Source organism: Modestobacter sp. SSW1-42 (assembly GCF_046635825.1).
GTDB lineage: Bacteria > Actinomycetota > Actinomycetes > Mycobacteriales > Geodermatophilaceae > Modestobacter.
In genome coordinates, this window is sequence record NZ_JBISCA010000007.1 from 1 (window position 1) to 57,181 (window position 57,181).

At 70.6% G+C, this 57,181-nt stretch carries 56 protein-coding genes and 1 pseudogene (1 of these 57 cut by a window edge); 21 read left to right on the forward strand and 36 right to left on the reverse strand.

From position 1 onward, the window contains the following. Positions 1–167 precede the first annotated feature (167 nt). Positions 168–989 carry a F510_1955 family glycosylhydrolase gene (locus ACGBYP_RS20790; RefSeq protein ID WP_411587267.1) on the forward strand — a complete coding sequence of 274 codons (822 nt, stop codon included), beginning with the start codon at positions 168–170 and terminating at the stop codon, positions 987–989. Positions 990–1,045: 56 nt separating this feature from the next. Here the strand turns inward: ACGBYP_RS20790 and ACGBYP_RS20795 are convergent, their stop codons facing one another. Further along, positions 1,046–1,453: a four-helix bundle copper-binding protein gene (locus ACGBYP_RS20795; RefSeq protein WP_411587268.1), complete on the reverse strand. Its 408-nt coding sequence runs from the start codon at positions 1,451–1,453 to the stop codon at positions 1,046–1,048. A gap of 206 nt (positions 1,454–1,659) precedes the next feature. Between ACGBYP_RS20795 and ACGBYP_RS20800 the strand changes: the two genes are divergently transcribed. The 5 genes from ACGBYP_RS20800 to ACGBYP_RS20820 all read left to right on the forward strand — a co-directional run bounded on the left by ACGBYP_RS20800 (position 1,660) and on the right by ACGBYP_RS20820 (position 7,437). Beyond that, positions 1,660–1,953: a metal-sensitive transcriptional regulator gene (locus ACGBYP_RS20800; RefSeq protein WP_411587270.1), complete on the forward strand. Its 294-nt coding sequence runs from the start codon at positions 1,660–1,662 to the stop codon at positions 1,951–1,953. Positions 1,954–2,034: 81 nt separating this feature from the next. Beyond that, on the forward strand, positions 2,035–2,244 hold the full coding sequence (locus ACGBYP_RS20805) for a heavy-metal-associated domain-containing protein (RefSeq protein ID WP_411587271.1): 210 nt from the start codon (positions 2,035–2,037) through the stop codon (positions 2,242–2,244). Between the two features lie 73 nt (positions 2,245–2,317). Then, positions 2,318–2,518, forward strand: a complete 201-nt coding sequence (locus ACGBYP_RS20810) for a hypothetical protein (protein ID WP_411587272.1) — start codon at positions 2,318–2,320, stop codon at positions 2,516–2,518. Between the two features lie 74 nt (positions 2,519–2,592). Further along, entirely contained in the window at positions 2,593–4,872 is a 2,280-nt protein-coding gene (locus ACGBYP_RS20815; RefSeq protein ID WP_411587274.1) for a heavy metal translocating P-type ATPase, read from the forward strand. A gap of 75 nt (positions 4,873–4,947) precedes the next feature. Further along, on the forward strand, positions 4,948–7,437 hold the full coding sequence (locus tag ACGBYP_RS20820) for a heavy metal translocating P-type ATPase (protein ID WP_411587275.1): 2,490 nt from the start codon (positions 4,948–4,950) through the stop codon (positions 7,435–7,437). A 525-nt stretch (positions 7,438–7,962) separates the two neighbouring features. Here ACGBYP_RS20820 and ACGBYP_RS20825 read toward each other — a convergent pair. The 6 genes from ACGBYP_RS20825 to ACGBYP_RS20850 all read right to left on the reverse strand — a co-directional run bounded on the left by ACGBYP_RS20825 (position 7,963) and on the right by ACGBYP_RS20850 (position 11,182). After that, on the reverse strand, positions 7,963–8,109 hold the full coding sequence (locus ACGBYP_RS20825) for a hypothetical protein (protein WP_411587276.1): 147 nt from the start codon (positions 8,107–8,109) through the stop codon (positions 7,963–7,965). Between the two features lie 72 nt (positions 8,110–8,181). Further along, entirely contained in the window at positions 8,182–8,631 is a 450-nt protein-coding gene (locus ACGBYP_RS20830) for a signal peptidase II (protein ID WP_411587277.1), read from the reverse strand. A 70-nt stretch (positions 8,632–8,701) separates the two neighbouring features. Next, a complete protein-coding gene (locus tag ACGBYP_RS20835; protein ID WP_411587278.1) occupies positions 8,702–9,358 on the reverse strand; it encodes a cation diffusion facilitator family transporter in 657 nt (218 codons plus the stop codon). Then, positions 9,355–9,750 (reverse strand): ArsR/SmtB family transcription factor, encoded by a 396-nt coding sequence (locus tag ACGBYP_RS20840; RefSeq protein ID WP_411587280.1) that lies wholly within the window; start codon positions 9,748–9,750, stop codon positions 9,355–9,357. Before ACGBYP_RS20840 ends, ACGBYP_RS20835 begins: the two co-directional genes overlap by 4 nt. Then, positions 9,747–10,424, reverse strand: coding sequence for a DUF1775 domain-containing protein (locus ACGBYP_RS20845; RefSeq protein ID WP_411587281.1), 678 nt, complete (start codon positions 10,422–10,424; stop codon positions 9,747–9,749). The genes ACGBYP_RS20840 and ACGBYP_RS20845 overlap by 4 nt, the downstream gene beginning before the upstream one ends. Positions 10,425–10,672: 248 nt before the next feature. Then, positions 10,673–11,182, reverse strand: a complete 510-nt coding sequence (locus tag ACGBYP_RS20850) for a PH domain-containing protein (RefSeq protein WP_411587283.1) — start codon at positions 11,180–11,182, stop codon at positions 10,673–10,675. Positions 11,183–11,373: 191 nt separating this feature from the next. On the opposite strand from ACGBYP_RS20850, the gene ACGBYP_RS20855 reads away from it, so the two are divergent. The 7 genes from ACGBYP_RS20855 (at position 11,374) to ACGBYP_RS20885 (ending at position 16,452) form a co-directional block, all read left to right on the forward strand. Beyond that, entirely contained in the window at positions 11,374–12,018 is a 645-nt protein-coding gene (locus ACGBYP_RS20855; RefSeq protein ID WP_411587285.1) for a DsbA family protein, read from the forward strand. Continuing rightward, positions 11,978–12,688, forward strand: coding sequence for a vitamin K epoxide reductase family protein (locus ACGBYP_RS20860; protein ID WP_411587287.1), 711 nt, complete (start codon positions 11,978–11,980; stop codon positions 12,686–12,688). Before ACGBYP_RS20855 ends, ACGBYP_RS20860 begins: the two co-directional genes overlap by 41 nt. Before the next feature lie 48 nt (positions 12,689–12,736). Continuing rightward, a complete protein-coding gene (locus ACGBYP_RS20865; protein ID WP_411587289.1) occupies positions 12,737–13,579 on the forward strand; it encodes a cytochrome c biogenesis CcdA family protein in 843 nt (280 codons plus the stop codon). A gap of 193 nt (positions 13,580–13,772) precedes the next feature. Further along, positions 13,773–14,306 (forward strand): SCO family protein, encoded by a 534-nt coding sequence (locus ACGBYP_RS20870; protein ID WP_411587290.1) that lies wholly within the window; start codon positions 13,773–13,775, stop codon positions 14,304–14,306. 49 nt (positions 14,307–14,355) lie between these two features. After that, complete coding sequence (locus ACGBYP_RS20875) at positions 14,356–14,676, forward strand: ArsR/SmtB family transcription factor (protein ID WP_411587291.1); 321 nt, start codon at positions 14,356–14,358, stop codon at positions 14,674–14,676. Beyond that, positions 14,676–15,491, forward strand: a complete 816-nt coding sequence (locus ACGBYP_RS20880; RefSeq protein ID WP_411587293.1) for a cation diffusion facilitator family transporter — start codon at positions 14,676–14,678, stop codon at positions 15,489–15,491. Before ACGBYP_RS20875 ends, ACGBYP_RS20880 begins: the two co-directional genes overlap by 1 nt. 25 nt (positions 15,492–15,516) lie before the next feature. Next, on the forward strand, positions 15,517–16,452 hold the full coding sequence (locus tag ACGBYP_RS20885) for a cation diffusion facilitator family transporter (RefSeq protein WP_411587294.1): 936 nt from the start codon (positions 15,517–15,519) through the stop codon (positions 16,450–16,452). Positions 16,453–16,492: 40 nt separating this feature from the next. On the opposite strand, the gene ACGBYP_RS20890 is transcribed toward ACGBYP_RS20885, so the two are convergent. The 17 genes and pseudogenes from ACGBYP_RS20890 to ACGBYP_RS20970 form a co-directional block, all read right to left on the reverse strand. Beyond that, positions 16,493–16,963, reverse strand: coding sequence for a plastocyanin/azurin family copper-binding protein (locus tag ACGBYP_RS20890; RefSeq protein ID WP_411587295.1), 471 nt, complete (start codon positions 16,961–16,963; stop codon positions 16,493–16,495). A gap of 59 nt (positions 16,964–17,022) precedes the next feature. Then, complete coding sequence (locus ACGBYP_RS20895; RefSeq protein ID WP_411587297.1) at positions 17,023–17,964, reverse strand: M56 family metallopeptidase; 942 nt, start codon at positions 17,962–17,964, stop codon at positions 17,023–17,025. Further along, the gene (locus ACGBYP_RS20900) at positions 17,961–18,347 is read right to left on the reverse strand and encodes a BlaI/MecI/CopY family transcriptional regulator (RefSeq protein ID WP_411587300.1); all 387 of its coding nucleotides are present in this window, start codon (positions 18,345–18,347) and stop codon (positions 17,961–17,963) included. Before ACGBYP_RS20900 ends, ACGBYP_RS20895 begins: the two co-directional genes overlap by 4 nt. A 175-nt stretch (positions 18,348–18,522) precedes the next feature. Beyond that, positions 18,523–19,485, reverse strand: coding sequence for a c-type cytochrome biogenesis protein CcsB (gene ccsB / locus ACGBYP_RS20905; protein WP_411587301.1), 963 nt, complete (start codon positions 19,483–19,485; stop codon positions 18,523–18,525). After that, entirely contained in the window at positions 19,482–21,143 is a 1,662-nt protein-coding gene (gene lnt, locus ACGBYP_RS20910; RefSeq protein WP_411587304.1) for an apolipoprotein N-acyltransferase, read from the reverse strand. Before lnt ends, ccsB begins: the two co-directional genes overlap by 4 nt. Beyond that, positions 21,143–22,075 carry a cytochrome c oxidase assembly protein gene (locus tag ACGBYP_RS20915; protein ID WP_411587306.1) on the reverse strand — a complete coding sequence of 311 codons (933 nt, stop codon included), beginning with the start codon at positions 22,073–22,075 and terminating at the stop codon, positions 21,143–21,145. The genes lnt and ACGBYP_RS20915 overlap by 1 nt, the downstream gene beginning before the upstream one ends. Positions 22,076–22,395: 320 nt before the next feature. After that, positions 22,396–22,938 (reverse strand): M23 family metallopeptidase, encoded by a 543-nt coding sequence (locus ACGBYP_RS20920; protein ID WP_411587308.1) that lies wholly within the window; start codon positions 22,936–22,938, stop codon positions 22,396–22,398. 296 nt (positions 22,939–23,234) lie between these two features. Continuing rightward, positions 23,235–23,792, reverse strand: a complete 558-nt coding sequence (locus ACGBYP_RS20925) for an SRPBCC family protein (RefSeq protein ID WP_411587310.1) — start codon at positions 23,790–23,792, stop codon at positions 23,235–23,237. Continuing rightward, entirely contained in the window at positions 23,789–24,391 is a 603-nt protein-coding gene (locus tag ACGBYP_RS20930; RefSeq protein ID WP_411587312.1) for a TlpA family protein disulfide reductase, read from the reverse strand. Before ACGBYP_RS20930 ends, ACGBYP_RS20925 begins: the two co-directional genes overlap by 4 nt. A gap of 309 nt (positions 24,392–24,700) precedes the next feature. Next, a complete protein-coding gene (locus tag ACGBYP_RS20935; RefSeq protein ID WP_411587314.1) occupies positions 24,701–25,918 on the reverse strand; it encodes a cytochrome P450 in 1,218 nt (405 codons plus the stop codon). Between the two features lie 390 nt (positions 25,919–26,308). After that, a complete protein-coding gene (locus ACGBYP_RS20940) occupies positions 26,309–27,355 on the reverse strand; it encodes a tyrosine-type recombinase/integrase (RefSeq protein ID WP_411587315.1) in 1,047 nt (348 codons plus the stop codon). Between the two features lie 1,604 nt (positions 27,356–28,959). Further along, positions 28,960–29,412, reverse strand: a complete 453-nt coding sequence (locus ACGBYP_RS20945) for a hypothetical protein (RefSeq protein ID WP_411587317.1) — start codon at positions 29,410–29,412, stop codon at positions 28,960–28,962. Positions 29,413–29,414: 2 nt separating this feature from the next. After that, positions 29,415–30,299, reverse strand: coding sequence for a TIR domain-containing protein (locus ACGBYP_RS20950; RefSeq protein WP_411587318.1), 885 nt, complete (start codon positions 30,297–30,299; stop codon positions 29,415–29,417). A gap of 454 nt (positions 30,300–30,753) precedes the next feature. Further along, positions 30,754–31,305: pseudogene (locus ACGBYP_RS20955) on the reverse strand (recombinase family protein); the annotation flags it as partial. 273 nt (positions 31,306–31,578) lie between these two features. Then, the gene (locus tag ACGBYP_RS20960) at positions 31,579–32,097 is read right to left on the reverse strand and encodes a hypothetical protein (protein ID WP_411587319.1); all 519 of its coding nucleotides are present in this window, start codon (positions 32,095–32,097) and stop codon (positions 31,579–31,581) included. 64 nt (positions 32,098–32,161) lie between these two features. Then, positions 32,162–36,394 (reverse strand): DNRLRE domain-containing protein, encoded by a 4,233-nt coding sequence (locus ACGBYP_RS20965; protein WP_411587320.1) that lies wholly within the window; start codon positions 36,392–36,394, stop codon positions 32,162–32,164. A gap of 1,126 nt (positions 36,395–37,520) precedes the next feature. After that, positions 37,521–37,862: a hypothetical protein gene (locus ACGBYP_RS20970; protein WP_411587323.1), complete on the reverse strand. Its 342-nt coding sequence runs from the start codon at positions 37,860–37,862 to the stop codon at positions 37,521–37,523. 198 nt (positions 37,863–38,060) lie between these two features. Between ACGBYP_RS20970 and ACGBYP_RS20975 the strand changes: the two genes are divergently transcribed. From ACGBYP_RS20975 to ACGBYP_RS20985, 3 genes are read left to right on the forward strand one after another with little or no spacing between them, the layout of a single operon-like run. Then, a complete protein-coding gene (locus ACGBYP_RS20975) occupies positions 38,061–38,507 on the forward strand; it encodes a plasmid mobilization protein (protein WP_411587325.1) in 447 nt (148 codons plus the stop codon). Positions 38,508–38,545: 38 nt separating this feature from the next. Next, complete coding sequence (locus ACGBYP_RS20980) at positions 38,546–40,108, forward strand: relaxase/mobilization nuclease domain-containing protein (protein ID WP_411587326.1); 1,563 nt, start codon at positions 38,546–38,548, stop codon at positions 40,106–40,108. Positions 40,109–40,136: 28 nt separating this feature from the next. Beyond that, positions 40,137–41,111 (forward strand): hypothetical protein, encoded by a 975-nt coding sequence (locus ACGBYP_RS20985; RefSeq protein WP_411587328.1) that lies wholly within the window; start codon positions 40,137–40,139, stop codon positions 41,109–41,111. 9 nt (positions 41,112–41,120) lie between these two features. On the opposite strand, the gene ACGBYP_RS20990 is transcribed toward ACGBYP_RS20985, so the two are convergent. The 12 genes from ACGBYP_RS20990 to ACGBYP_RS21045 form a co-directional block, all read right to left on the reverse strand. Then, the gene (locus tag ACGBYP_RS20990; RefSeq protein WP_411587330.1) at positions 41,121–41,399 is read right to left on the reverse strand and encodes a hypothetical protein; all 279 of its coding nucleotides are present in this window, start codon (positions 41,397–41,399) and stop codon (positions 41,121–41,123) included. Between the two features lie 108 nt (positions 41,400–41,507). Further along, the gene (locus ACGBYP_RS20995) at positions 41,508–42,152 is read right to left on the reverse strand and encodes a hypothetical protein (RefSeq protein WP_411587331.1); all 645 of its coding nucleotides are present in this window, start codon (positions 42,150–42,152) and stop codon (positions 41,508–41,510) included. 82 nt (positions 42,153–42,234) lie between these two features. Continuing rightward, positions 42,235–42,930, reverse strand: coding sequence for a DUF4913 domain-containing protein (locus ACGBYP_RS21000; protein WP_411587333.1), 696 nt, complete (start codon positions 42,928–42,930; stop codon positions 42,235–42,237). Then, positions 42,927–44,720 (reverse strand): type IV secretory system conjugative DNA transfer family protein, encoded by a 1,794-nt coding sequence (locus ACGBYP_RS21005; RefSeq protein WP_411587335.1) that lies wholly within the window; start codon positions 44,718–44,720, stop codon positions 42,927–42,929. Before ACGBYP_RS21005 ends, ACGBYP_RS21000 begins: the two co-directional genes overlap by 4 nt. Further along, entirely contained in the window at positions 44,717–46,210 is a 1,494-nt protein-coding gene (locus ACGBYP_RS21010) for a hypothetical protein (protein ID WP_411587336.1), read from the reverse strand. Before ACGBYP_RS21010 ends, ACGBYP_RS21005 begins: the two co-directional genes overlap by 4 nt. 74 nt (positions 46,211–46,284) lie before the next feature. Continuing rightward, positions 46,285–47,796 (reverse strand): SCO6880 family protein, encoded by a 1,512-nt coding sequence (locus ACGBYP_RS21015; RefSeq protein ID WP_411587339.1) that lies wholly within the window; start codon positions 47,794–47,796, stop codon positions 46,285–46,287. Further along, positions 47,783–49,165: a hypothetical protein gene (locus ACGBYP_RS21020; RefSeq protein WP_411587341.1), complete on the reverse strand. Its 1,383-nt coding sequence runs from the start codon at positions 49,163–49,165 to the stop codon at positions 47,783–47,785. Before ACGBYP_RS21020 ends, ACGBYP_RS21015 begins: the two co-directional genes overlap by 14 nt. Then, positions 49,165–49,896, reverse strand: coding sequence for a hypothetical protein (locus ACGBYP_RS21025; protein ID WP_411587342.1), 732 nt, complete (start codon positions 49,894–49,896; stop codon positions 49,165–49,167). Before ACGBYP_RS21025 ends, ACGBYP_RS21020 begins: the two co-directional genes overlap by 1 nt. A gap of 44 nt (positions 49,897–49,940) precedes the next feature. Then, entirely contained in the window at positions 49,941–50,228 is a 288-nt protein-coding gene (locus ACGBYP_RS21030; RefSeq protein ID WP_211661834.1) for a hypothetical protein, read from the reverse strand. Beyond that, complete coding sequence (locus tag ACGBYP_RS21035) at positions 50,225–50,851, reverse strand: DUF6668 family protein (protein WP_411587344.1); 627 nt, start codon at positions 50,849–50,851, stop codon at positions 50,225–50,227. Before ACGBYP_RS21035 ends, ACGBYP_RS21030 begins: the two co-directional genes overlap by 4 nt. A gap of 26 nt (positions 50,852–50,877) precedes the next feature. Continuing rightward, on the reverse strand, positions 50,878–51,930 hold the full coding sequence (locus ACGBYP_RS21040) for a M23 family metallopeptidase (RefSeq protein ID WP_411587347.1): 1,053 nt from the start codon (positions 51,928–51,930) through the stop codon (positions 50,878–50,880). Further along, positions 51,927–52,292, reverse strand: a complete 366-nt coding sequence (locus tag ACGBYP_RS21045) for a hypothetical protein (protein ID WP_411587350.1) — start codon at positions 52,290–52,292, stop codon at positions 51,927–51,929. The genes ACGBYP_RS21040 and ACGBYP_RS21045 overlap by 4 nt, the downstream gene beginning before the upstream one ends. Positions 52,293–52,574: 282 nt before the next feature. On the opposite strand from ACGBYP_RS21045, the gene ACGBYP_RS21050 reads away from it, so the two are divergent. The 5 genes from ACGBYP_RS21050 to ACGBYP_RS21070 all read left to right on the forward strand — a co-directional run. After that, positions 52,575–53,051, forward strand: coding sequence for a helix-turn-helix domain-containing protein (locus ACGBYP_RS21050; RefSeq protein WP_411587352.1), 477 nt, complete (start codon positions 52,575–52,577; stop codon positions 53,049–53,051). 122 nt (positions 53,052–53,173) lie between these two features. Then, positions 53,174–53,683 carry an ImmA/IrrE family metallo-endopeptidase gene (locus tag ACGBYP_RS21055; protein WP_411587354.1) on the forward strand — a complete coding sequence of 170 codons (510 nt, stop codon included), beginning with the start codon at positions 53,174–53,176 and terminating at the stop codon, positions 53,681–53,683. Next, a complete protein-coding gene (locus ACGBYP_RS21060; RefSeq protein WP_411587355.1) occupies positions 53,680–54,786 on the forward strand; it encodes an MAB_1171c family putative transporter in 1,107 nt (368 codons plus the stop codon). The genes ACGBYP_RS21055 and ACGBYP_RS21060 overlap by 4 nt, the downstream gene beginning before the upstream one ends. Further along, positions 54,783–55,403: a hypothetical protein gene (locus ACGBYP_RS21065; protein ID WP_411587357.1), complete on the forward strand. Its 621-nt coding sequence runs from the start codon at positions 54,783–54,785 to the stop codon at positions 55,401–55,403. Before ACGBYP_RS21060 ends, ACGBYP_RS21065 begins: the two co-directional genes overlap by 4 nt. Positions 55,404–56,880: 1,477 nt before the next feature. Continuing rightward, a protein-coding gene (locus ACGBYP_RS21070; RefSeq protein ID WP_411587358.1) for a hypothetical protein crosses the window boundary here: on the forward strand, positions 56,881–57,181 show its 5' portion. Its footprint extends 59 nt past the window's final position; 301 of the gene's 360 nt are visible here — the first part of the coding sequence; its start codon is at positions 56,881–56,883; its stop codon lies beyond the right edge, outside the window.

Below are 57,181 nucleotides of genomic sequence, written 5' to 3' on the forward strand. Positions count from 1 at the left end.
TGGCGGCCCGGTGTTACACCGGGCCGCCACCGGATCCGCCCCGCAGGGGCAGTAGCTCGCCCGGCGGCGCAGAGCGCCGCCCTCCCAGCTTCTCGAGCCGGAGGCTCCTCATGCACGTTCCTCTGTCCTTCCGTCGGGCGGTGCGTTGCACCGCCGGCGTGGCTGTCGTGGTCGCGTTGAGCGCGTGCAGCACCGCCAGCGGGGAGACGACGACCTCGTCCCCGGCCCCACACCTGGAGACCGACCCGCCGGACTTCAACCACGTGCACGGGGTGGCCGGTGAAGCCGGCAGTGACGCCGTCCTGGTCGCGGCCCACAACGGCCTGTTCCGGCTGTCCACCGACGGTGACGTCCAGGTCGGGCCCACCATCGACCTCATGGGCTTCGCCGTCGCCGCGCCCGGGCGCTACCTGGCCTCCGGTCACCCAGGCCCCGGCGTCGACCTGCCCCAACCGGTCGGGCTGATTGAGTCGGTCGACCAGGGACAGAGCTGGCAGCCACTGTCCCGGCAGGGCCAGTCGGACTTCCACGCCCTCACCGCCAGCCCCGCCGGCGTCCTGGGCTACGACGGCACCTTGCGGCGCAGCACAGACGGCCTGTCTTGGGAGCAGCTCCAGATCCCGTCCGCGCCGGCCAGCCTGTCGGCCGGCCCGGACGGGAGCCAGGTGCTGGCGACCACCGAGGAGGGACTGCTGCACTCCACCGACGCAGGCACCACCTGGGCCCCCATTCCCGGGGCGCCGCTGCTCCAGCTCGTCGACTGGTCACCCGATGGCGGCGGAGCCGTCGGCGTCGACCCCAAGGGCCAGGTGTGGACCAGCCAGGACCGCGCCCTGACCTGGCAGCCGGCCGCTGAACTGGATGCCCCGCCGCAGGCCATGGACGTCGGCAGCACCGTCGATGGCGGCAGCCGGGTGCTGGTGGTCACCGGCAGCGCCATCGCCGAGTCCCGCGACGGGGGAGCGACCTTCACCGACCTCCGGGACTGACCCCGCGCCCGGGGTGCCGGGCGCGGGGTGTTAGGCGGTTCGATGGGCTGGGCGATTCAGTCGAGTGAGTCCAGCAGCGCGCGGCAGGCAGCCTCGCAGCGCCGGCAGGCCCCGGCGCAGATGCGGCAGTGCTCGTGCATCTCCGCGTGCTGAGAACACTCGTCCCCGCAGGCCTTGCACGCCGCGGCGCAGGCCTCTAACACCGCGCGGGTCAGGTTGGCGTCGTAGCCGGTGTGGCGGGACAGCACCCGGCCGGTGGTGTCGCAGACGTCGGCGCAGTCGGCGTTGGTCCGGATGCACTTGGTGAGCTCGGCGACCATGTCCTCGCTCAAGCAGGCATCGGCGCAGGCGGTGCACGCCTGGGCGCACTCGAAGCACGCCTCGATGCACTCCTGCAGCTTCTGGCGGTCCAATCCGCCGAGGTCCTTGGGGTAGGTCTCCAGCATCTGCCCGGCAACGGTCACGACTGCTCCTCACTCAGGTGCGGGCACGCCCCGGTGGCGGCCTCCCACGAGTCAGGGCCTACCCCGGTACCGACCTACTAAGCGGGGTAGTCATGACGGGAGTGGGCGATCTGCCGCCTCATCAGGCCCTTGCAGCAAATACCCCCCGGGGGTACCTTGTCGGTAGGCAGCGCGGAGGACCCGCCGCGACCTGGGGGAGGCGGAAGGTGAACGAGGAAGCGCACGGCTACATCAGCAGCAAGGACGACTACCTCAAGCGGCTGCGCCGCATCGAGGGCCAGGCCCGAGGTCTGCAGCGGATGGTCGAGGACGACAAGTACTGCATCGACATCCTCACCCAGGTCTCGGCCATGACGAAGGCCCTGCAGTCAGTCGCCCTGGGACTGCTCGATGACCACCTCAACCACTGCGTCGTCCGCGCCGCGGCCGCCGGTGGCCCCGAGGCAGACATCAAGATCCAGGAAGCGTCGGAGGCGATCGCCCGCCTCGTCCGCTCCTGACCCATCCAGCGCCCGCGACCCGCGCGGCGTCCCAGCGGACCGACCCCGGCCCGCCGGACAACCACTGCAAGGAGAAGTCAGATGACCACGTCCACGTACACCGTCGTCGGCATGACCTGCGGCCACTGCGTCAGCTCGGTGACCGAGGAGGTCAGCCAGGTGCCCGGCGTCACCGACGTCGCCGTCGACCTGGCCAGCGGTGGCCTCACCGTCACCAGCCAGACCCCGGTCGAGGACTCCGCCGTCCAGGCCGCCGTGGAAGAGGCCGGCTACCAGGTCGCCGGCCGCTGAGGCCCGCGCCTCGCCCGGTTCCACGCCTAAGGGCGCACAACCGGGCGAGGCCCACCGGCACGAGGAGGAGTCCATGAACGTCCCGTTGAAGATCGGCGGCTACCTGCTCGGCCTGGGCGTCGTCTTCGCCGCGGCCGCCGGGGTCGGTGCACTGACCGGCCCGGTCGGTGCGGACCCGGCCACGGTGACCGACGTGTCCCACACGACCGGGCCAGGCCACGGCGACATGCCGTCGGGCAACGACGACCGCCCGGACGACCACAGCAACGACTGAGCGCACCCCGCTCGACCCCGAGCCGCCGCCCCCGGCGGCCCCCCCCGCACGTGAGACGCACCCCAGGAGGACCGATGAGCTCGGCAACCCACCCCGCACAGGCCGTGGCCACCGGCGGTGGCCAGGTGGAACTGACCATCGGCGGCATGACCTGCGCCTCCTGCGCCATGCGGATCGAGAAGAAGCTCAACAAGCTCGACGGCGTCACCGCCACGGTCAACTATGCGACCGAGAAGGCCAAGGTCAGCTACACCGGGGTCACCCCCGAGCAGCTCGTCGTCACGGTCGAGCAGGCCGGGTACACCGCCAAGTTCCCGGCGCCGCCCCGCCCAGCCGGGACCGCCCCGGCAGAGTCGGTGGAAAGCGACCCGGTCGCCTCGCTGCGGCAGCGGCTGCTGATCTCCGCCGCCCTCACCATCCCGGTCGTGGCCATGGCCATGATCCCGGCGCTCCAGTTCACCAACTGGCAGTGGCTGTCCCTCACCCTCGCCGCACCCGTCGTGGTCTGGGGAGCCTGGCCCTTCCACAAGTCGGCCTGGACGAACCTGCGCCACGGCACCTCCACCATGGACACCCTCGTCTCCATGGGCACCTTGGCGGCGCTGGGCTGGTCGCTGTACGCCTTGTTCTGGGGCACCGCCGGCATCCCGGGGATGACCCACCCGTTCGAGTTCACGATCAGCCGCACCGACGGCAGCGGGAACATCTACCTCGAGGCCGCCGCCGGGGTCACCACCTTCATCCTCGCCGGCCGCTACTTCGAGGCCCGGTCCAAGCGCCGCGCCGGCGCCGCCCTGCGCGCGCTGCTCGAGCTGGGCGCCAAGGAGGTCTCGGTGCTGCGCGCCGGCCGCGAGGAGCGGATCAGCGCCGACCTGCTGGTTGCCGGGGACCTGTTCATCGTGCGCCCCGGGGAGAAGATCGCCACCGACGGCGTCATCACCGAAGGCTCCTCGGCAGTCGATGCCTCGATGCTCACCGGGGAGTCCGTGCCCGTCGAGGTCGGACCCGGTGACGCCGTCGTCGGGGCGACGGTCAACGCCGGCGGCCGGATCGTCGTCCGCGCCACCCGGGTCGGTACCGATACCCAGCTGGCCCAGATGGCGCGCCTGGTGGAGGACGCCCAGAACGGTAAGGCCGAGGTCCAGCGGCTGGCCGATCGGGTCTCGGGGATCTTCGTGCCCATCGTCATCGCCCTGGCCGTGGCCACCCTCGGCTTTTGGATCGGCACCGGCGCCGGGCTCGCCGTCGCCTTCACCGCCGCCGTCGCCGTGCTGATCATCGCCTGCCCGTGCGCCCTGGGACTGGCCACGCCGACCGCCCTCATGGTCGGCACCGGCCGCGGCGCCCAGCTGGGCATCCTGATCAAGGGACCCGAGGTCCTGGAGTCCACCCGCAAGGTCGACACCGTCGTGCTGGACAAGACCGGCACCGTCACCACCGGGCGGATGACCCTGGTCGACGTCATCGTCGGCACCGGTGAGGACACCGACCAGGTGCTGCGGCTGGCCGGCGCCCTGGAGGACGCCTCCGAGCACCCCATCGCCGCCGCGATCGCCGCTGCGGCCCGGGACCGCTCCGGGTCACTGCCTCCGATCGAGGGCTTCCTCAACGCCGAGGGGCTCGGCGTCCAGGGCGTCGTCGACGGCCACGCCGTCATCGTCGGCCGCACCCGGCTGCTCGCCGACTGGTCCCAGCAGCTGCCCGCCGACCTCCAGCAGGCCATGAGCGCCGCCGAGGCCACCGGCGGCACCGCTGTCGCCGTCGGCTGGGACGGGGCCGCCCGAGGCGTGCTGGTCGTCGCCGACGCCGTCAAGGACACCTCGGCCCAGGCAATCGCAGGGCTCCGGCAGCTGGGCCTGACCCCCATCCTGCTGACCGGTGACAACGAGACGGTCGCGCGGGCCGTCGCCGCTCAGGTCGGCATCGACGAGGTGATCGCCGAGGTCCTGCCCCAGGACAAGGTCGACGTCATCAAGGACTTGCAGTCCCGGGGCAAGGTCGTCGCCATGGTCGGTGACGGGGTCAACGACGCCGCGGCCCTGGCCCAGGCGGACCTGGGGCTGTCCATGGGCACCGGCACCGACGTCGCCATTGAAGCCAGCGACCTCACGCTCGTGCGAGGAGACCTCCGGGCCACCGCCGACGCCATCCGGCTGTCTCGCCGCACTCTGATGATCATCAAGGGCAACCTGTTCTGGGCCTTCGCCTACAACGTCGCGGCCCTGCCGCTGGCCGCCGCCGGTCTGCTCAACCCGATGCTGGCCGGGGCGGCCATGGCCTTCTCCTCGGTGTTCGTCGTTTCCAACAGCCTGCGGCTGCGGCGCTTCACCAGCCTGGCCGCCACCAGCCGGTGAGCGGCGTCAGTCGCACCACACCGTCGACAACCACGACAGCTCGCGCACGAACCGAACCGGCACACGGAGGGTGATGTGGCGACACCAACAACAACAACGGTCATCGAGGTCTCGGGCATGCTGCGGGCCTCATCGAAAGCCGTCGTGGAAGCCACGCTGTCCCGCCAGCGAGGCGTGCACGCGGTCGAGGTCAACCCGGTCGCCCAGACCGCGAACGTCGCCTACGACCCTGCGACGACGACGGTCGCCGAACTCACCGACTGGGTGCGGGACTGCGGCTACCACTGCGTCGGCCAGTCAGTGCCCACGCACGTCTGCCAGCCCCAGACCGAGCCCGCGCCGGCCGCCCACTCGCACTCCCACGCCCACGGGTCCAGCGGCCCGGCCACGCAGCGGAGCGACCACGCTGAGCACGCTGAGCCTGGCACGCACAGCAAGCACGGCCACGCCTCCGGTCACCAGACCGGGCACGAGCAGTCAGTCGGCCACAGCCCCCAGGACGCCATGGGTCACGGCGGTCACCACGGCTCGATGGCGATGGACGACATGGTCCGGGACATGCGTAACCGGTTCCTCATCGCCGCGGTGCTGTCGATCCCCATCCTGCTGTGGTCCCCGATCGGCCGCGACGTCCTCGGCTTCACCGTGGCGGCACCGTTCGGGCTGCGCGACGACGTTTTCTCGCTGCTGCTGTCCCTGCCGGTAGTCTTCTACGCAGCCTGGATCTTCTTCGACGGCGCCTACCGCGCCCTGCGGGCCCGCACCCTGGACATGATGGTGCTCGTCGCCGTCGCGGTGGGTGCCGGCTGGCTCTACAGCCTCGCCATCACCCTCACCGGCGGCGGCGAGGTGTTCTACGAGGCCGCCTCGGTGCTCACCGCGTTCGTGCTGCTGGGCCACTGGTTCGAGATGCGCGCCCGCGGCGGCGCCAACGACGCCATCCGCACCCTGCTGGAACTGGCACCACCACGCGCGATCGTGCTGCGCGACGGCCAGCAGGTCGAGGTGCCCACCGCAGAGGTGACCACCGGGGACCTGCTGCTCATCCGGCCAGGAGCCAAGATCCCCGTCGACGGCACCGTCGAAGACGGCGAGTCCGAGGTCGACGAGTCCATGGTCACCGGCGAGAGCCTGCCGGTGACCAAGACCCCCGGCGCCGGCGTCATCGGTGCCTCGGTCAACACGACCGGCACCCTGCGCGTGCGGGCCACCAAGGTCGGCGCCGACACCGCACTGGCCCAGATCGTGGCCCTGGTGCAGGAAGCCCAGAACTCCAAGGCACCCGGGCAGCGGCTGGCCGACCGGGCCGCCTTCTGGCTGGTGTTCGTCGCGCTGATCGGAGGAGGCGCGACCCTCGCCATCTGGCTGGCAGCGGGTGCCTCCTTCGCCACCGCCATGCTCTTCGCGATCACCGTCGTCGTGGTCACCTGCCCCGACGCCCTCGGGCTGGCCACCCCGACCGCGATCATGGTCGGCACCGGCCTGGGCGCCCAGCGCGGCGTGCTGTTCAAAAACGCCACCGCCCTCGAGGCCTCCGCCCGCATCGACACCGTTGTGATGGACAAGACCGGCACCCTCACCATGGGCAAGCCCGAGGTCACCGACGTGGTCACCGACGGCATGACCGACGACGACCTGCTGGCCCTCACCGCCGCCGTCGAGCGGGAGTCTGAGCACCCCCTGGCCGCCGCCGTCGTCCAGCACGCCGACAGCCGCGGACTGCCCGTCCTCACCGCACAGGGCTTCCGCAACGTCCCTGGTCACGGGGCCAGCGCCCAGGTGAATGGGCGACGCGTCCTGGTCGGGAACGCGCGCCTCATGGCCGATGAGGGCATCGTGCTCGGCGAGCTGGGTCGTCGGCGGGACCAGCTCGCCGACAGCGGCAGGACCGCCGTCCTCGTCGCCGTCGACGGCCACCCGGCCGGGGTCATCGCTCTCGCCGACGCCCCGCGAGAGACCTCGCCCGCCGCAGTCGCAGCACTCCGTGACCTGGGCGTCGACGTCGTAATGCTCAGCGGTGACAACGAAGCCACAGCCCGCCGCATCGCCGAGCAACTCGGCATCAACAGCGTCATCGCCGACGTCCTCCCCGGCGACAAGGCCGCGACGATCACCGAGCTGCAGCGCGCCGGAAAGCGGGTCGCCATGGTCGGCGACGGCGTCAACGACGCCCCAGCCCTCGCTCAAGCCGACCTGGGCATCGCCATCGGCGCCGGCACCGACGTCGCCATCGAGACCGCCGACGTCGTCCTCATGCGCTCCGACCCGCTGGACATCCCCACGGCACTGCAGATCGGCCGCGGCACCCGGCGCAAGATGCGCCAGAACCTCGGCTGGGCGATCGGCTACAACGCCATCGCACTCCCGATCGCCGCCGGAGTGTTCGAGCCGGCCTTCGGCCTGGTCCTGCGACCGGAGCTCGCCGCCCTGTCCATGTCCGGATCCAGCGTCATCGTCGCGGTCAACGCCCTACTGCTCAAGCGCCTCCGGCTGCCCGCCACCGCTGCGACCCCGGTTCCCAGCCCGACCGAGCAGTTAGCCGGCGACCCGGCCAGCCAGCGGTGACGGTTACCGCCGCACACGTCCGCTGTCCTGCTTGAACGAGGAGGCCATCATGATCAATCGCGCCACCGAGCGAACCGATGCCGATCGGTCCTCCCTCGACCCGGACGACAAGTGCTGCCGCTCCACACCCCGTTGCGACGGATGCCCCTACAGCGGGGGCAACCCCAACCGCCCGCAACGCTGATCAAGCTGTTGATCAGCTCGAGGTCAACTGTGGTCGTGCCGGTGGTGCAGGTCGGGTAGGTGCGGATGGCTGTGTCGAAGCGGCTCATGTGTGGGAATGACCGTGCCGCTTCGACAGGTCGTGATCGTGCTGGTGGACGTGCTCGATTCGAGGATGTTCGTGCTCGTGGTGGTGGGCTGAGCGCAGTACCAGGGCGACTCCTCCCGAGAGAGCTGCTAGCGCCACGATCTGCGGTCCAGTCACGGGTTCACCCAGCACCATGCAGGCCACAGCCAGGCCTGCGAAGGGGGCGGCGGAGAAGAGGACCTGGGCGCGGGCGGATCCGAGGTCCTGCGCTCCGGTCACCCACGGGTGATGGACAAGCCGTAGCCGACCGCCCCGATACCGAGGGCGAGGAGCGTGTCCGCGATGGAGGGTGGTGTACCGGTCACCAGGCCGAGTGTCAGGTTGTCACCTTCGGCGATCAGCCCCTTGGTCAGGGTGACCAAGCAGGGGGCGAGGTGGTCGATGGTGGCGGTCCCGGGGAGCCGCAGCCCCGGCTCCGGGTTAGGCCGCCGCCGTCACTTTATGGACGCCGGCGACGCCGCCGGCCGAGGGGCTTCCCCCCGGGAGGCCGCCACGCCCGCGGTGACCGCTCCCAGCGTGATGAGGACGTCGGCGAGGTTGAACGTCGGCCACCACCCTGTGTGCAGGTAGTCAGTCACCAGCCCGTCGCCAGCACGGTCGGCGAGGTTGCCGACGGCGCCAGCGAGAACCGCGGTCAACCCGAGGCGCAGAAGCCAGGGAGCAGCCGGGGCCGCGCGCCACGCGTAGACCGCCACCCCGGCGCTGATGAGGCCGCTCACCACCAAGACGACCCAACTGGGCAGGCCAGCTCCGAGGCTGAAGGCTGCACCGGGGTTGTAGCCGAGCCGCAGGTCGAGCAGGCCTAGGTCGATGGTGCGGCCCTCGGCGAGGCTGTGCTCGGCGACCTCCTTCACCGCCAGATCGCCTGCCGCGAGGATGAGCACCGCTGCGATGAGGCCTAGACGTACCGCCCGGGGACGGCTGGGCTGACGACGATCGCGTGCCGGCACAGGATCAGTCGTCATCGTCATCGTCGTCGTCGACGAGCTCGCCCTCCCAGGCTTCGCGGCCCTCGTTGATGGCGAAGATGGCGATGACGAAGCCGGCGACGGGGTCCAGCCAGGTCCAGCCAACGAGTGCGTAGAGGCCGAGGCTGATCAGGGTGGAAACGCTGAGCAGGACGCAGATCCTGGTCTCCGCGGCGTCGGCCAGGATCAGTGGGTCACCACCCAGGGCCAGGCCGACCCGGCGCTTGGCACGGGCGAGCAGCGGCATGATCACCACCGAGGCGGCCAGCAGCACCAGGCCGACGATGGAGGTGTCGGGCTCCTCGTTGCCGAGCAGGCTGCGGATGCCCTCGACGATCACGTAGGCGGCGAGCACGAAGAAGGTGACCGCCACGGCCTTGAGGGCGCGGCGCTCCTTGACCTCATCGGCCTCACCGTTGCGCAGTCGCGCCGCCAGGCGCAGGCCCACGAGGACTGCCGATGCCGACTCGATGCCCGAGTCCAGGCCGAAGCCGATCAGGGACACCAGGCCGGCGAGGATGCCGACGGTGATGGCGATGGCGCCCTCAGCCACGTTATAGACGACGGTGAACTGCGCCAGACGCAGACCCCGCTTGGTGAGCCGCTCAGTCTCAGCCGGCGTCAGGGTGGTGGTCTCGCTCATCGGGACGTGACCTCCTCGCGGCTGTCAGCCCCATAGGTCGGGCACAGGTCCACGGCATCGCCGGTGAGTGCCAGCAGTCGCTCGGCGGCCGCGAGCAGATCGAGGAGCTCGTCGCGGCTGGTCAGGGAGAACATCGAGGCCCGTCCCTGAGGCCGGGAGTCCACGAGGCCGCAGTCACGCAAGCAGGCCAGGTGCTTGGAGACCGTTGACTGGGCCAGCCCCAGATGCCCGGTCAGCTCGACCACGCGGTGCTCGCCCAGGCTCAGGTGCCGCAGGATTGCCAGGCGGGTCGGGTCGGACAAGCTGTGGAAGAGGGAGGCCGCCGGCGACAGGCCGGCAGTCTCGACCAAACAGGCGTCCGCCACAACACTATCCGGCGCTTTCATCGTCATAAGGCGATGATAGTCGGCTCGGATGCGTCCGTCATAGGAGGTGTCGCCCGGGGTTCCTGACCGGGACGGTACTTCTCCTGGTGATCAAGAAGCGTTGGACCGCCGACGCCCCACCACAGGGCCGCGCCGGCAAGTGCTGCCACGCCGACGACCCCGCCGAGCACCAGGCCGGTAGAGGAGGGCCCGTCACCGGTGGTGGCAGCCGCTGCGGTGTCCGTGTTCGCCGGCGACTCACTCGCCGGCGTCTGGCTCGTCGGGCTGATGCTCGAGCTCGATGCAGCGGACGCGGAGGTGGGCGCGGGAGTCGCAGCCGGAGCGGGCGCTGCGGCCACGGTGATCGAGGGAGCGGGGTTGGCCGGCTCGGGGTTGTCCGCGGTGGGCAGCTCGATCCAGGCGTCCTCGGAGTTGTCGGAGTACTGGACGAGGGTCTTGAAGGGCAGCTCCGCTGCAGCGTCCGCCGGGAGCTGGGTGATCGCGACGCTGAGGTCGGCGTCGACGCCGACCTCGAGCGGCGGGCCGGCGATCTCGTAGCCGTCCGACGTGGCGGTCAGGGACCAACCCTCGGGTCCGGTGGCCAGCGAGGCCGCCGCGGGGGCCAGGCCGGCGGGCAGCTGCGTCTTGACCCCGGTGATGCCCGCGGTGTCTGACTCGGCCTCGATGTCGAAGGCGACCATGACGGGACCAGCGCCCGCCTGAGCACCGTCTGCGCTGGCCTCGACATGAGCGCTGGCCGCGGTGGCGGTCAGGACAACGGCGCTGAGCGCGGCACCGACAGCGACCGCCACCTGGCGGACGCGGGCGGGGGAGGGGTTGATCACGACCGTTCAGTCGTCCTCGACTGCCCGCTGGTTCCCCGCCTAAGAGACTTCGTCGTAGCGCCCGAGGGCGGCCGCTGACGTGGTGACCTCTGGCTGGGACGTGGTCAGTCAGGTGGGTACAGCAGGTCCTCGCGCGGCTTCGCGTGCGCGGCCTGGTGGGCCGCCAGCAGCGAGCGGAGGCCGCGCACCGCCGTCAGGGTCCGTTCGCCGTCCCATGCCTGTAGGGCCACGACGGAGAGTTCGTCGCCGTTGCGGAGGGCCAGCGTGGCCCAGGAGGACTTCTTCTCGAAGCGCACCGCCGCCACCTGGGCCCAGGAGAGCTCCTGGCCGGTGGCGATGTTGCGCACGCGGATGCCGTGCTCATCGGCATCGACGCGCGGCCGGCCCAGCCACAGGACCGCCGCGGCTACGAGCAGCCCCAGCCCGAACATCGCGACCTGGTCCACCGTCCCGAAGGCGACGACCCCGACCGAGGAGGAGGGCAGCCGCAGCACGATCACGGTCGTCACAACCAGGATGGCCAGGGCCGCTGCCGCGACGACCATCCGCACGAGCCGTGGAACGGCGCTCACCACGGGCGGGTTCGCGGGCTGAGGTGCCTGGCGGGCCGGCATCGGGTCTCTCCTGGGATCGGCGGCTGACCGTGCTGCCGCAGCAGGCAGGCAGTGGGGGCCATCGGTGCTGTCCGGGCCGGAAGTTGACATCCGGCAACCGGTGCGCGGCCTGTAGCGTCGCTACGACGAATGATAGTAGGTGACGGGGTGGGGTCGTGCGTCCCTGACCCGTTGACTGAACAAGGAGCGCCGTGAGCTCGAACCTGAAGATCTCTGCCGCACTGGTCGCCGTCTTCGCCGTGGCGCTGGCGGTCTTCGGCGTCGTCCGCGCCCAGGGCGGAGACGAGGGGCTCCCGGCCGCGAACGCCGCCGTCGTCCGCGAGGACAGCCACCGCCTGTCCAGCGCGGCCGACGGCAGGGTCACCCTGGTGGAGTTCCTGGACTTCGAGTGCGAAGGCTGCCTGGCCGCCTACCCCTTCGTCGAAGAGCTCCGCCAGGCCTACGACGGGCGGATCACCTTCGTGGCCCGATACTTCCCGATGCCCGGCCACGCCAACGCCGAGAACGCCGCGGTCGCCGTCGAGGCCGCCGCGCAGCAGGACCGCTTCGAGGACATGTATGACCGGATGTATGAGACCCAGAGCCAGTGGGGTGAGAAGCAGGACTCCCAGGCAGCGGTCTTCCGCGGCTTCGCCGAGGAGCTGGGCCTGGACATGGCCGCCTTCGATGCCGCCGTGGCCGCACCGGAGACGCTGGAGCGGGTACTGCGGGACCGGGAGGACGGGATCGCACTCGGTGTGGAGGGCACCCCGACGTTCTTCCTCAACGGTCAGAAGCTGAGGGTCACCACGACCGATGAGTTCATCGAGGCACTCGATGCAGCCCTCGCTGGCTGACCCGGTCACCGGCCCTACGGGCGCCACCGGCCGCCAGGCCACACACAAAGCCCGCACGGCGGCCGGTGCGGCCCCCGGTGGACTCACCGAGCGGGGCCTGGCCTGGCTGCTGCTGTTCGGTGGGCTCATCGGGCTGGTCGCGGCCTTCGTGCTCGCCGTGGAGAAGTACGCGCTGCTCGCCGACCCGGACTACGTGCCCAGCTGCAGCCTGAACCCGGTCCTCAGCTGCGGGTCGATCATGGCCAGTGCGCAGGCGGAGGCCTTCGGCTTCCCCAACCCCCTGCTGGGCGTCGCCGGCTTCCCCGTCGTCGCCTGCACCGGTGCCGCGCTGCTGGCCGGCGCCCGGCCCGCGCGGTGGTTCTGGGCCGGTCTGCAGGTCGGCGTTACCGCCGGTGCGGTGTTCGTCCACTGGCTGATCTTCAGCAGCCTGTACCGCATCGGCGCCCTGTGCCCCTACTGCATGGCCGTGTGGGCGGTGACCATCCCGATCTTCTGGTACGTCACCCTGCACAACCTCGACCGGGTCCGCGCCCGGCTGCCCCGCCCGCTCGCCACCGTGGCCACGACGCTGCAGCGCTTCCACGGCGTGGTCCTCACCGCCTGGTTCCTGATCCTGACCCTGGCGATCCTGCACACCTTCTGGCTGTACTGGAGCACCTTCCTTGTCTGACCCCCGCCCCCTGCCCCTCCCTGACACGCCAGCCGGCATGAGGCTCCCGTGAGGGAGATCGGTGACGCCTTCGCCGACATCGTCGCCGACGGCTCCCTGCTGCTGGCGGCCGCCGTGGCAGCACTCGCCGGGCTGATCAGCTTCGCCTCCCCGTGCGTGCTGCCCCTCGTGCCGGGCTACCTCGCCTACGTCGCCGGGCTGACCGGCGCCCAGACCCGCGCAGCGAACACCACCCCAGCAGCCTTCCAGCCCGCCGAGGCCTCCTCGGGGACCGTGACCACCGCGGCCCCGAGCCCGGTCGCCGAACGGCGGCGCGTGGTCCTGGGCGCGCTGCTGTTCGTCCTGGGCTTCACCGCCGTCTTCGTCTCCTTCGGGGCCCTGTTCGGCGGTCTAGGCCGCCTGCTGCTGGAGTGGGCGCCGGTGCTCACCCGCGTGATGGGCGTGGTCACCATCCTCATGGGCCTGGCCTTCCTCGGCGGCCTGCCCTGGCTGCAGCGGGAACGCCGCATCACCCGCCGCCCACCGGCCGGCCTGGCCGGCGCCCCAGTCCTCGGCGTGGTGTTCGGACTGGGCTGGACCCCCTGCCTGGGGCCGACCCTCTCGGCGGTGAACACCCTGGCCTACACCGAGGCATCCGCCGGCCGCGGCGCCGCACTGGGCCTGGCCTACTGCATCGGGCTCGGGGTGCCCTTCCTGCTCGTGGCGCTGGGCGCCCGGCGCGCACTGACCCTGTCTGCCTTCGCCCGGCGGCACGCACCCGCCGTGATGCGCGTCGGCGGCGTCCTGCTGCTGGTGCTCGGAATCCTGCTGGTCACCGGACTGTGGGACGGGATCATGTCCTACCTGCGGTCCTGGCTCGCTGCGACCGGGCTCGGCTCGTCCTCGATCTGAGCGTCCCGGGCTGGTGACCGGCCGGGCGCGCGGGCCGGCCACGACGGCGGCCTAGACTACTAACGTGCTTAGGCGAACGCGTCCCGGCTGGACCACGGCAACGCTCCTGGCGCTCGGGATGACGGTGACCCTGACCGCCTGCGGCGGGGGCGACAGCTCGACCGAGCACGGTGGCGATCACGCTGCGGCCTCGGTGTCCTCCGCCGCGGACGAGGGTCCCTACGCCGGCCGCGAGCTCACCGAGCCGAAGGCGCGCCCGGCGTTCACCCTCACCGACCAGAGCGGCGCCGTCTTCGACTTCGCCGCCAAGACCGCCGGAGCGCCGACCCTGCTGTTCTTCGGCTACGCCAACTGCCCCGACGTCTGCCCCACCACCATGGCCGACGTCGCCCTGGCGCTGCGCTCAGCACCGGCCGACGTCGCCGCCCGCACCCAGGTGGTGTTCGTGACCACCGACCCCGCCCGCGACACCGCCGAGTTCCTGGGCACCTACCTGGCCCGCTTCGACGAAGGACTGCCCAACCGCTTTGTCGGCCTCACCGGCACCCAGGCCGAGGTCGAGGCAGCCCAGGAAGCGGCCGGGGTTCCCCTCGCCGAGGGCGAGGGCACCATGCACGCCACCAGCCTCTACCTGTTCGGCAACGACGACCTGGCGCGGGTGGTCTTCTCCGCCGGCGACACCGCCCAGGAGATCACCCAGGACCTCAAGGTCATCGCCACCGCCTAACAGTTCAGGCTTTCGTGAATCCAGTTTCTGCTGTACGGTCAGCGGTGTGATGCCCGTCCTGCACGCCGAGGTCCTCACCAGATTCGGCCACGCCCTGTCCGACCCGACCCGCACCCGGCTCCTGCTGGCCCTGCGCCAGGGCCCGGGCTACCCCTCGGAGTTGGCCGAGCAGCTGGAGGTGACGCGGCAGAAGCTGTCCAACCACCTGGCCTGCCTGCGCGGCTGTGGACTGGTCGTGGCCGTGCCCGAGGGGCGCCGGTCCCGGTACGAGCTGGCCGATCCGCGGCTGGCGCACGCCCTGGACGACCTGCTGGGAGTGGTGCTCGCGGTGGACCCCACCGCCTGCGCTGCGGATGAGGAGTGCTGCTGATGGCCATCGAACCCCTGCGGCTGACCACGGCCCCGGCCGCACAGACTCCCGCCGCCATGACCCCGGCCGCACCAGCTCCCGCCGCACCAGCTACCACCGCGCCAGGTCTCGCCGCTGAGCGGCGGGCCGTCCTCGCCCGCCGCATCCGGCTGTTCGTGGCCGCGACGATCACCTACAACCTTATCGAGGCCGTCGTCGCCCTCACCGCCGGTGCGAAGGCCTCTTCCTCGGCGCTGATCGGCTTCGGCCTGGACTCGGTCATCGAGGTGTCCTCGGCCGCGGCCGTGGCCTGGCAGTTCGCCGGCCGTGACCCCGAGGCGCGGGAGCGGGTGGCGCTGAAGGTCATCGGGGCGTCGTTCTTCGCCCTGGCCGCCTTCGTGTCCGTCGACGCCCTGCGGTCCCTGCTGGGGTCGGGGGAGGCTGAGCACTCCTCGGTCGGCCTGGTCCTGGCGGCGGTGAGTCTGGCGGTCATGCCCGGGCTGTCCTACGCCCAGCGCCGAGCCGGACGCGAACTCGGTTCGGCCTCGGCGGTGGCGGACTCCAAACAGACCCTGCTGTGCACCTACCTGTCCGCCGTCCTGCTTGTGGGCCTGGCCCTCAACAGCCTCTTCGGCTGGTCATGGGCAGACCCCCTCGCGGCCCTGGTCATCGCCGTCATCGCCGTGCGGGAAGGCCGCGAGGCGTGGGCGGGAGACGACTGCTGCTCACCTGCCTCCGCCCTCCGGCTGGCCTCACCCGCCGGCGCAGCCGCCGACAGCGAGGCGGGCTGCGCGTGCTCGCCGGGCTGCTCCTGCTGCACCGACCCGGCCACGTGACCTCCCAGGGAAAGGAGGCGACGCGATGAGCGGTGGACACGGCCACGACCACGGCGCGGGCGCGGCAGGAGCCACCGGCGACCACCGCCGACGGCTGGCCATCGTCTTGGGCATCACCACCACCGTCCTGGTGGTCGAGGTCATCGGCGCCCTCGTGTCCGGCAGCCTGGCGCTGCTCGCCGACGCCGGACACATGCTCACCGACGCCGCCGGCCTGACCATCGCGCTGATCGCGGCCAACCTCGCGCTGCGCCCAGCCACCCCGACCCGCACCTGGGGCTACCGCCGGGCCGAGGTGCTCGGTGCCACCCTGCAAGCGGCGGTGCTGCTCGCGGTCGGGGTCTTCGTCTTCGTCGAGGGCATCCGCCGGCTCTTCGAGCCCCCCGAGGTCGGGTCCACCGCGATGGTGGTGTTCGGGGTCATCGGCCTGGCCGGCAACCTCGCCTCCATGCTCGTGCTCACCCGCGGGCGCGGCGCCAACGTGAACATGCGGGCGGCGTTCCTCGAGGTGGTCAACGACGCCCTGGGGTCGGTCGCGGTGCTGCTGGCCGCGCTGATCATCGCCCTCACCGGCTGGCTGCAGGCCGACGCGATGGTGTCTCTGCTGATCGCGCTGCTGATCATCCCGCGCACCCTGAAGCTGCTGCGCGAGACGGTGTCAGTGCTGCTGGAGGGCACGCCACCGGGCCTGGACCTGGACGAGGTGCGGGCGCACCTGCTCGCCCAGCCGCACGTGCTCGACGTCCACGACCTGCACGCCTCCCAGATCACCAGCGAGCTGCCGGTGCTCACCGCCCACGTCGTCATCGACGAGTCCTGCTTCCAGGACGGGCACGCACCCCGGGTCCTGGACCAGCTGCAGTCCTGCCTGGTCGGGCACTTCCCGGTCAGCGTCGAGCACTCCACGATCCAGCTGGAGCCAGCCACGCACGCCGGCCACGAGCACCCCGCCCACCACTAGCCCGCGCCAGTGACCGGCAGCAGGGACTGCACAGGGCTGGTCAGCCGGCGGTGACGGTCATCGTCCCGATCTGGCCCAGCCGCACGTGGAAAGAGCACTCGTACTGGTAGTCCCCGGGCTGCTGGACGGTGAACTCGAAGGAGTCACTGACCCCCGGCGGCAGCACCTGGATCCCCTCGGTGATGTCGGCGGGGCCCCTGCCTGGGGTGAACAGCAGGTTGTGGGTCATCTGCTTGGCGCTGCTGGTGAGAGTCAACCGGACCGGCCCCGGCGCGACGGTGAACCGGTCGGGAACGAACACATAGTCATCGCTGACCGCGATCGTCAGCTCCTGAACGCCGTCGGCGCCCATGGTCACCGTGCCCGCCTCCGGTGCGGGAGCCGGCGGCGAGTCGGCCGGCGACGCCGAGCCCCCACCGTCACCACCGCCGCCGCAGGCCGAAAGCGCCACACCGGCCAGCCCGGCCAGGCCTGTCGCCAAGAGGGTCCGCCGGGTCAGTTCGCCGTCCACACCCGCAGCGTACGCAGGCTACTAGGGCGCTTCGTACCTCCTGCGGGACGCTTGCCTGCTCAGATGTTGCAGAGGTCGTTGAGCGCCGCCGACAGCGTCGGCAGCCCGGCGATCAGCACGGGGGCCAGCAGGACGACCCACAAGCCCCCCGCCAGCAGGCGGTGCCGCCACGGGGCCATCGGCGCCACCGGCTGCAGCAGCCGCGAGACCCGCAGCACGGCGCCCTCCTGCGCCATGGCCATCGCCGCCGCCGGCGCCCGCATCTCGACCAGGCTGACGATGGCCGAAGCGACGCTCACCCGGTCGACGTCCGCGGCGGCAGCATCGTCAGCGAGCAGCTCGATCAGCTGCCGGGTCTGGGCGGAGGCCACCTGGAACAGGCGCACCCGCGGGAACGCCCGCATCAACGCCTGCGACAGCGTCACCGCCAGATTGTGCCGCGCCCGCAGGTGCGCGGCCTCGTGCGCCAGCACACCGCGCAGCTCATCGCCGGACAACGCGGCCAGGGTCCCCGTCGTCACCACGATGCGCGTCTTGCGCCCGGGCACACAGAAGGCGGCCGGCGCCTGGGCGTCCATGACCAGCACGCCCAGCTCATGGTCCAGCTCGGCTACCAGGTCGATCGACCGGTGCAGCTCCCGCCGCCGGCGCCACCCCGAGCACAGCTCCCAGGCGGCGCAGGCCAGCACCCAGGCGGGCACGACACCGGCGAGCAGGGTCCCGGCCAGAGCTCCGGGAAGGAACTCAGCCGAGCCGTAGGCGCTGGCGACGCTCACCGCGCACGCGTGGAACACCGCACCGAGATCACCGGCCAGCGTGGTGACCGGGATCAGCAGGGTCACCCCCGCCAGGGCGAACGCCGTCACGGCGCTGAACGTCAACGCCTGCCAGGCCAGGATGGCCAGCCGGGGCGCCTGCGTCGTCCAGGCCGCACCCGCCAACCGGGGCCCGGCGAGCAGGATCGTCACCCCGATGACGGCCAGGGCGAGGGCTGCGGTCACGCCCGGCCGCCGGGCACCGGCCGCGGCTCGGTGCGAGCTGCCTCCACCGCGGCCCGCAGCTGCGCGACGGCGTCCGGCTGCAATTCGGCGACGAAGTGCATGAGCACCTCCTGCTGGTCCCCGGACTCGGCCAGGACGTCTTGCAGCAGCGCTGCGGCGTGCTCGGCGCGACTGCGCACCGGGCGGTACAGCCACGCCCGGCCCGACATCTCCCGGGTCAGCTGCCCCTTGGTGTGCAGGTTGTCCATCACCGTCATGACCGTCGTGTAGGCCAGGGTCCGGGACGAGGACAGCGCCCCGAGCACGTCACGCACCGTCGCGGGCTCCCCCCGCCGCCACAGCTCGGCCATGATCGCCGCTTCCAGCTCACCGAACGGGCGCACGCCCCCACCTCTCCCGGCCGCCTCATCGGCGCACCACCGCCAGACGGCGAGACTCCCCGCCGCCGGCTCCACTCGGTCTCATCCCACAGCCTAGGAGGACCGACCGGTACGCCCCTGGACAACACCGCCGACGAACCGCCGCTGATGGGGCGGGCACGTCCGGTGCCGAACTGTTCTAGGAGACGCCGCCGTAGGAGTGCAGCCCGGTCGACACGAGGTTCACGAACAGCAGGTTGAACACCAGGGTGCCCAGCGCTACCAGGTTGGTCCACGCCGAGGGCGCTCCGCGCCACCCCGCGGTGTTGCGGGCATGCAGGTAGGCGGCATACAGCGCCCAGGAGATGAACGCCCACACCTCCTTGGGATCCCACCCCCAGAAGCGACCCCAGGCGCTCTCGGCCCAGATGGCGCCGGCGATGACGGCGAAGGTCCAGATCGGAAAGCCGAAGACCGCCGTCCGGTGCGCCACCCGATCCAGTGCTTCTGCGCTGGGCAGCTTGTCGGCCCAGCCGGACGCGCCCGCCGACGCCGGTCGCTCCCGCCGGGCGGCGACCAGGTAGAGCGCGCTGGCCACACCGCTGACGATGAAGACCCCGAAGGAGATGATCGCGGCGGACACGTGGACGGCCAGCCAGTTCGACCGCAGCGCGGCCACCAGCGGCCCGGACTCGGCGTAGAGGTACATGCCGATGAGCACCAGCCCGATCACCGTCGGTCCCAGCACGAACACCCCGATCCGGCGCAGGGCCGGCACCCGGATCACCAGGAACAGGAAGGCGAGCACCCCGACCAGCACCGCGGCGGTGGCGAACTCGTACATGTTGCCCCAGGGCACCCGCCCGGCTGCCGCGCTGCGCGCGACGAGCACGCCGGTCTGCGCGACCGCGCCGATGCCGGTCAGAACGACACCCAGCTGCCCCCACCGTGCCGGCCGGGCCCTCGGCGCTTCACCCTCGTTCGCCGCAGGGGTGGCCACGGTCGACTCACCGGCAGTGACCAGGGCCAGATGGGGTCGAGCGCGCGTCGATGCCCGGCCGAAGGCCAGCTCGGCGCAGAAGCCGACCGCCGCGAGGGCGTAGATGGCGATCGCTACGCCGAAGAGCGTGTCGGAGAGGTCGGCCAGGGCGTCAGAGGTCATGGGTGACCCTCCTCGTGGATGACGTGCTCGGGGTCAGTGCGCGCCCGCCGGGATCGGCGGCCGGTGTTGAGAGCGGCCAGGACGGCGGCGCCGGCGATCGCGGAGAGTGCCAACTCCGGCGCCGCACCCATCCGGGTGGCCGGGGTGGTCTGGGTCCGCTGCGCCACCGAGCCGATGAAGGTCCAGGGCGTGAACAGCTCAGAGCGGTCGACGACCGTTCCATCGGGTGCCACGACGGCAGAGATCCCGCTGGTCGCCGCCACGATCACGGTGCGCCCGTGCTCGATGGCACGCAGGCGGCTCATGGCCAGCTGCTGCTCGCTCTCCGCGGTGTACCCGAAGGTGGCGTTGTTGGTCTGCACGACCAACAGAGAGGCGCCGCCGGTCACGACGTCGGAGACGAGCCCGTCGTAGGCGACCTCGAAGCAGATCACGTCCCCCAGACGCACCCCGCCCACATCAAGGACACCCGGCTCGGTGCCGGGCAGGAAGTCACGCCGCAGCAGATCGACCTGCGCGCTGAAGAACCGGAAGAACGACCGGGCGGGCATGTACTCCCCGAAGGGCACCGGGTGCCGCTTGGCGTAGCTGGCACCCGGGCCGGTGACGGGATCCCAGACGATGCCGGCGTTGGTCAGGTAGCGCCCCGGCCCGTCCAGGACCGCGCCGATCAGGATCGGCGCGTCGATCGCCCGGGCCGCGTCGTCGATGGCCGCCGCCGCATCCGCGTTCCCGTGGGGATCGATGTCGGAGGAGTTCTCCGGCCAGATGACGATGTCCGGTTGCGGGGCGGTGCCGCCCTCGACCCGCTCAGCCAGCAGCAGGGTCTCCCGCACGTGGTTGTCCAGGACTGCCCTGCGTTGAGCGTTGAAGTCCAGGCCGGACCGGGGCACGTTGCCCTGGATGACCGCGACGGTGGCCAGTTCCCCACCCGCCGACAACTGGCTCCCCGGCAGCGGCGGCCCCGCCAGCAGACCGACACCCGGGATCGCAAGCGCAGCAGCACACGCGAGGACCCAGCGCCGGCGGGCGGTCGGCTGTTGCCCTCCCGGGGACCTCCAGCCTGTGGCTGCGCGCGCTAACGAGACCGCCAGCGACGTCCCGGTGAGGGCGACAGCGAAGGTGACCAGCGGGACCCCGCCATAGGCGGCGAAGGCGGCGAAGGGTCCGTCGGCCTGACTGAAGCCCAGGCGCCCCCACGGGAAACCGCCGAAAGGCAGCCGTGAGCGCAGCGCCTCCTGCGCCACCCACAGGCCGGCTGCCCACACCGGTGAGGCGGGCAGCCGGCCGACCACCGCAGTCGCAGCACCCAGCGCGGCGCAGAAAGCCGCCTGGGCGAGGGACAGCGCAACCCAGGGCAGGTCACCGACGAAGACGCCGGTCCAGGTGAGGAGGGGCAGGAAGAAGGCCGCACCCATCACCATGCCGAAGGCCGCGCCGCCCAGCGCCGAGCGTCCGCGGGTGGCCAGCACCAGGAACAGCGGCCCCACGGCAGCCAGACCCCACAGACCGAACGGTGGAAAGGCCAGCCAGAGGGCGAGCCCGCCCGTGATGGCGAGCAGGAGGGCCATCGGTGTCCCGGCCAGCGGTGCCCGGGCGCGCTGCAGCTCCGGTTGATCAGCGGCAACGGTGGCGGTGGGGGAGAGGGGCATGGACATCAGCGCACGGTCCGACGCTGGCCCGCGGCCAGGCGCGCGAGCTCGGCGTTGTAGGCCGCCAACTCCACCTCGACCCGCGCGTCGCCGACCTGGGCGCGGCGTTCATCGGAGCGGACCCACTGCCAGAAGACGATCGCCACCGCGATGATCGTGGGCAGCTCGCCGAAGCCCCACACGATGTTGCCGGCGGCCAGTTGATCGGTCATGACGTCCACTCCCCAGCTGGCCGGGGCGTGCTCGAATGCCTGGACCAGCGGGGTGCTGGCCATCATCACCGCGACGGCGAAGAAGGCGTGCAGAGGCCCGGGAACGACCAGCTCGAGCAGCCGCATCGGTGCCGAGACCCGGTGCGGCCACGGATCCAAGCCGAAGGCGCCGCCGAAGGCGAGCAGCCCGGTGAAGAGGAAGAACGCGAGCATCAGCAGGCTGCCCACCCAGTGACGCATCAGGAGGTCGAAGGCGGGGGTGAAGTAGAGCGCGTAGAGGCTGCCGACGAACAGGGTCGTGGAGACGACGGGGTGGGTCATGACCTTGGCGGTGCGGCTGCGCATGACCAGTAGGAGCAGGGTCCGCCAGATGGCGGCCCGCCCTCGGCGCGGGAGCGCACGGATCGCCAGGCTCACTGGGGCGCCGAGCATGATCAGCATCGAGGACAGGACTGCGAGAACCATCTTCTGCAGCATGTGGATCGAGAAGAGCGTCATCGCATAGCTCATGACCTGCGTGGCCGTGACCAGCAGAACGGTCACGATGCCCAAGGTGAAGGTGACCGTGCGATGGCGTGGCCACCGAAGGCCACGGCGACCCAGTGCTCGGACTCCCAGCAGGTAGGTCACCAGGGCGAGCAATGCCAGCACGGGAAAGATCGAGGTGACGTCAACCTGGGGGGTGAAGAGCGTCAGCAGGCTCGGTGGGTCGACCGGCATCCGCATGCCCCCCATGCCAGATCCCACGGTCCGATTCCCCTCACCTGCTCTCGGGCGGCTGCTGTCCGTACCGCCGCCACACGTCATCTCCTAAAACGGATAGTAGGTGATGCGTGGGGGTGCGCGGGTGCCGCGGCGTCCGGCCACCGCCTACCGCATCCACTGGACAGGGCGACCCAGTGCGGACCAGGGTCGCGGGCCCCGGTGATGACCGTGGGAACGGTTGCACCCGAACTTGCGGATCATGAGCTCGCGGTTCAGGAGTTCGCTCGTCGGCTCGTTCGCGATGAAGGGCGAGCGCCGGTGTGCGCTCCGCGCGCAAGGGGTCAGATGTCGACGCCGCGTTCGGCGAGCCAGCCCTTGGGGTCCACACGACGGCCGTCGAGTCCACCCTCGAAGACCTCGAAGTGCAGGTGTGGGCCCGTGGACTGTCCCCGGTTGCCGAGCAACGCGATGGTGTCGCCGGCGTTCACCAGATCGCCGTCCTCGACCAGGATCTTCTCCATGTGCCCGTAGACGGTCACGTCCCCGTTGTCGTGGAGGATGTAGACGGCGAGCCCGAAGCCGCTGGCCGAGCCGGCCCGGATGACCACCCCGTCGGCGGCGGCGTACTCAGGGGTGAGCATGGGTGCGGCGATGTCCAGGCCGTAGTGGGTCGTTCCCCATCGGGCGCCGTAGGAGCTGGTCAGCCGGCCGTTGACCGGCATGACCGCCTTGGGGCGAGCTGCCTCGCGGGCCGCTTCCTCGCGGGCCGCCCGGGTAGCGGCCAGCTTGTCACGGCGCTCCGCCACCACGAGTTCGGCGATCTGCGGTCGGCCGTCGAGGTCGGCCAGGACCTCGACGACCGAACCCTCGTAGGGAATGTCCACGGCCGGCGCCTCGTGGGCGTGCGCAACCGGGGAACTGAGCCCGTAGCCGCCTTCCCACAATCCGGCTGCCAGACCACCCAGCGTGAGGGCAGCGAGCAGGAGCGGAGCCCTACGGTTCGCCGGTGGACCCGAGGTGCGCCGGGCGGGGGGCGCTGGATCGTGCGGCTGCTGACCCATCCATCCCCCTCGTGATCTCACCCAGAGCAGGGATGAGGTTACGAGGAGTTGAGTGATCCCCTAAGGAAGCTAGTAGTCGGCGTGTCCGGACACCCCAGCGATCACGATCCTCGCTCCGCTCAGGCGGACGGGGCCTCGGATGCCGCTTCGGCCTGTCGGACGTGGTCGGCGACCTTGCCCAGTTCGGATTCGATCGTCTCCTCGGCGATGCTCCGGACGGTCTTCCGCTGACGTCGGCGCTTCAACAGCCCTCCGGTCAGCGGCTCGTGAGTCAGGGTGATGGCCACGTCCGTGCTCTGGTCGGGGGCATCGGAGACCTCGATGGTCGTGACCCACACCTCGGGAGTCAGCTCCAGTCGGGTCCCGACGCGGTGCTGGGGTTCCCACTCGACGACCCGCCCGCGAGGTGCCCCGGCCGGGGGCGCCTGCCCATCGAGGCGTCCGGGAGCGCAGACGAACTCGGTGCCGTGCTTCGTCGAGGGACCGTCCACGACATAGGTGACGTCGCAGACAGCGCAGTAGGGCCGCAGGACCGCCAACGCCTCCCAGACGCGGGCACGCGTGAACGGCACCCGGCGCGTTCCTTGCACGACGGTGAGCCAGCCCGGCGCGGTGGTGGCCTTCGCCGGGCGCCACGCCGATCCCCTGTCAGATGCAGGAGCGTCCGGCTTGCTCATCGTGGGGCCCCTTCGGGCAGCAGCTGGTCCAATGCGGCTCGTAGCTCGTCTTCGGTCACCGCGGCGACGTACAGCGCCGCCACGCGACCGGACCGGTCGATGAGGATCGTGGTGGGTACCACGTTGGCCGGGAAACCGCGGAACGCCATGGCGACCCTGCCCTTTGGGTCGAACATCGACGGGTAGTCCACGCCGATCGAGTCCACGAAGCCCTGGGCCAACTGTCGTTGGTCCTTGACGTCGACGCCGAGGAACTGCACTCCCTCGTCCTTGACATCGCTGTAGACGGTCTGGAAGTCAGGCATCTCCAGCCGGCAGGGCGCACACCAAGAGCCCCAGAAGTTGATGACGGCGATCTGCCCCGCCAGCGACGTGGAGTCGAACGCCGACTCGTCCAGCAGCTCCCCCGAAAAGGCGGGAGCAGGCATCCGCTCCTCCGCGGGGATGACCTGCCCCAGGGGAGTGCTGGAGGTGAAGTCGAACTCCCCGGGGCCCTCGGTCGCCCCGTCGTCCGGGGAGCTCGAGCACCCCATCAGCCCGCCCAGCGCCACGAGACCGACGAGCCCGAGCGCATGCCTGCGTGTCACGTCATCGCTCACCTGGTGCACCTCCCGACAGGGTTGCCCGAGTTTCCGTCCCTGGCCTCGGTGGAACTCGAGTCGGCCCTGTTCCTGCCTCCGACGGGGAGTGCCGTTCAGAGCGTGACCTCGAGAAGCAATCCTACGAAAGAGCTTAGGAGACGAGGTCTGGACGGACTTGCCCGGGTGTCTCGTCGGAGCAAGCCCGCTGCGCCTTGGATCGGCGGTGCAGTCGTGCACCCCGGTTGTCGAGGTGTGAGGAACCGGCTGCACTCAGGTGCCGAGTGGCCCTCTTTTCCCTGGGTGTGACGCCTTCCTCCTTGCTCCCCGTCACCACCGAACCGGCAGGGACTCCAAGCCGAAGACGATGGACCGCTGCCGGAAGGGCGGCTGCCAGCCCGGCTCGGCGAGCTGAAGGTCGGGGAACCGCCGCAGAAGTGCAGGGAGCGCGATCTGCAGCTCAAGCCGGGCCAGCGGGGCACCGAGGCAATGGTGAACCCCGTGACCGAAGGCGAGGTGCTGCCGGACGGGCCGGCCCAAGTCCAGGTTGTCCAGGTCGTCGGCCCACCGAGGGTCACGGTCGGCAGCCATCAGCGAGCAGAGCACCAGCTCGCCGGCGCTGATGCGCTGCCCGCCGAGATCGAGGTCGTTGCGGGCGAACCGCGGGAAGGCCACCTGGACGACGGTGAGGTGGCGCAACAGCTCCTCCACCGCGCCCGGTACGGCGGTCGGGTCTTGCCGGAGCCGGCCCGCTGCAATCGGATCACGCATCAGCAGCAGAACGCTGAGGGCCAGCATGCTGGCGGTGGTCTCGTGTCCGCCCACCAGCAAGCCGTCCACGAGGCCGGCCAACTCCTCATCGTCGACTGTGTCCCCGTGTGTGCGCACCAGGTGGCCTAGCAGACCGCTGCCAGGGTTGGTGCGTTCACGAGCGACCAGGTCGCGCAGCAGCGCCAGAGACTGCGCCGCGGAGTCCAGCGGCGCCACGATGGACTGCAGGACGTCGAAGCGGCCAGTGGCGAGCTCAGCGAAGTCGATCTGCTCGTCGCGGGACACCCCCAGCAGCTCACCGATGACCAGTGCGGGCACCTGGTCGGCGAACTCGGTCACCAGATCGGCGCCCGGACCAGCGGTGGCCAAGGCGTCCAATCGTTCCTCAACGACCCGCTGAATCTTCGGCTCCAACGCGGCAATCGCCCGGGCGGTAAAGGCAGGGGCGAGCATGCGGCGAAGCCGGGTGTGGTCAGGCGCATCGCGGAATCCCAGCCCCCCGGGATCGGACAGCCCCAGGTCGCCATCGCCATCAGCGGCAGCCAGGTGAGCGAAGTCGTTGCTGAACGCGGCGGTGTCGGAGAGCACGGCTCGAACGTCGGCATACCGCGTGACCAGCCAGACCGGGTTGCCGAACAAGTCGAGCCGGGTGACCGGCCCGGCTTCCTGGTGTCGCGCGAGCCACGGCAACGGATCGACGTCGAGGCGGATGAGTGGACCAAAGACGTCGTCGGGGGCCAGGTCGGTGGAGGTGACAGGGCAGCCGGGCAATGTCACTTACGAGCTCCTCAACGTGGCGGGACGTCGGTGTGGGGCAGCTGGCTTGGCCCCATCGGGCCACTCATAGCGGTCACTCCTGGGCGACCAAGGTCCCGAGTCAGCCCAGCGGCAACTAGAAGTTGTACGCGAACGGAGAGTCACCGACCGAGCCGACCTCGGACTCGCGGTGCCGGTCCACTGCACCTACAGGAGGTGGCTGGCGGCGGTGATCCACCGAGTTCATCGCGACTGCCAGCGATCTACGCACCGGATAGGACGACCCGACGTCAGGCCGATCACGGCGTGTAGGAAGTCATCGCTGCTGTTTGGCCTCGTTGTTCCAGGCGACCTGTTCGGCTCCGGTCAGTCGTCGGCGAGCGCGCGAGGACGGCCCATCGCCGCATCGGCTCACTGCCGGCGCAGTGCTTGAGCGAGGGAGTAGGCGGGGGAGCGGTCGAGGTTGTGCCGGGTCCGGTCGTAGCGGCGGGTGGTGCGGGGGTCGCGATGTCCCAGGGCGTCTTGGACGTCCTGCAGGGGGATGCCGATGGCGAGTGCTTCGGTGGCGAACCCGTGGCGCAGGCTGTGGGGCTTGATGAGGTCTGCGGAGGGGATGCCGGCGGTCTTGGCCAGGCGCTTGATCAGGTCGTAGGCGGTCTTGTAGGCCAGTGGCCCGCCGGTGCGGGACAGGAAGATCGGCCCGCTGGTGCGTTCACCGATCAGGTCGTCGAGTGCTCGGACGGTGGCTGGGGGGAGGGCGACGGAGGCGCGCTTGCCGCCCTTGCGGCGGATGCGCAGCACGCGGTGGCCGCGGTCGTGCCGGTAGTCGGTGAGGTCGGCACCCAAAGCCTCGGAGATCCGGCAGCCGGTGAACACCAGCACGGAGATGAGCGCTTCAGCCCGGGGGGAGTGGGCGTCGGCGGCGTCGAGCAGGGCCACGAGCTCGGCGGCGGTGAGCCCGGCGGTGGAGGACTCATCCGACACCTGCGGGCGCTCGACCTGGTCCAGCGGTGAGCGGTCGAGCACGCCGAGGCTGAGCGCGTAGGCGTAGAACTTCGACAGCGCCGACAGCCGGCGGGCGACGCTGGCCGCCGACAGTGGCCGGCGGGTGCGCGCGCTGGGCGTGCGAGCGAGGTGGTCGACCCAGGCGTCGACGTGCGGGCGCGTGGCCAGCAGCGGATGCACCCGGTACTCGGCCGGTGAGTCGGCCAGGCACCAGGCGCGCCAGGCGGTGAGGTCGGCGGCGTAGGCGGTCTTGGTGTGGGCCTGCTTGCGGCCGGTGAGGAAGGCCACGACCAGCCGGTCGAAGGGGTCCAGCGCGGTGCCGGGAACGCGGGCGAGCGCCGTGGCGCCAGCGGGCGCGAGCTGCTCGACTACGACCAGGGCGCCGGGATCGAGCAGGACGACGTCGGTCGGCTCCGTCAGGCCACCGGCCGCATCGCTGCTCTCTGTCTCCACGTCTCCGGACGCTAGAGCAGGGGTCCGACAGGAACCCGCTAATAACGTCCTTTATCAGCGGGACCCGACAGCGGGTGCATAGGCGCACTTGAGGAGGGCAGTGGGACTGCCCGCGCACCAGCCCGCGGTGGTTGTGCCCAGCCAGCTCCCCATCCAGCTGCCGAACTGGGAGTCGAGCCCGTCGCAGCAGTCCGAGGCGGACGACCAACCTCCCTGTTGTGTGAGCGCCTCATCCCTCGCTGGCTACTCGCGCAACGAAGCGCTCAGCTGCGCGAGCCCATGCGGTCGAGCGACTTCATACGACGTGACAGAGCCAAGCCCGAAGAGCTAAGCGCAGCACGCCGCTCCGACGACTGCCCCCAGTCGCATGCAAGCACACCTTGTCACTGCAACGCCAGTACGCTGACCATTGCCGGCCGTCTGGATTGGACTCCCTATGACTCCGACTGTCCTCGTTGCAATCTGTGCGACGATTATCTCCACTCTTTCCCTTATCGTTGCAATCCGTGCTCATGTCTCTGCTCAGAAGGCGCGGCTACCTAAGCTTGTCCCGACATCGACCTTGCGGCCGAGTGACGGGACGGCTCCTGCGGAGTTTCGCATCACGGTGCGGAATGCAGGCGGAGCCGCTGGAGAGATAGTAGGCATTGAGCTCAATGTCCCTGGCCCCCACACGATAACCTTAGGAACCGCGGATCTACGGCTGCACGGCCCTGCTCTTCCAGAACAAATCCCGCCGCACTCGGTCCGCACGTGGGCCGTGTCTGCAAATGCCCTCATTGGCGTGACTAACGCGAATGGCTGGCCAGCTCAAGCGCGAGCGGTCATCACTACTGGGAGCCTTGACCGCGTGTGGGAGAACATTAATCAGTACACGCAGTTGCACTGATCCCCACAAAGGCGATCAATGACAGCGCACCGACTTCCCCACCCATTGGCTACATCATGTGGTAACGACTGGTCGTGGCCTGCTCGGTGGTGGCCTAGCAGTCGACAGAGGAGTCCCAGAAGACGCCCGCGGACGACCTGGACTTAAGCTTGCTCGTCGTGGGGCGAAACTGTCACCCGTTGGGTGCAGGCTGACGCCATGGGCGGCATCTATGGAACCGATAGTCCTCACGTGGTCTACCGGTGTTATGGCGACGGTGAGGTCTTGCTCTACGTCGGCTGCACGGCACGCTTGCCAGCTCGACTTGAGCACCATGAGACGAACGCCGACTGGTGGCCCGAGGTCGTTCGAGTGACCGCTGAGCAGCGAACGGGAAGGCGCCAGGCGATGCGCGCTGAGGCGATCGCTATCGCATCCGAACACCCCCGCTACAACCGTCGAGGTCAGTCAGCAGTTGGCCCTCTCCCTCTTCCGCCGGGACGGTCCTTATTCGAGCCAGCGAAGCGGAGACACAGGGATCGATGCGTGCTCTGCGGACGGACAGGCCCTTCTGGCGAATGGTGGGAGGGCATGGCCCTGGGTGCTGTCACTTGGAAGGACACCTGCCGCATCAGCCATGGGCATGTAGCCGACTTGTGGGTCCAGTAGATTCCCTGCTGCGACAGAGGCGTGCGGACGCGGTTGCGCTCGGCCGTGGCCATGTGATTGGCGAAAGTTAGACCGCGTAGGCGCTTCCGCAGACGAGGCAGTGCAGTGGGCCGTCGACGTCTTCGGGCACCTTCACTGGCTCATAGTCGTGGCAGGGTGACGCCACGATCCGCATGTCGTCGGGCTCGCTTAGTGTGCTTGGTGGGTCGGGGAGGTCGCTCCCGTCGCCCGGCTTATAGGTCACGTGCTTGCTGCCGCGCAGCGCATCATCAAACGCCTCGCTGACCTGTCGCATGACCATAGGAGTTGCCATCTCTTGCATGTAGTCGAGCTGCGCGGTTGTCCACCAGTGGTCAGGCGGAGCTGGCTCACCGCAAAGCGGGCAGTAGTAGGTGACCGGGACGTCAGCGGTCTCGGCCTCTTCGTTGGCCGGCCCGTCATGCCACTTAAATTCACGCTCGCAATTAGGGCACTCGCGACGAAGGAACCCGTCGTTGTCGAGGGGGAGGGATATGGACATGCTCACGTCGTGCTCACAAAGAGTTCCTCGTCGATCTGCGTTCCGTCGATCGTCTTGCACGTCACGCGGACATTGAAGTAGGAGTTGCCACCAAAACCCAAGCTCAGCGTGCGCATTACCCGAATGCTCTTGCCGGCTGGCAGCTTGGGAAGAGGGAAGTCGCCGTTGCGATCAATGCGAAGACCCTCATCCTCCTTGGTGCTGAAGTCGAGGTCGTAGACATCACCCGGTCCGTGGTTAATAATTTCCACATATCCGCTGCTCTTCGGCCCATCGTGGTAGCGGGCATCCAAACGCGGAATTCCCGACGTTTGGGTCGATGGAAGCTTGCGCCCGAGAGGAAGCCCACCGCCAGGCGGAGCTGGTGGTGTGAGGTCGCCGGCCTCGTGCCAGTCGCGGCCGCTGAGGTCGACGGCGCATCCAGCTGCTTCCAGGCGGGCAGCAAGGTCTTGACGCTTGCCTACTGAGTTGTCCAGGCGGACTACGTGGCGACCGTGAATGTCGCTGAAGACGCGCACCCGTCCCAGCTCCACGATCACCGTGCGGCGGGGGTCGCGCCCCATGGCCATGCCCGCTTCGAACAGCACGTTGGGTCGGGGCTGCGGCTGCGCGTCGCACTCGGGGTCGCCGGGGTAGGTCAGGCTGGGGTGGAGGTAGGCGATGTCGTCGGGTGTCTCCAACACGACGATGGCCTGTGCGGCGCTGAAGGCTGCGTCGAGAACCTCACCGATGTACGGCGATCCCGTGCCCGTCATGGCGATTGCTTGTGACCACTCGATGGGCTTGAGCCCGATCGAGCGGAGGAACGAGAACAGTGCAGCGCGGGCTGGCTCATTGCGGCCATGGATGACGAAGACGTCCCGCGGGTTGGGCGTGGGCGCACTCAACGGCTGTGCCGGCTACGTGAGCTACTCATAGAGAACAACCGTAGCGGGTAGATCCGACAATCAGCGAAGGCGCTTAACGTCGCCGGACGAACTGTCAGGGCAGAGGTGCATTCAATAGAAGTGCCGCGACATGCTCGTCGATGAGGCACCCGCAGGGCCGGGCGAGAGCAACGACTATCGGCTCGCGTTGCCCGCTAAGGCGGGCGTACTGCTCTTCGACACCAGTCGTCGGGAGCGTGCAGGTAGGGCAGGCGGGGGAGTAGCCGGCCGGCCACGCGAGCTCCTCCAGCTCCGCACCGCGGCGCGTCGACCTCCCCAACAACTGGACCTCCGGCAGCGGCGCCGATGTTGTCATCGGCGGCTCGACCAGCTCGACAGACGAGTCCAGTGGCCCGGGCAGTTGGATGGTGGCCAGCTCCGAGTCAGCGCCGGACGTCGCGCTAGCTGAGTCGTCGGCCGTCTGCGCCAGTGCACGCACCAGGGAGCTTCGGCCGACGCCGAGCGTGGCCGCAATCTGGATCAAGGTCATGCCTCGAGCGCGCATGGCCTGGGCGGCGGTGAGCCGCTCCGGCGTCATCACGGTGGGGCGCCCGCCGGCCCGGCCGCGGGCCCGGGCGGCGACCAGGCCGGCGCGGGTGCGTTCGCTGATGAGGCGTCGTTCCATCTGGGCGACGGCGGCGAAGATGTGGAAGACGAGCTCCCCACCGACGGTGGTGGTGTCGATGGCCTCCGTAAGTGACCGGAATTGGATGCCCCGGTCACCGAGGTCGTTGACGATGGTGGTGAGGTCGGCGACCGACCGGCCGAGCCGGTCGATCCGCCATACGGCAAGGGTGTCCCCGGGCCGGAGGAAGTCCAGGCAGGCGATGAGCTGCGGACGGGCGGCGGTGGCGCCGGAGGCGTAGTCGGTAAACACGCGCACCGCGCCGGCGGCGGTGAGCGCGTCATGCTGCAGCGCTGGGTCCTGCTCGATGGTGGACACCCGGGCGTAGCCGACCATGTTCACGCGCGCAGGCTAACGGGAGCGGCCCACAAACGTCAGCCCTCGCTAGATTCGGACCGTTGATTTCGGGCACGGCTTTTGGGCCGGTTGACCCGTCGGTCGACCTGCGAAAACGTCCGACGGGTCAAGGGGAGCTGCGAGCGGCCCAGAAACGGGGAGTTGTGGTCCGCTGTTTGGAACACCCTTCCGGTCACTCAGAGCAGCATGAAGGGTTCCCGTTAGCTCCCCGGTCGGGTGGTCAACCGTGCTGTTTGAGTAGTTGCCGTAAGCTCCGCCTCACCACGTATCGCGTTCTGGCATGACATCCTTGAACCATCGCTGCAACGGCCAGGCGCCGACATCCGGATTGTCATCGATCTCGTCGATCGACCAGGTTAAGAACATCGGCAATTCGATCAGCATCACCCGACCGAGATCGGGGATGACATGGAGTGCTCCAGCTCGAGCGTCCTCGACGTGCAGCACGCGCACCTCGACGGCGCCCTCGACTTCGGGCGACCACCTCACAACATCGTCGATACGCCAGTCCTCGCCGCGTCGGCCCCAGACATACAAGTGGCGCGGCTGGAGCAATCGATCCGTCCAACCAAGCCATGCCTTGGGTCCGTGTTTGCTCTCGACGGGTCCACGACGTGACCGAGCAACCGTTGCGATCGGTCCCGACGTGATCGATTGACCCTGCGACGACAGCCTCGCGGCTGCACTCCACTTCCAATACTCCTCGGCGTACTCGTAACCGGCCTCGTTACCGGACCCCTTGGCGTAGAGGCGCCCGTCCCCATTGCTGCTGAGCATTGGGCCCAACAATGCACCCAGCGCGGGGAGCCTTCCAGCTTGGCTACTGCCCATTTGCGGCGAGTCAACCCCTGAACTTGCAGTTAGTGGTCCTGTAACAAGTCATGCGGTCAGACTGAGCGGTACCACCGAAATTCCTATAGTGACGGCCTCCAGCATAGAAGTCCCAACCATAAGCTTCGAGGTAGTACTTCTTGCTGTCCAGAGGGAAGGCTCTCCATCCGTCGCCGTACTGGCTCTCAAGCCTACTGCAAGTCCTGAGTCCTGCACCGGCCTGGCAACTTTGCCTGTCGGGGTAATTGAACACGGTGTCGTCATGAGACCAGCTGTTGTCACGTCTGATCCGCAGATTCCAGTAGAGGTCGCTGCCTGCCTGTGTGAATTGCAGCTTCTGGTTATCGCGCGCACTGTTGTGATAGAGGGAGACCTGGTGGGTGAACTTCACATTCCCTCTGGCGACATTTCCGGTGCCGTAGAAGAAGGTTGAAGTGTAATTGGCGTGATAGTTGTCAATCCTCACCTGTGTCGTGAAGTCGCCGGAAGGCGACCCCTCCGCATCGGCGGGTTGATCCCCACTTGTTGCGCCTTGTCCAGCCTGGGCGATCAATGCATCCGCTGAGCTGGCTTCCGTGGGAGTGATGGCGTCGATGTCCTGCAAAGTAACGGCATCGCCAGTGTCAACATCTGAAAGAATTGCCCCCGAGGAAGAGGTTGACTCCGTCAGGACCTGCCCGTCACACGTCCACGAACCTTCGGTGTTACGGGCGGCGAAGGCGGTGCACGCGGCCAGCGCCTTAGCCGCTGACAGTGGAGGCGAGGCAGAATCTGCTACCTCTTGAGGAGAAGCGCTCAAATCAAATGTTGTCACGATGGGGAAGTTGAAATTGGACTGCGCGGAATCGAGCATCAGTATGAGCGCGCTTCCATCGATTTCCAGCCACGTCGGGACGGCCTGTCCGCTGGCGTCAGTAGCTGATGGACGGGTCGCCTCAGCCAAGTGAGAGCCATTCGCTGCGATGTAGTCGATGCCACCTGCAGTGTTGAGTTGGGCGTGGGACCCGTCGGGTAGATCTACCTGGTAGGTCAGCGTAGTCGGGCTTGCAGCGGCGACAGTAGACACCCTGACGGCTCCGCCTACGGACTGGATGACACTACTTGGTCCCCCCGTCGAGTCGCGGTAGACGATTGATCCGTTAGTGGTGCGGACGGCAGGCGCCGAGTGCTGATTCTGTGGTAATGCAATCTCATACTGACCCGCGGCTGTGCTTTCCGAGGGCTTGACAGTGAACGTCAGGCCGTCGCTGAGTCGACTATGAGTGACGAGGGATGACAACTCAGAGTCGATGGCGAAGTCGATTCCTTGTGACTGCAGAGGATCAGGGTTGACGCGCGTCGCTTGGGCTTCGACTGCGAAGCTGGCCAGGGTGTCTTCGGCATTGTGCAAGTGTTCGTTCTCGCAGGTGGTGAGGGTGGCAGCCGTCCCTGCCGTGCAGCTGTCGGTCCCTGGAGAGCCGGTGAGGAAGTCGTCCCCTGGCCCCCCGTCCAAGGTGTCATCGCCATCGTCGCCAGTGATGGAGTCGCGGCCCAGGCCTCCGTACAGACCGTCTGCTTCAGCCCCGCCGGACAGGATGTCGTCTCCCTGGTAGCCCAGGAGAAGGTCCTCTCCGCCCCCACCTGTCAAGGTGTCCGCCCCGCGGCCACCGTCGAGCTCGTCCTTGCCTTCGTCGCCAGCAAGAAGGTCGTCACCTTCGCCGCCTTGGAGAAGGTCGTCTCCGGACCCGCCGGCTAGGACATCGCGTTCGCCTTCGCCCTGCAAGACGTCGTTTTCGGCGCCCCCCTCAAGGTGATCCGTGCCATCGCCACCTCGAAGTTTGTCGACTCCATCTCCGCCACGGAGACCATCGGTGCCTGAGGCTCCCTCGAGGACGTCGTCGCCAGGCCCGCCAGTTAGGGAGTCGTCTCCGGTGCCGCCGTGTAGGACGTCGTTGCCGTCCAGGCCGTCGACCTGATCGTTGCCGCCCAGACTGCAGATGACGTCGTCGCCAGCTGTGCCCACCAGCTTGTCGGCACCTGAAGTTCCTGTCTGCGTGCAGTTGCGAAGTTCACCAGTCGCTGTCTCCCGGAGGATCTGACCGGCGGCGAAGTCTTGTCGGTATCCATAATCAGTGGTGTAGGCGTCGCTGGTGGGGAATCCCAGGGCGACGCCCACGGCGCCGGCGAGTCCATTCCAGTAATTGAGTGTTTCCCCGACCACGGTGTGTGCGCCCGTTGAGGCAGAGAAGTAGATCACTCCGCCGGTGAATTGGTTGTACTGGCCGTCCGCAATGGGGAGCTCATCGGTGGTGGGGTAGCCGAGGGTGGAGGCCTGCCAGCCGAGTGCTGCCCACTTGTCGCGGATGGCTCCTTGGACGTTGTGTGCGCCGGTGGTGGGGGAGTAGTAGATGGAGCCGCGCTGGAAGTGGCTGAAGTTGCCGCCGGTCGCCGCAGTGTCGTCGGTGGTGGGGTAGCCGAGGGTGGAGGCCTGCCAGCCGAGTGCTGCCCACTTGTCGCGGATGGCTCCTTGGACGTTGTGTGCGCCGGTGGTGGGGGAGTAGTAGATGGAGCCGCGCTCGAAGTGCTGGCCGCAGCCGCCGCCACTCAGCCCACAGAACTCCTCGCCGGTGGGGTAACCGAGTGAGGAGTTTTCAGCGCGGAGGTTCCAGTACTTGGCGCGGATTTCGCCGCGGATGATGTGGGTGCCGACGTTCGGATTGGTGGAGGCGTAGATGGATCCGCCGGTGAAGTTGGTGGATGAACCGCCGGTGATGGTGGTGTCGGAGCCGGTGGGCATGCCGAGGTAGCTGCTGGGGCCACCGATGGACCACCACTTGTCCCGAGTTGAGCCGCAGACTCGGTTGCCGGCGTACTGGTCACAGTTCCCATCGAAGGTGAAGGTCAGGGTGGGTACGTCGCTGGCGGCATTGCCTGAGTTAAAGGTCTTCCACGAGGTGTTGCTGGCCTCGCTGCGCGCCTGTACGGCCAGAGGCATGACGTTGGGCCGGTTGTTGCGGGAGTCGGCGTAGTTCTGGGCCCAGTTGGTGAGGGGGAAGTCAGTCCAGGCGGCACCGCAGGTGGCGTCGTACCCGTTGGCCGAGTAGGCGCTGGCAACGACGCCGTTGATCGTTGGCTGGTTGGCCCAAGTCACGGAGGTCGGGTCAAAGTCGGCGACATCGCGGATGTCGGTGTAGGTCTTGGTGCAGGACCAGGATCGGGTATTGAAGAGCGCCAGGTTGGCAGACTGCACGTACCGGTTCTTGAGCGCGCTGACATCGAACCTCAGCAGGGAGCGGGCGACGTCTACACCGCCGTTGTTCGTCCCGGCGCGCAGCTCCGTGCTTCCGCCCTGATTGGAGGCGAGGCTCTTAGCGATGAAGGTGTCGCCCAGGGCACCCAGAGTTTGGGTGGGGTCGATCGTGACCGGGTAAAGGGTGCCGGGGTCGGCGAGGAACCCGGCGTCGGGCGTCAGGACCAGCGTGGCGTCAGAGGCCGCGGCGGGATTACTGGTCTGGTCGTCGACGGTCAGGCCGACGTCGCGGATGACGATGGGCTGGTCGGTGCGTGGGTCGGTGCGTGCGTCCCACATCAGCGGGGCGGCCGCGGTGCCGACCAGGTCACCGGTGGCCGGGTCGGTGACACGAAGCTCACCGCCGGCGCCCTCGGCGAGGTCGGCGCCGGTGGTCTGTACCGGGATGTCGATCGAGGACAGCTCTTCCAGGGTCGCCGCATCCGGGCGGGAGTTGACCACTAGCAGCTGGGAGAAGCCCAGTCGGGTGGCCTTGAGCACCAGGTCGACATCTGGGAGTACGTCGGGGTAGATGGCCGTGTCCTGGGACAGGACCGGGGTGGGGAGCTCCTCTTCCCAGTTCAGCGTGATGGAGGTGCCCGCACCATCGGACAGAGAGGCCAGCAAGTCGGTACCCCCTGCGGAGAAGGATGTCTTCCCGGGCACCATTCGCGGGGCCACGACACCGTCGGCGGTGACGTGCAGGGTGGTGTCCACCTCCGCCCACGAGCCGTCGGCCTGCTCGACCCGCGCTGGTCCAGCTGTGGTCTGGACGTCGGCCGTGCCGTCCGGGAGGGCATAGGTGATTGATGTTGCCGTGGTCTCACCTCCCACCTCGACCTTCTTGCCGGTGCGGGCGGCCTCCTCTAGGGCGAGGGTCAGCGCGCTGGCCCGCGGCTGCGGATTCAGGCTGATCGAGGTGTCTACCTCCGGGATCGGCTCCGGTGTGAGGTAGTCATGGGGCCCCGGCTCCACCGTCGACGTCGACGTCGACGTCGACGTGCCTGTGCCTGTGCTGGTGGATGGCGCTGTCGAGGGTGCGGCCTGGGCGACCATCGCCGGGGCGACCCCGACGCACATCGCGAGTGCAAGGGTGACCGTGATCGGTCCTCGCTTTCGCCACCGTCGGAGCGGGCTGAAGGCATGACGAGACGACACGTGAGCTCCCCGTGAATGCGCTGGTCGGGCGGTTGTGCGCCGCAAGACCTCCCTTGTCGGGAGGTGGTTGCGGCGAACCTTGGCAGCGCCACAGCAAGTGCACAAGCACGGTTAGCGCGGCAAAATGATTCACGACTTGGCAGGGCCCGACGAGCAGCAGAGGTCCAAGTGTTACGCCTGGTTGCCTTGGCGGTTTGAGGCGTGGAGCGGCTGAACATGACGGCCCGGGGATCGGGTCGGTCTCAGGGCAGCGTCCTTGACCCTGACAGTCATGGGTCAGCGGGCAGGGCGCCGCCACCGTCGCGGTTGTCTGCGCTCGGAATTACAGCGCTGGTGTGTCCCCAATCCGTTCGATGTTCCAGGCCGGCGTCCACCGGCCTACGGCGAAGCCGAACCCGGGTGTGATCTGTCGGTGGTACTCGACGCACCCCAGCCACCCGTCACCGCGGTCCTCGGACTGCTGCCAGCCATGCAGCAGCGCCGGGGTGTGCCACTCCCCGGACCAGCGCACGCGCACCGACACGGGCGGGTCGAGCCGGCGGTCGGCATCCTCCAGCGCGAGGGCCAAGTCATCGGAGGAGGTGACGCTGAGGCCGTCGGGTACCGGTAGCCGTCGCGGTGGCCGGCCGGGCTCTCCTGGTGACACCACCCCACTATGCGACTACCACCGCCGGGCACTTACGGCACCACTGCAGCACCAGGCGGCCAACCACCCTCCCGCCCCCTCCCGGCAAGAAGAAGTCAGCGGGTGCATGAGGCCGTGGAGGTCAAGGTGGAGCGCCCGGAGCGCAGCGAGGACGAACGACCTTGACCGGAGCGGACGCGCCTGCAGGGTCGGATTGCCGGGAGGGGAGCGGAGCTCCCTCAGCGCCGGCGCAGCCGGCTCAACCGCGCGGAGCGCGCCGGTGCTGACCGAAGGTCAGCACCCCGGGCAGAGCGGAGCTCAGGCCGGGTCCTGCGGGTCACCGGTCGACCCACCAGCGTCAGCACCGTCGGTCCCGCCCTCGGGTGCGGTCTGTCCACCCGTGCGCGGCGTGGCCGGTCGTCCGGGCAGTCGCTTGGTTGGTGCGTCGAAGCCCACCGTGCGTAGTTCGGCCTCGGTCCAGCCGGCCTTGACGCAGTTGGCGTAGGCGCGTGCGTCTGCGGTCTCGGCCCTGGCGGCAGCGGCCCGGGCTTCGTTGCGGTTCGCCCGCGCGGTGGCCATCTCGCGGATCGGTTCCAGCCGCGGATCCAGCAGGCGGCGGGCGCGATCGAGGGCGTCGTCGGGGGCAACGTCAGTGGGCATAAGGGCACCCTATCGGCGGCTATTAGTGGTGCCCACCGCGGTAGCCGACGAAAACCCGGTCAGGTAACGCAGAAGAGCAAGCTAGCGGTTTGGGTAACCCAAACCGGGCCCAGGGTCGACAAGCGCCCCCGTCCCTGGGCAGACTCCGTCTGGTCCCGCGGTCGCGGGAGCGCTGCGCTGAGCCTGGAGGAGCCCCGGATGACCGACGACGAGCCCGCTACGCGAGGCACCGTCGGACGCCGTCGCCGGCCCCGGGTGCCCGGCGGTCGCACCGGCAACCACCGGGTGCGCGTGAGCGCCGAGGAGGAGGCCGTGCTCCAGCAGCTCGCGGCCGCGCAGGGCGTGGACGTCGTCGAGCTGCTGGTCGAGTCCGCGCTGGCCGGGGACCGGGAGACCGCGGCGATGCGCCGCGAGGCCATGACCGAGTTGTTCCGGGTCGCCAAGCTGCTGGGCAGCATCTCTAACAACGTCAACCAGCTCGCCCGGCACGCCAACTCGGGGCCGAACTTCCCGGCGGATGCGGCCGCCACGCTGGCCGCGGTGCGGCGCCTGCTGCCGCGCGTAGAGGAGACGCTGGACGGGCTGGGTGTCTCGGCTCAGTCCCGAGTGTTCGCCGGCCCGGTGCGCGAGGGCCTGCCCTCGTGATGCCCAACATCACCCGGGGCACGCGCCTGGGTGGGTTGATGCAGTACCTGGTCTCGACCGACCCGGACAAGACGAAGAACGCGCACACCGAGCCGCACCTGGTCGCCGGTGACCCGGCGATCATGGCGTGGCACGACACCGCCGAGCTCGACGGCGCGGCGGCCAAGGACATTGCTGCCAAGCTCGACCGGCCGCGGCAGCTGTTCGGCACCGAGATCCCCGACGGGCACGTGTGGCACTGCTCCTTGAGCCTGCGCGCCAGCGAGGGCGTGCAGAGCGATGAGAAGTGGGCCGACGTCTCCCGCGAGTTCGTCGAGGGCATGGGCTTTACCGGCGGCGGCAAGGCCGACTGCCGGTGGGTCGCGGTCCGCCACGGCTTGTCGGCGAACGGCAACGACCACGTGCACATCGTGGTCAACCTCGTGCGCCAGGACGGCACCAAGGCCAGCCCCTACCGGGACCGGGTGAGGGCACAGCGGCTGGCCGGGGAGCTGGAGCGCAAGCACGGCCTGGAGGTGCTGGAGGACCGCGGCGCCGGCCGTGGAGAGCGCCTGGCGACCCGGGCGGAGACCGAGCGCGCAGCGCGTGAAGGACGACCCGAACCGCACCGGCAGACCCTCGGCCGGATCGTGCGCGCGGCCGCGACGGCCTCGCAGAACGAAGCAGAGTTCGTGCGCCGGATGCGCCGCTCCGGCGTCCTCGTCCAGGGCCGGATCGCGGCCGGAACATCCGACGTCATCACCGGCTACTCCGTCGCCCTGCGACCGGTCGCCGGTGAGGCCCCGCTGTACCTCGGCGGGCGGATGCTGGCCAAGGACCTGTCGCTGGAGCGGCTGCGTCAGAACTGGCCCGACACCCCGCAGGACGCGAGCGCTGCGGCCGCGGAGTGGATCGCTGCCAAGCGCGGCCGGCCGCCGGTCTCCCCGGGCCGGGAGCTCGTGGAGTACAGCCCCGAGCAGTGGGCGCAGCTGATCGGTGAGCAGCACCAGCTGCGGACCCAGCTACGCGAGATTCCGGTCGATGACCGGGCCACGTGGGCCCGGGTGGCGAGTGAGACGTCGGGTGCGTTTGCGGCATGGTCCAAGCAGGTCGAGGTCACGCCCGGCCCGCTGGCCGAGGCCGCCGACGCGCTGGCCCGCTCAGCCCAGGTCCGGGGACCGGACAGCGCCCGGCCCAAGGCCGGCGCGCCGTCCATCCGCGGTGCGGCGCTGCTGCTGTCCTCGGTCGCCCACGGCGGCAAGGGGACAGTCGCCCAGGCGGCGTTGCTGCGGCAGCTGAGCAACACCGCCAGGGCCCTGCACGACATGCACCAGGCCGTCGGCGAGAGCCGCCGGGCGGCGGAGATCGCCACCGTCGTCCGCGAGCGCCTGGAGGTCGTACGGGCGGGTCTGCCGGCCGTACCGGAGCGGGCGCCGGCTCCGGTCGAGCAGGGACAGCGCAGCACCGGACGGACGGCCGTGCCGGGCATGGCACCGCTGACCGCAGACGCGGTCGCACACCGGCCAGGGTCTGTCCTTCCGCCCCGCATGGACCCGGCCAGGAACCCACAAACCACGGCGCCCGGCGCCGGCCAGGAACGCCGCCCGGAGACCGAGCGGTGAGCACACGAGCGACAGGGAAGGTCGAGGTATGAGCGAGCCGGACGGGGTCGATAAGGTCGTTGGCGGTGGCCTGCGCGTAGCGCTGACCGCCGCTGGGCTGGTCGCCGAGCACCTGGCCCGGGCACGCGCCGAGCGCATGCGCCGGGAGACCGCGGAGAGCACCGCATCAGCCCGGGAGCTGGCCGCGCGGCTGGTAGCTGAGCGCGCGGCCGCGCGGGCACAACTGGCGGTGGTCGACCGGCGCGAGTGGTGGGACAACGCCCAGGCGCGCGACGTCGCCGACGCCTGGGAGACCGCTCAGCTGTGGCGGCAGGTCGAGCCGGAGGCCGAGCGGGCGGTGGCCACCATCGTGCGAGAGGTCCGTGACCGCTACGGCGTCGACCTCGAGGACCGCAGCCCGGTCGACCGCGACGCCCTGGAGCAGGCCGTGCGGGAGCGGCAGACCGCCGCCGTGGAGCGTCGCCGTGCCCAGGGCAGCGGAGCGGTGCTAGAGGCATCCCTGGTGCGGGCCGCCGATGAGGCCAACCGTGCCGCCGGGATAGTCGATGAGAGCGCGCAGGCGGAGCTGGCCGCCGAGCTCGCCGATATCGAGCGACCCATCGACCTGGCCCACATGGTCGTCGAGGGACTGCGTCGCGGAGCCGAGACCGACGTCGCCGTGCAGCGGGCCGAGGTCGAGCGGGCCACCACCGCGGCGTCAGCGGCCGAGTCGGCCGCGGACCGTCTAGAGGCGCAGGCGACGCCGGCGAACAGCGCGCCCGCCGGCGACGGTGCCGCTGCGGGACAGGCAGCCACGACCGTGCAGACCGTCCCGGACGAGGCCGCCCGCCGGGCGGCGCTGGTGAAGTCCGGGAGCTCCTCGGCAGCCCCGGCCCGTGCGGTCGCTGACCGGCTCAACGCCAAGCCCGTCACCGCGGCGCCGGCCGCGGGCAAGGCCGCGCTGCGGGCCCCCAAGCCCCGCAAGACCGTCGACCGCACCAACGAGCGCGCTCAAGGGCGCTGACCGCTCGACTCAAGCTGTGGGCGCCAGCGTCCGGCGGCGGCGGACCAAGGCGGTCACGAGCAGAGCGAGGGAGATCAGGGAGACGGCGCCGATGCCTGCGACGGTCGGGTTGATCCACGTCGGCACCAGGTCGTAGTCGGCATTGCAGGTGTTCTTGAACGGAAAGCTGTTGGAGACCTCGGCGGTCTCTGGCTCGTACCTCTCGTCCTGCAACCAGCACGTGTCGGCCTTCACCCACTGGTAAGAGGTGAGGATGGCGCCCCAGAGGTACACGAGGCCGAAGGTCAAGAAGGACCCGACGGTCCACCAAGCCGCCAGCCGGACCACGCGATCGTTCCGTGCCCTCATCCCTGCCCCCCCGCCCGACGTTGCGTCGAGGATGGGCGACAGGCGTCGTCAGGGCGCGCAGGGCTCGCCCGAGGACTCGATGGTGTGCACCCGCCAGCCGAAGTCGTGGTGGACGACGTTCAACCGGGCAGCGGTGCGGTCCAGCCGGTCGGCCGGGACGACGGACTGGCCGTCGGTGTCCTCGACGTCGGTGGCGCTGACGTCGAGGCAGGTGTCCAGCACGACAGTCGGATACCTGCCAGGAGGTGCATGGGTCAGGTCGACGCTGATCAGGTGGACGTCCACGACGCGCGCACTGCCGGTCTGCACCAGGCCACGACCCTTGATTCGGGCGGCCGCACGCACCGATGCCAGGTAGGCGTCGCCGGTGGCGACGTCCTGCAGCGCGTCCGGGTCGCCGCTGGGGTCACCGTTGATGCGGTCGACGGCCGCGTAGTAGTCGGTGACCGCCTCGCTGGCCTCAGCGAGCGCCTGCTTCTCCGCGCTGGGCAGCTCCGCCGACGTCGGTGCGGCGACCGCGGTGCTTGAGCTGGTGCCGGTGGACGGCGTCGCTGGCGCATCGGCGCTGGCGCTGCTGCTCGGGTCCGGCGGTAGCGGACCGAGCGCGGGCCCTGGCTCGCTGCAGCCGCCCAGGACGACCGCGGCGGCAAGCGCCAGGGCGACGGAGCTGCGGCGGGGTGCTCGGGGTGTCATCGGAGGGCTCCAGCGCGGCGGGGGGCGGTTGGGCCGGCCAGGGCGTGACTGGCCGTCCCGGTGGGCGTCATGGACCGTTCCGTCACAGGCCGGAATGCTCCTCCGGCCACCAGTCCGCAGGCGGCTCAGCCAGGGGGAACGGCGCCAGCGGGCTGGTGGCGTGGCCGCGCTTGGCGTGGCAGCCGCGGAAGGGGCCGTGGGGGGCGAGCAGCTGGCTCATGTGCGGGTCGACGTGGACGAGGAGCCACACCGACATGCCCGTGCCGGGCTCGTGACGCAGCGCCTCGTAGGACCGCCAGATCGCCTCCAGCCGGGCCAGCGCCTCGGGGTGCTGCCACCACTCGGGGCACCACACCCGGTCCGGGGTGTCGAAGACGTCGCGCCGGTACAGCTCGGTGAAGAACGCGACGAACGCCGGCAGTGTCGTGAACTGCAGCGCCGGGGTCTCCGGCTCCGCGGGGGCATCGGCCCGGTGAGCCTCCTCGGCCACCCGCTGCCGCGCCCGCGCCACGGCGTCCCGGGCGGCCTGGTGGTGCCGCTCCTTGGACGCCAGCTTCTGCTCTGCGGCGACGATCTTGCTGGGAGTGGCGTCGCCGGACTCCTGCAGATCGCTGAGCTGGGCGACCGCGACTAGCACGGCGCCGGCGGCGTCCGCTTCCTTGAGCACCGCGGCCGCGATCCGCTCGTCGACCAGGGCGTCGTCGACCGGGCCCGGGTCGACCAGGGTCAGGTCGACCGGCTCGTCATCGGGCCAGTCGCCGGCCGCGGGCGCGCTCACCGGCGCCCCAGCCGGGCGCCGATCGCACCGGCGGGCGCGACGTCGTGCTCGGCGAGAGTGACCTCAGCGGCCGGGTCGTGCGCGCGAATGGAGGCGCGCACGGAGTCGGCGTAGTCGGTGGAGTACCAGGGACGGGGCTCGACCAGCACCGGTCGGACGCCGGAGGGGAAGACGATGACCCGACCACGGCGCAGCGCGCCGAGGTCGGAGACGTCGAGAACCTCCTCGCTGGTCTCCGAGTGGTTCACCGACCGTCCCGACCGGCCCGTGGTGGCCGAGGACGTCCGCGGCCGGTAGTGGCCCACCAGGGTCGACAGCTCGCGGAGGAAGTCCACTTCGGAGGCGCCGCCGCCGTAGATGCGGACGCTGGCCGCGGACCACAGCTTGGCCATGCCGCGCGGCCCCCACACCTCCACGCCCTGGGACCAGGACTGGAGGATCGCCAGCAGGTAGATCCCGCGGCCGCCGAAGTGGCTGTAGAGGTTGGGCAAGTCCGGCCAGCGGCAGACGTTGGCGACCTCGTCCAGGACGACGGTCATGGGGCTGGCGAGCCGACCGCCCGGGGACCGGCTGGCCCGGTGCTCGGCTGCCTCGCACACCGCGGCGGTGAGCGCGGTGGTCAACGCGGCCAGCGAGCCGCGGCCCTCGCGGGAGACCAGCAGCAGGGTGTCCGAGGTGTCGGCGAACGTCGCGTGATCGAACTCCTCCCGCCCGGCCCGGGAGCCGGCCGTAATCCAGTCCAGGGCGCCGACGTTGGTCAGGAAGGACACCCGGCGCTTGGCCGCGCCGTAGACGCCCTGGCTCTGCTTGGGCGGGGCGTTGACGACGCTGCGCACGGCGGCCGCCGACAGGGGGTAGCCGGCGTCCTCGAGGATGCGGGCCGGCTCGCCGTTGCTGGGCTCGGTCACCCACAGGTAGACCTGGCTGATCGGCAGCCTGGCCTCGGCGGCCGCGTGCAGCAGGTGGCCGACCAACTCAGTGCCCTCGGGGTCGAAGTAGGCGTCCTCCCGAGCCTCGGGAGGCAGCGCGGCGGCGGCGAAGATGCCGGCGAGCTGCTGGGCCTTGACCTCGGGTCCGGCCGGGCCGGAGGTGACGTAGGACAGCGGGTTCCACCACCAGGTCGCCGGCTCCCCGACGACCTGCTGCGGGTCGAAGACCCACACCCGCCCCAGCGCCTCGCGGGGGTCGCGGACGGCGTCGGCGAGGTCCCGGCGGTTGCTGGTGGCCAGGACCGCGCCGGTGGCCTCCAGGATCACCGGCACGGCGCGGGAGGTCGTCTTGCCGGTGCGGGGGCCCCAGATGTTGACCTCGGTGGACTCGTAGTCGGCCAGCAGCTCCCGGCGACCGGCGACCGAGTGCCCCAGGAACACCCCGACCGACCCGCGGACGCCCAGCCGCTTGGCCTCCCGGGTCACGTGTGCGCGGGAGAGCCGGGCGAGCTCCTTGCCCGAGGCCATGTGGTGCGCGGCCCGGTCGACGTCGCGGTTGGGCTTGCGCCGCCGCAACACCAGCACGGTGACCGTTATCGCCAGCAGAACGAGGAAGAGCACCAGCGCTCCCGTGGCCACCAGGGCGGCGGTGGAGAACACGACCTCGCCCTTGATGACGTGGATCGGCAGCACGACGGGGTTGTTGGTGGGCAGCTGCAGCTGCTCGCCGGTCAGCATCGCGCCCAGGTGCAGGCCGGCCCACATGACGCCGCCGCCCAGAGCGACAGCGGCGATGACACCCAGGACGGCGAAGCCACCCAGGTCCGCGCCAGCCCCCCGGCGCCGCTGGGTGGAGCTCACGAGACACCCTCAGCGGCCTCGACGGCGTCCAGCACCTGGTCGACCGGCGGGAGGTCGGAGACCTTGCCGGTGCGGGAGATCTGATGCCACAGCTTGTTGGTGTCGTTCATGGTGGCCTCGACGCTGGTCAGCTTGACCTGCACCGGGATGCCCGGGCGGCCGCCCACCTTGACCAGGAACTTGCCCCGCCCGGGCGGGTCGGCCTCGTGGCCACCGTCGGGGTCCCACGCCGGCGGGTCGGTCCAGGAGGTCAGCATCTCCTCCTCCGCCCGGGACACGGACACCGCAGAGCGCAGCATCTCCATCTCCGCGGCCGGGAGGCCGCCGCAGACGACCATGCCGGAGCGCTCGACCAGCCCGCGGGCCTTCATCCGGTCCTCGGAGGAGGGCAGGGCGAGCAAGTCGCTCATCGTGTGGCTGATCATCGCCTGCCCGACGCCCCACTTGCGGTTGAGCCGGGTCAGGGTGTCCACGCGGTCGACCAGGCCGCGGCCGGCGCGCAGCGCCCGCCACAGCTCGTCGAGGACGACGAAGTAGTGCCGGCGGGGTTCGAGGTCGGCGTCGGCGAGGCGGTTGCTGACGTTGATCGCGCCGAACCCGGTCGACCAGGACGCCAGCAGGGCCGCGGCCTGCAGGTCCATCTGCCCGTCGTCGATGCTGGACACGTCGAAGACGACGGGCTTGTCCCGGCGCATCGGGGCGGTGGTCTGCTTGGTGAAGATCCCTCCGAAGCGGCCGCCGTGGGTCATGCCGGCGAGCGTGGCCTCCAGGGCCTCGGTGAGCTCCCGGTAGCGGTCATCGCTGCCGTGGTCGATCGCCACCTGCCGGACGTCGGCCGGGGCGTCGCGGATGACCTGCAGCAGGTCCGCGAGCACCGGGGTGCCCATGCCGGGGGCGTCATGGCGCTCGTCGAGGACGGCCAGCGCCCGGTCCAGGATCGACTCCTCCCGGTCCGTGGGCGGGGCCTTGCGGAGGATGGTGACCAGGGAGGACACCATCGTCGCCCGCACCTCGTGCGCGTCGGCCAGCAGCGCCCCGCGGGCGCCGCCGGTGAGCCGCTTCGCGGCGGCCTTGGCCTCGGAGGAGTCCAGGACGTTGAGCGACCCACGGCCGGGGCCCAGGCGGAGCACCTGCCCGCCCAGGGCCTCGATGAGGTCGACGTAGTCCGGGCGCAGGTCGCCCAGCACCATCGGCTGCACGCCGTAGCCGGCCAGTCCCAATGCCATGCGGCGCACGATCGTGGACTTGCCCAGGCCCGGGCGGCCGAGGACGAACATGGAGGGCTGGCTGATCAGGTTGCCCCGCTGGAACCAGGACACGGGGTCGCAGCACAGCGTGGACCCGCTGACCATGTTCCGGCCGATGGGGACACCGACCATCGGGGAGCCGGTGCCGGCGGCGAAGGGCCACAGCCCGCACACCTGCACGGTCGTGCCGCGCCACTCGTCGGCGGCCTGTACGTAGCCGGCCGGTCCGCGGCCGCGGCCCACCCAGCCGCGAGGACCTGGTCGAGGGCCCGGTCGCGGAGCGGCCGGGGCGGTGCTCTTGGACTTGGGGCGGCCGATCACAGTGACTCCCGGATCTCGGCCGGCACCCGCAGGTGCCGGGGCAGCACGAGGCCGATGGGCAACGCGGCGGCGAACGCCGATCCCTGCGACCCGTAAACCGGACGCAGCAGCACGCGGGCGGCCGCGGAGAGGTTGTCGATCGCCGCACGGGCGTCGGGCAGGCGGTCGGAGCTGGTCACCGTGGCGGTGACGACCAGTCCGAAGTTGACCAGCCCTGCACCCCGGGCCTCCTCCTCGGCGGCCTGGTGGGCGGCGCGCTGGTCGATCTGCGCGCGCGCCGACGGCCGGGCACTGGCGGTGGCCCGGAAGTCAGCTGCGCGGCGGTCCTGCTCGACGATGTGCGCGGCGCGCGCCGCCGACAGGGGTCGGTAGAGCAGCGTGACCCGCTTGCGGTCGACGTCGCGGTGCGGGGCCAGCAGGTCCCGCAGTACCGAGGAGTAGACCTCCCCGCGCGGGGCCGAGGACATGGCCCAGGTGACCGACACCGCGGAGTCGTGCCGGTAGTGGTCGTAGTGCTCTTCCGCCGCGGCCGGCCCGACCTGGTCCCAGGACAGCGCCGGTGCCTCACCCGCGGCGCGGGCGGCGTCCAGCAGGCGTGCGGCGGTCGGGTCGTAGGCCACCCGCACGACCTCGCACAGCTCGGCCGCGGTCACCGGGCGGGCACCACCGGCGCCGGTGGCGTGCAGCGACTGCGACAGGGCCGGCAGCCGAGAGGCCAGGTCGCGGCCCATCTCCTCCGGGGTGCGCTTGCGCGCCCCGGCGCGGACGGCGGCGGAGAAGGTCACCGACACCCAGGCCTTCACGGTCGCGGACCCCTCGGGGTAGCTGTCGACGACCTCCCGCAGCATCGCCTGGGCCACCAAGGGCGCGTCGGGGTCGACGTGGGCCTCGACCTCCCGGCGCAGCCGGGTCCCGGTGTCCGGGGCGGTCTCCACCGTCACCGCGGCCGCGATCGCGCCAGGCTCGTTGGCCAGGTTTGCCAGCCACGCGCCCCAGTTGGCCACCCAGGAGTCCACCTGCTCGGCGTCGACCAGTGAGGCGCCGTCGGGCTCGGTGGAGAACACCACCGTGTAGTCACCGGTGCTGGGCACGTGGACGAGGGCGAACTTCCGGCCGTAGGAGTCCGTCCACTCGCTCAGCCGCGAGGGCGCGGCGAGCCCGGGCATCTGGAAGCTGCCCCACGGCAGCTGACCCAGCGGCCCGGAGCGGTAGAGGTTGTGCCCGCGCTTGCGGTGCCGGCGGAACGCCACCCGCGCGGTCACCCGCTGCGCGATGGACCGGCGGTGCCGGTCCTTGACCGTCAGCACCAGGAACGCGACCCCACCGATCAGTGCGCCGACCAGCGCGGGCACAAGCCCAGCGGTGGCCATGAGCAGGATCTCGGTGATCATGAAGAACAGCAGCAGGCCGGTGCCGAGGGCACCGAGCTGCCACAGGCCCGGCGAGGTCGGCCGACGCCAGTTGCCGTAGGTGCGGGCCGCAGGTCCGGCCTGGTTAGCGACTGCCACTGGGGCCCCCGTTGTCGTCGTTGGATGCACTGTCTGCTGCGCCTCGAGCGGCGCCTACGCCGCGCTGCGCCAGGGCGACCCCGGCGCCTGCAGCGCCACCGGCCGCCCCACCGGCTGCCGCGCCACCGGAGGTTCCGGCGCTACCGCCGGCCCCCGACGTCGCGGCGCCTCCGCTGGGACCACCCACGCCGGCCCCGCCGGGTGCCCCCGGCCCACCGCCGGGCCCGGTCGCGCCGGTGCTCCCGCCGGGACCTGATGGGCCGCTGCCGGGGCCGCCCGCGGGTCCCGGGCCGCCGGGGGGTGTTCCGCCGGACCCGGACGGGGACGGACCGCCGGTTGTCCCCGTGGGTCCGCCAGGGGGAGTCGAGCCCGGGGGGCCGGGCCTGCCCGATCCGCCACCGGCCCCGGTCGAGCTGCCGCCCTTGACCATCCGCGCGGACACCGCGCCGCTGGCCACCGACGCGGCCAGGGCAGCGCCACCGCCGCCGCCACCGCCGCTGGTGGCCGCACCGACCATCGGTGCAACGAACTTCAGCAGCGCCGGGAGAGCCACCAGGCTCATGATCATGAGCGTGACGCCGGTGAGGGCCGAGGTGACCGGGTCATCGCCGGTGGTGCCGATCAGCTGGAACGCGGTCGCGTAGATGATCGCCGCGGTGGGCTTGTAGAGGATGAACGCCACCACCCACGCGAGCGCCCGCTGGAACCAGGCCCGCCCGGTCTCGGTGTTGGTGAAGGACGCCGACAGCGGCAGGACGCCGGCCAGCACGATGAGGAAGCCGCCCCGAACAATCAGCAGGACGATCTGCACCAGGGAGGCGAACAGGCCTCCCAGCCCCAAGACGATGAGCAGGATCGCCGACACCGCGCCTGCGCCGTTGGGCCCGGCCGCGCTGCCGAGGGTGATCATGCGGTTCAGCCCGGCACCGAAGTCATCGGTCGACCGGCCGATGATCCAGGCGGCGAACCCGTCGGCCGCGGTCACCGCCAGCCCGATGCCAGTCAGCGAGGCTCCGGACACCAGGACCAGGGTCATCATCGCCCGCAGCAGGTCCCGGCCGGGCTCCGCGCGCCGCTCGTAGGCCATGCGCGCCCCGCCGATGAGCACCGCGACCACCGCGGCGGCCGCCACGTAGTAGGAGAGCGAGCCCTGCACGAAGGCCACCGGCGCGCTGGGGTTGCCGCCCCCGTCGGTCAGGCCGGGGGTGTCGACGTTGACCCAGAACGTCGCCAGAGAGGAGATCGCCTTGCCCATCGCCTCGACGATCTTCTCGGCGAGGTTGTCGATCGCGTCGTTGACGGCATCGCGCAGCGCGTTGCCGGCAACGCAGGCGGGGTCGATGAACCCGCAGTCCTCTTCGGGCTCCATTAGGCGCCCGACCAGGGGACGTAGCCGGCGAGGGTCGGCAGGGCGTCGATGCCCGCACCGAAGTTGCCGTCAGCGGGCACCTGGACGAGCCAGTCCTGCCCGGACCACTCCAGCGTCACCGGGACGCTGGCCTGGCCTCCACCGACAAGGCCAATGGCCAGGTTCATCATCGCTACGTCTCCGGTGTAGGTCAGGTAGGAGAAGCCGGTGACCTGGAAGCCGCCGGGGTCGTTGCCGAAGACCGAGGTGGGGTCGGAGGCGTAGGCGGCCTGCAGCGTGTCCCGGCCGGGACCGGAAGCGGTCAGCTCCTCCAGCGCCAGAGGCGCGAGGTCGGGGTCGGTCGTGCTGCCGAGCCAGTTGACGGCTGCGAAGAGGGCGCCGGTCGGGTCGTGCGCGAAGCAGGAGCGCAGGCCCTCGTCGGAGACGTTGCCGGGTCCTGCACTGTCGGGGTCAGTCGGCGCGACGAGCGCGCCGACGAGCTCCCAGTCGTTGGTCGGAGCTGCGGCCGGGGGCAGCTGGTCACCCTCGGGCTGGTCGCACTCCCCTGAGCTGGCCGCCGACGTGTTGGCCGGTGCGGTGGTCGGTCCCCCGGCCTGAGGGGTGGGACCGCTGTCGCCGCCGCCGGTGAGGGCGACGACGACAGCGGCGATGACGACCAGTGCCACGACGACGGCAGCCGCGATGAAGCCACGGCGGGCGAACGGGCTGGTGGTGTTGTCAGGCTCGGTCACGGTGTCCTCCAGGAGAAGCGCGGGGAAGGTGGCGCGGGGTGCGCCTAGACGACCGCGCCGACGAGCGCGGAGGCGCCGCCGATGACGATGGAGCCGGCGAGCACCCATCCGAGCTTGGATGCCTGCTCACCGCCCTCGCCGCGGCGACCCGCGAACAACATGCCGATGCCGGCGACGATCACGCCGACCACGCAGAGGGCGACGGCGACCCAGGCGACCCAGTTGACGATCGTCACCAGGCCTTCCGAGCCGGGAGGGGCGACGCCCTCACCGGGGTCGAGGACGGCGAGGACGTCCATGCCAGCGGTGTTGGCGGCTGCGAGGAGGTTCATGACTGGCCTTCCTGGTGGGGGTGGGTGGAGCGGTCGAGAGGTGAGTCGGTCGGGTGCGGGCGCGCCGGGAGGAGCCCGGCGAGATCGGTGGCCAGGCGGCGGAGGGAGCGGGGGACGTCGGCGGCGTCGATGACCGGCAGCTCGCCGGGCAGCTTGGGCTCCGCGAGGCGCAGGTCCTCCTCCCACGGAAGGGACCAGGAGCGGGGGAAGCCACCGGCCACGATGCGGGCGACGTCGCGCAGTTCCTTGGGAAGACGGCCGGGGGCATCGGGCAGCAGGGCCAGACCGACCAGCTCGACGTCCGGGGTTGCTCCAGCAGCCCACTGCTGAGCGGCGCGCTGTGCGGCCCGCAGCCCTGTCAGGTGGGTGCGCGCGACCAGGAGCACCCGTGCCGGCTGGTCGGCGCGAGGCCACCGGCGGTCGGTGCCGGTGCCCGACAGTGCGACGGCCAGCGTGGTCTCCCCGGCGCCGCCGTGGGCGCCGAGCACCCACAGCCGGTCATCGGCCGGGACGTCGACGACGTCCAGGCCGTACGCGGGAGCGGTGATGCCGGGCTGCGGAGCGGCCGGGCCGGAGGCGTGGTCGAGCTCGCCGATGCGGGGCGCGGTGGCTGAGGCGGTCATGGGGTCCTTTCCGTGGGGGAGGCCGGTCACTGGACGCTCACGCCCACCGAGGCCAGGAAGGGAAGGGGGTCGGTGAAGGCACCGCCGCGGAGGACCTCGAAGTGGAGGTGGCAGCCGGTGGAGTCGCCGTAGGAGCCGACCCGGCCGATCTGCTGGCCGGCGACGACGGTTTGACCGACCGCGGTGAGGACGTCGCCGGGGTACATGTGGGCGTAGCGGGTGACCACGTCCCCGCCGTGGTCGACGGCGATCAAGTTGCCGTAGCCGCTGGAGGGGCCGGCCCGGACGACGGTTCCGCTGGCGGCCGCGTAGATCGGGGAGCTGCACGGCGGGGCGATGTCGATGCCGTTGTGGGGTCGGCCCCACCGCATCCCGTAGACGGAGGTGAGCGGGCCGATCGCGGGCTTGGTCCATGCGCCAGGCGGGAGCGGGACGCCCGGGAGGGCGCCAGCGCCGCCGTCGGGACTGCACGCCAGGGCGCCACCGCCGGGATTCAGCGTCTCCACCGGCACGCCGGTCAGAGCCGCCACGACCTGCCCGGCGGGGTCCCAGAACCGGGTGTAGTAGTTCGGATCGGCGTTGCGCTGCACGGCATGAGCGGCCGCGGTGGGCGACAGGGTTTCCCAGCCGTTGACCCGCTGGAGGGCGCGGAAGAAGTTGGTCGCGCTGATCGTGGGGTCCATGCGGTCGGCGTAGGAGCCCCAGGCGCCGTTGTCGCGCTGCTGGAACAGCCCGCGAGAGTCCGGGCCAGCCAGGTCGCCGCGGTCCAGGACGCGCAGCGTGGACTCGCCCATCGCCGTCATCACGCCGATGGTCTGGCCGCGGACGGACAGCCCGAGGGCTGCGCCGGCGTTCATGATCAGGGCGGCGTTGACCAGCTGCTCACCGGAGTACCCGGCGACCGAGCCCGCCGGTAGTGCGCCGGGGTCGACTGTGGCTCCGCCGCCGCTGGGCCGGCACGAGGCCGAGGCGACGGCCAGCCCGCCGCCGCTAAGCATCACGGTGCCGATGAGCACGAAGAAGAGGCCGACCGGCACGAGCACGGCCAGGGCGAGGGTGACCGTGGACCGCTGGTTCACCGGACACCGTCCGGGGCTGTGATCGTTTCGACCAGCCAGCCCGCGTCGCCACTCTCGCGGGAGAGCAGGAGCCGGTAGTCGCCCACGTCGGTCGGGACCACGACGTAGGCCAGGAAGGCACTCGGGCTGTCCTCCGCCCGCCCAGGGCCGGTCACCGCGTGCGCGGGCACCTCGTCGGGATCGGTGCCGACGAAGGCCGAACGGGCGGTGGGGCTCAGCAGCGGCGACAGCTCGGTCAACCACGTGTCCGGGTCAACCGTGGGCCGGGCGAAGGCAGTCATGGCGCGTTGGGCGAGGTCGACCGCAGCGGCGCTCGAGGTGGCGTCCTGAGTCGGCAACACCGGTGCCGGGGGCGCGCTCATCGCGGCGTCGTTGGGGCCGTCCACTGTCATCGGGGTGGCGGCTGAGCGGGTGGTGGCGGTTGTGGTGGTGGCGTCCGGGACGGCACCATTCCCGCAACCACAGACCAGGCCGGCCGTCAGCCCGATAACTACAGCAATGCGTGGAGGCAGACACACACGCACCCCCGGATCACCTTGCTGTAGTTACGAAGCCTGTAGCAAAGCTATGCGGCAGTTACGGGTCGCGTCAAGGCGCGATCGGTGATCGCTGGCTGTCTAGAGTTCGCGCGCAAGAAGACGTGGGTGGAGCGAGGAGCGGCGTTGGCGGAGCAGGGCGAGGGTGGGATGCCGCGGCTGGCTGCCCAGCTCAACAAGCTCTTCGCGACCGTCCCCCGCCCCGGTGGCTCGGCGCTGTGGACCAACGAGAGCGCTGCGAGCGCGCTCACCGCGGCCGGGGTCACCACGTCGGCGGCCTACCTCAGCCAGCTGCGTAACGGTAAGCGGGACAACCCCTCCGCCCGACACCTGGCTGCGATCGCGCGGCTCTTCCAGATGCCGATGGAGTACTTCTTCGACGAGGACCTGGCCGCCCGGATCGATGCGGACATGCAGACCCTGGTCGCCCTGCGTACTGCGGGCGTGGAGAACATCGCCCTGCGCGCCCAGGGGCTGTCCCCGGCCAGCCTGTCCGGTGTCGCGGACATGATCGAGCACATCCGTCGGCTCGAGCAGGGTGGTGCGGCGACCTCGCCCCCGCCGGATCCCTCCCCGGGCAAGTAAGCGGCGACACACCCGCTCGCGCTCCGCGGCACCCGACCGGGCGTAAAGCCAGCTCAGCGGCGGCCCCGGTCAGCGCGCGCGCCTACCCTCGCAAAGCGGAACGACTCCGGGAGGTGGGATGGATGACCAGATCGACGATGCGCCGGGACGTGCGCGATGCGCTCGCTGAGGTCGAGGCCTACCTGCCCGTCCCGTGGAACATCGAGGAGCTCACCGAAGCGCTGGGCGCCCACCGGGCCCGGCCCATCCGCCTGCTCCCCTGGACCTTCCCCACCGCCCCGGAGGCCCCCAGCGGGCTGTGGGTGGCCACGGACCAGGCCGACTACGTCTTCTACGACGCCGAGGCCTCCCCCGCGCGGCGAGAGCAGATCATCGGCCACGAGCTGGGACACCTGCTGCTGGGCCACACCCCGCGGCTGAGCGAGGCCTTCGACGGGCTTATCGAGGCGCTGGCGCCCTCGGTGAGCCCCGAGCTCGCCCGGCAGGTGCTGGCCATGGCCCGCACTGGCTACGCCGAGGCCGAAGAGGCCGCAGCCGAGCTGTTCGGCACCAGCCTCCTGCGCGCTGCGCACACCAAGCGCGGCCCGGCCGAGGGCGGGGAGCTGGGGCGGCTGACCGAAGCGCTGCGGTGACCTACGCAGCCATCGTCCTGCTCTGGATCGCCACCGCCGCCCGGGCGCGCAGCTTCGCCCAGGCGCCCAACTTCATCAACGGCAGCTACGCCTTGGCCGCTGGCGCGGTCGCGGCCGGGTTCAGCATCAAGGCCGCCGAGCAGGCCATCGACGATGCCACCGGCCCGTATGTGTCCGACCTACTCGAGCACGGCGTCATCGTGCTCGCCGGCCTGGCCGCGCAGCTGTTCCTGCTGAGCCTGCGGACCAGTGCTCCTCGCCGGGAGCAGACGCGGCTCCGGTTCAGCGTGGCCGCCGGCGTGCTGCTGGCGATGGTCATCGCCTTCGCCCTGGCACCCATCCACGAGCGCCTCGCCGGGGACCTGGACGCCGTCCACGGGGCGCTGCCCGAGGTTGCGCTCTACCGGATGGTCTTCAACGGCTACTTGATCTACGTCCTGGTCGACAACGTGCGGCTGTGCCGCCGCTACGCCACCACCCCCGGCGACCGGGCGCGCACCGTGAGCCTGACCATCACCGGCTGGGCCTCGGCGGTCTGCCTGGCCTACCCCACCAGTCGTATCACCTACGTCCTGCTGGAGACCACCACCGGCCAGGGACCCGAGATGATCCAGGCAGCCGGATCGGTGGCCGCGACTACGGGACTGTGCGCGCTGGCCATCGGGGTCCTGGCCCCCCGCGCGATCACCGCGGCCCGGCGGTGGCTGACCGCCCTGGCCGGTATCCGCAGCCTCAGCCCGCTGTGGCGCGACCTGACCGCGGCCTTCCCGCTGGTCACTCTCCCCACCCCGGTCCCGATCACCCTCACCCGCGCCGAGCTCCGCCACGATCGGCACCTGCTGGAGATTGCCGAAGCGCTGGCTCGCGCCCATGTCCAGGCCAGCCCTCAGCAAGGGCCTGCGAGCATCGCGGCGACCGCTGCCGCATTGGCGGCAAGCCGCAACGGCGGCACCTGGACCGCCGTCACCGGCACGCCGGCCGCCGACATGCTGCCGGCAGCCGCCAGCCCGGCCGAGGAACGCCACCAGCTCCGGGCCCTCGCCGCCGCCTACCGGTCCGCGACTGCCCGACCCCCTGCACTGCCCGAGGAGGCCCGCACATGAGCGTGGACACCCCACCCACCACGACCTCCCGAGCGGCCCGCCGGCGCCTGGCCATCGCCCGCGTCATCACCGAGATCAGCGGACCGGCAGTCTGCGCCGTCACCGGACTGCTCGTCGTCGCCATCCGCAACGCCGGCAGCGGCGCCGGAGCAGCCTGGGGCGGCTTTGCTGCCCTCTTCGTCGCCGGCATCCCCATGGGCTACATCGCCAAGGGCGTCAAGGCCGGCAAGTGGAGTGACCACCACGTCGCCGACCGCACCAAGCGCGCCGTTCCCCTGCTCATCGCGCTGGCGTCGGTTGCCGTCTGCGCAGCCGTGCTCGCCGCCGTCGACGCTCCCCAAGAACTCACTGCGCTCGTGCTGGCCATGCTCGCCGGCCTCGCCGCCGTCCTGGCCGTCACCCACTGGTGGAAGGTCTCCATCCACGCCGCCGTCGCCGGCGGCCTGCTCGGCATCTTCGTCATCCTCTTCGGCCCCTGGGCCCTGCTCGGCCTCCCCCTGCTGGCCGCCGTCGCCTGGTCCCGGACCGTCCTCGACGCCCACACCTGGCCACAAGTCATGGTCGGAGCCCTACTCGGCGCCACTGTGGCTGCCGCCGTGTTCCCGCCCCTCCGGTAGGAACCGGTCGCTAACTGGCCGGCGGTGGTTGGCGCCCGTTATCCCTGACAGAAGTCCTCATCCTGGGCCCTAGGGCTGCGGATACAGCGACTTCTTGAGCAGAATACTCGGTTACCCGAAGTACCTGAAGAGTCTCAGGTATCTCAGTTACCCAAGGTGTCTGCATTGGTTGCCTCAGGCACCTGGCTGACGCAGTGCTGTGCGAAGCGCCCGCTCATACCTCGCCCGATTCAGAAACATGTCGACACGCCGCGTGTCGGGTTGTGTATCTGAATCACCAAGCGGTTGGGTGGCGCCATGTCTCGGAAGCCCAGCGGTGGCCGCCCCAGCAAGGGCGACCGTGACTCCATCATCACGAGGCCGGCCCGCCCCCTGGGGAACGTCGTACGCGCCCGGGCGGATGAGGCTGGCATGACCATCAGCGAGTACGTCGCGATGGTCCTGGCGAACGCGCACGGAATGCCCGAATGGGCTCCGCCTCGCTCCGCCACCCACGAGCAGGAGGTGCTGCCGCTCGGCAGGACCGCCTAGACGCGGAAAGGGCGGCCCCTGACGGGACCGCCCTTAACCGCTAGATGCCGGATCGGTGCGCCAACACCGGGCCCGGCGACACTTCCCCGCCCTGTCACCCAACAGGAGGCTTTGTGCTGCCCTCTGATAGTAGAGCGCTGCCCGGAAACGGGCCAGTGCCACGCTGGAGAACCGCGCAACAGTCCGGCATCGTTGCCGGGCTGCGGTGCTGACCCGCACCCTCTCTCCCACCCGTCACGTCACCACCCGCCGAGTCTCTGCCGGCATCCACGGCGCTCCCGGCGCCACCAGTCGCACGCCGGCCTGGTGGTCGGCTGAGGACTGGGTCGCCGACGTCCAGGCCACCGTCCGCGCTCGCCGAGACGTCTGCCGCGCTCATCACGTCGAGCCGGATACCGCGGTGGCCGTCGCCCGCGGCATGGCCGCCTACGCCGACTTCGGCACCGGCCGGGACTGCCGACCCACCAACGACCGCCTGGTCGCTGACGTCCAGGTGTCCCTGTCCACCGTCCAGCGAGCCCGCCGGGTGCTCAAGGACCTGGGCTTCGTCGTCGAGCTCGTCGCTGGGCGGTCCTTCCTGACCCGTGAGGAACGCCTGGCGGCCTGGCGCCGCGGGTCCGCGCACCGCAAGCTCGCCGCGGAATTCGCGCTATGCAGCCGCCGGGACCGTCCCCGCCGACCGCACCGCGGCCGGGCGTATCCCCAGGTCCACGGCCCTGTTGTGGAGCGTGACACCCCACCCCGCTCTCCGAAGGAGAGCATGAGACCTCACCTAGGTAGAACTCATCTTCGAGCCACTACCGAAACGAGGAAGGCCGCTCCGCGGCCTGCACCAACCGAAGACGTCACCACCCGAGGCAGGCGGCGGGGTCATCCCCTCGCCAGGAGGCTCGCCGAAGGCACCCAGCGGCGCCTCAGCTGGCTGCGAGGGGTCCCCCTGAGTCGGTTGGTCCCCCTGCTCACCCCGTTCGCTCTGGCGGGCTGGAAGGCCAGCGACGTCGAGCGGGCCGCCGACGAGGCGCGAGCGATCCGCGGCTGGAAGGTCGTGCCGGCCAAGCTCGACCACCCCGCGTCCTACCTGGCCAAGCTGCTGAGCGGGGTCGACCCCGCCGACCGCCCGGGCGCCCTCGACGAGTTCATGGCCGCCACCGAGGCCGCCGGCCGCCGCCACGAGCTCCAGCTGCGCATCGGCACTCCCTGCGCCCACGGCCAGCCCGCCGGCGACGTCCCGCACCCGCTGCACGGGC

Coding starts and splice junctions, on each gene's coding strand:
- ACGBYP_RS20805 (WP_411587271.1), top strand. CDS start 2,035: ATGACCACGTCCACGTACACCGTCGTCGGCATGACCTGCGGCCACTGC.
- ACGBYP_RS20810 (WP_411587272.1), top strand. CDS start 2,318: ATGAACGTCCCGTTGAAGATCGGCGGCTACCTGCTCGGCCTGGGCGTC.
- ACGBYP_RS20815 (WP_411587274.1), top strand. CDS start 2,593: ATGAGCTCGGCAACCCACCCCGCACAGGCCGTGGCCACCGGCGGTGGC.
- ACGBYP_RS20835 (WP_411587278.1), bottom strand. CDS start 9,358: ATGAGCGAGACCACCACCCTGACGCCGGCTGAGACTGAGCGGCTCACC.
- ACGBYP_RS20840 (WP_411587280.1), bottom strand. CDS start 9,750: ATGACGATGAAAGCGCCGGATAGTGTTGTGGCGGACGCCTGTTTGGTC.
- ACGBYP_RS20845 (WP_411587281.1), bottom strand. CDS start 10,424: ATGGTCGCCTTCGACATCGAGGCCGAGTCAGACACCGCGGGCATCACC.
- ACGBYP_RS20850 (WP_411587283.1), bottom strand. CDS start 11,182: ATGCCGGCCCGCCAGGCACCTCAGCCCGCGAACCCGCCCGTGGTGAGC.
- ACGBYP_RS20860 (WP_411587287.1), top strand. CDS start 11,978: ATGAGTTCATCGAGGCACTCGATGCAGCCCTCGCTGGCTGACCCGGTC.
- ACGBYP_RS20875 (WP_411587291.1), top strand. CDS start 14,356: ATGCCCGTCCTGCACGCCGAGGTCCTCACCAGATTCGGCCACGCCCTG.
- ACGBYP_RS20880 (WP_411587293.1), top strand. CDS start 14,676: ATGGCCATCGAACCCCTGCGGCTGACCACGGCCCCGGCCGCACAGACT.
- ACGBYP_RS20885 (WP_411587294.1), top strand. CDS start 15,517: ATGAGCGGTGGACACGGCCACGACCACGGCGCGGGCGCGGCAGGAGCC.
- ccsB (WP_411587301.1), bottom strand. CDS start 19,485: ATGACCTCTGACGCCCTGGCCGACCTCTCCGACACGCTCTTCGGCGTA.
- lnt (WP_411587304.1), bottom strand. CDS start 21,143: ATGTCCATGCCCCTCTCCCCCACCGCCACCGTTGCCGCTGATCAACCG.
- ACGBYP_RS20915 (WP_411587306.1), bottom strand. CDS start 22,075: ATGCGGATGCCGGTCGACCCACCGAGCCTGCTGACGCTCTTCACCCCC.
- ACGBYP_RS20925 (WP_411587310.1), bottom strand. CDS start 23,792: ATGAGCAAGCCGGACGCTCCTGCATCTGACAGGGGATCGGCGTGGCGC.
- ACGBYP_RS20945 (WP_411587317.1), bottom strand. CDS start 29,412: ATGTCCATATCCCTCCCCCTCGACAACGACGGGTTCCTTCGTCGCGAG.
- ACGBYP_RS20960 (WP_411587319.1), bottom strand. CDS start 32,097: ATGCTCAGCAGCAATGGGGACGGGCGCCTCTACGCCAAGGGGTCCGGT.
- ACGBYP_RS20970 (WP_411587323.1), bottom strand. CDS start 37,862: ATGCCCACTGACGTTGCCCCCGACGACGCCCTCGATCGCGCCCGCCGC.
- ACGBYP_RS20975 (WP_411587325.1), top strand. CDS start 38,061: ATGACCGACGACGAGCCCGCTACGCGAGGCACCGTCGGACGCCGTCGC.
- ACGBYP_RS20980 (WP_411587326.1), top strand. CDS start 38,546: ATGCAGTACCTGGTCTCGACCGACCCGGACAAGACGAAGAACGCGCAC.
- ACGBYP_RS20985 (WP_411587328.1), top strand. CDS start 40,137: ATGAGCGAGCCGGACGGGGTCGATAAGGTCGTTGGCGGTGGCCTGCGC.
- ACGBYP_RS20995 (WP_411587331.1), bottom strand. CDS start 42,152: ATGACACCCCGAGCACCCCGCCGCAGCTCCGTCGCCCTGGCGCTTGCC.
- ACGBYP_RS21020 (WP_411587341.1), bottom strand. CDS start 49,165: ATGGAGCCCGAAGAGGACTGCGGGTTCATCGACCCCGCCTGCGTTGCC.
- ACGBYP_RS21030 (WP_211661834.1), bottom strand. CDS start 50,228: ATGAACCTCCTCGCAGCCGCCAACACCGCTGGCATGGACGTCCTCGCC.
- ACGBYP_RS21035 (WP_411587344.1), bottom strand. CDS start 50,851: ATGACCGCCTCAGCCACCGCGCCCCGCATCGGCGAGCTCGACCACGCC.
- ACGBYP_RS21045 (WP_411587350.1), bottom strand. CDS start 52,292: ATGAGCGCGCCCCCGGCACCGGTGTTGCCGACTCAGGACGCCACCTCG.
- ACGBYP_RS21055 (WP_411587354.1), top strand. CDS start 53,174: ATGACCAGATCGACGATGCGCCGGGACGTGCGCGATGCGCTCGCTGAG.
- ACGBYP_RS21065 (WP_411587357.1), top strand. CDS start 54,783: ATGAGCGTGGACACCCCACCCACCACGACCTCCCGAGCGGCCCGCCGG.